At 63.2% G+C, this 56,842-nt stretch carries 52 protein-coding genes, 4 tRNA genes and 1 pseudogene (1 of these 57 cut by a window edge); 31 read left to right on the top strand and 26 right to left on the bottom strand.

Annotation, left to right across the window (positions count from 1 at the left end; all coding sequences use genetic code 11):
• The 7 genes from map to OP496_RS06520 form a co-directional block, all read left to right on the top strand.
• Positions 1 to 666, top strand: the 3' portion of a protein-coding gene (map, locus tag OP496_RS06550; protein ID WP_280562708.1) for a type I methionyl aminopeptidase. It extends 126 nt beyond the left edge of the window; only the last 666 of its 792 coding nucleotides appear in the window; its start codon lies beyond the left edge, outside the window; its stop codon occupies positions 664 to 666.
• A gap of 55 nt (positions 667 to 721) precedes the next feature.
• A complete protein-coding gene (locus OP496_RS06545; RefSeq protein ID WP_280562707.1) occupies positions 722 to 3,397 on the top strand; it encodes a [protein-PII] uridylyltransferase in 2,676 nt (891 codons plus the stop codon).
• A gap of 116 nt (positions 3,398 to 3,513) precedes the next feature.
• Positions 3,514 to 4,713 carry a succinyldiaminopimelate transaminase gene (gene dapC, locus OP496_RS06540; RefSeq protein ID WP_280562706.1) on the top strand — a complete coding sequence of 400 codons (1,200 nt, stop codon included), beginning with the start codon at positions 3,514 to 3,516 and terminating at the stop codon, positions 4,711 to 4,713.
• A complete protein-coding gene (locus OP496_RS06535; protein WP_348522002.1) occupies positions 4,677 to 5,102 on the top strand; it encodes an ArsC family reductase in 426 nt (141 codons plus the stop codon). The genes dapC and OP496_RS06535 overlap by 37 nt, the downstream gene beginning before the upstream one ends.
• A 60-nt stretch (positions 5,103 to 5,162) precedes the next feature.
• Positions 5,163 to 6,188: a 2,3,4,5-tetrahydropyridine-2,6-dicarboxylate N-succinyltransferase gene (dapD, locus tag OP496_RS06530; protein ID WP_280562704.1), complete on the top strand. Its 1,026-nt coding sequence runs from the start codon at positions 5,163 to 5,165 to the stop codon at positions 6,186 to 6,188.
• Positions 6,175 to 7,332 (top strand): succinyl-diaminopimelate desuccinylase, encoded by a 1,158-nt coding sequence (dapE, locus tag OP496_RS06525; protein ID WP_280562703.1) that lies wholly within the window; start codon positions 6,175 to 6,177, stop codon positions 7,330 to 7,332. The genes dapD and dapE overlap by 14 nt, the downstream gene beginning before the upstream one ends.
• Before the next feature lie 8 nt (positions 7,333 to 7,340).
• Positions 7,341 to 7,730 carry a hypothetical protein gene (locus tag OP496_RS06520; RefSeq protein WP_280562702.1) on the top strand — a complete coding sequence of 130 codons (390 nt, stop codon included), beginning with the start codon at positions 7,341 to 7,343 and terminating at the stop codon, positions 7,728 to 7,730.
• Positions 7,731 to 7,807: 77 nt separating this feature from the next.
• Here the strand turns inward: OP496_RS06520 and OP496_RS06515 are convergent, their stop codons facing one another.
• Complete coding sequence (locus OP496_RS06515) at positions 7,808 to 8,275, bottom strand: cold shock domain-containing protein (protein ID WP_280562701.1); 468 nt, start codon at positions 8,273 to 8,275, stop codon at positions 7,808 to 7,810.
• Positions 8,276 to 8,457: 182 nt separating this feature from the next.
• On the opposite strand from OP496_RS06515, the gene OP496_RS06510 reads away from it, so the two are divergent.
• A complete protein-coding gene (locus OP496_RS06510) occupies positions 8,458 to 8,694 on the top strand; it encodes a SlyX family protein (RefSeq protein WP_280562700.1) in 237 nt (78 codons plus the stop codon).
• Positions 8,695 to 8,727: 33 nt separating this feature from the next.
• Here the strand turns inward: OP496_RS06510 and OP496_RS06505 are convergent, their stop codons facing one another.
• The 3 genes from OP496_RS06505 to polA form a co-directional block, all read right to left on the bottom strand.
• Positions 8,728 to 10,278 (bottom strand): DHA2 family efflux MFS transporter permease subunit, encoded by a 1,551-nt coding sequence (locus tag OP496_RS06505; protein ID WP_280562699.1) that lies wholly within the window; start codon positions 10,276 to 10,278, stop codon positions 8,728 to 8,730.
• A complete protein-coding gene (locus OP496_RS06500) occupies positions 10,279 to 11,331 on the bottom strand; it encodes an HlyD family secretion protein (protein ID WP_280562698.1) in 1,053 nt (350 codons plus the stop codon).
• Positions 11,332 to 11,517: 186 nt separating this feature from the next.
• A complete protein-coding gene (polA, locus tag OP496_RS06495) occupies positions 11,518 to 14,289 on the bottom strand; it encodes a DNA polymerase I (protein WP_280562697.1) in 2,772 nt (923 codons plus the stop codon).
• 180 nt (positions 14,290 to 14,469) lie between these two features.
• On the opposite strand from polA, the gene OP496_RS06490 reads away from it, so the two are divergent.
• The 4 genes from OP496_RS06490 (at position 14,470) to speA (ending at position 18,204) form a co-directional block, all read left to right on the top strand.
• Positions 14,470 to 14,748: a DUF2782 domain-containing protein gene (locus tag OP496_RS06490; protein WP_280562695.1), complete on the top strand. Its 279-nt coding sequence runs from the start codon at positions 14,470 to 14,472 to the stop codon at positions 14,746 to 14,748.
• Positions 14,749 to 14,844: 96 nt separating this feature from the next.
• On the top strand, positions 14,845 to 15,822 hold the full coding sequence (locus OP496_RS06485) for a homoserine kinase (protein ID WP_280562694.1): 978 nt from the start codon (positions 14,845 to 14,847) through the stop codon (positions 15,820 to 15,822).
• A gap of 81 nt (positions 15,823 to 15,903) precedes the next feature.
• A complete protein-coding gene (locus OP496_RS06480) occupies positions 15,904 to 16,209 on the top strand; it encodes a hypothetical protein (protein ID WP_280562693.1) in 306 nt (101 codons plus the stop codon).
• A 93-nt stretch (positions 16,210 to 16,302) separates the two neighbouring features.
• Complete coding sequence (speA, locus tag OP496_RS06475) at positions 16,303 to 18,204, top strand: biosynthetic arginine decarboxylase (protein WP_280562692.1); 1,902 nt, start codon at positions 16,303 to 16,305, stop codon at positions 18,202 to 18,204.
• A gap of 32 nt (positions 18,205 to 18,236) precedes the next feature.
• On the opposite strand, the gene OP496_RS06470 is transcribed toward speA, so the two are convergent.
• Both OP496_RS06470 and OP496_RS06465 read right to left on the bottom strand, forming a co-directional pair.
• Complete coding sequence (locus OP496_RS06470; protein ID WP_280562691.1) at positions 18,237 to 18,908, bottom strand: fumarylacetoacetate hydrolase family protein; 672 nt, start codon at positions 18,906 to 18,908, stop codon at positions 18,237 to 18,239.
• A gap of 109 nt (positions 18,909 to 19,017) precedes the next feature.
• The gene (locus tag OP496_RS06465) at positions 19,018 to 20,031 is read right to left on the bottom strand and encodes a GlxA family transcriptional regulator (protein ID WP_280562690.1); all 1,014 of its coding nucleotides are present in this window, start codon (positions 20,029 to 20,031) and stop codon (positions 19,018 to 19,020) included.
• A gap of 128 nt (positions 20,032 to 20,159) precedes the next feature.
• On the opposite strand from OP496_RS06465, the gene OP496_RS06460 reads away from it, so the two are divergent.
• The 11 genes and pseudogenes from OP496_RS06460 to OP496_RS06410 all read left to right on the top strand — a co-directional run bounded on the left by OP496_RS06460 (position 20,160) and on the right by OP496_RS06410 (position 30,641).
• Positions 20,160 to 21,323: a TauD/TfdA family dioxygenase gene (locus OP496_RS06460; RefSeq protein WP_280562689.1), complete on the top strand. Its 1,164-nt coding sequence runs from the start codon at positions 20,160 to 20,162 to the stop codon at positions 21,321 to 21,323.
• The gene (locus OP496_RS06455) at positions 21,320 to 21,898 is read left to right on the top strand and encodes an HD domain-containing protein (RefSeq protein ID WP_280562688.1); all 579 of its coding nucleotides are present in this window, start codon (positions 21,320 to 21,322) and stop codon (positions 21,896 to 21,898) included. The genes OP496_RS06460 and OP496_RS06455 overlap by 4 nt, the downstream gene beginning before the upstream one ends.
• Positions 21,895 to 23,487 carry a 5-guanidino-2-oxopentanoate decarboxylase gene (locus OP496_RS06450; protein ID WP_280562687.1) on the top strand — a complete coding sequence of 531 codons (1,593 nt, stop codon included), beginning with the start codon at positions 21,895 to 21,897 and terminating at the stop codon, positions 23,485 to 23,487. Before OP496_RS06455 ends, OP496_RS06450 begins: the two co-directional genes overlap by 4 nt.
• A gap of 26 nt (positions 23,488 to 23,513) precedes the next feature.
• Positions 23,514 to 24,446 (top strand): annotated as a pseudogene (locus tag OP496_RS06445) (ABC transporter substrate-binding protein).
• 30 nt (positions 24,447 to 24,476) lie between these two features.
• Positions 24,477 to 25,667 carry a pyridoxal phosphate-dependent aminotransferase gene (locus OP496_RS06440; RefSeq protein WP_280562686.1) on the top strand — a complete coding sequence of 397 codons (1,191 nt, stop codon included), beginning with the start codon at positions 24,477 to 24,479 and terminating at the stop codon, positions 25,665 to 25,667.
• Between the two features lie 61 nt (positions 25,668 to 25,728).
• The gene (locus OP496_RS06435) at positions 25,729 to 26,520 is read left to right on the top strand and encodes an amino acid ABC transporter ATP-binding protein (RefSeq protein WP_280562685.1); all 792 of its coding nucleotides are present in this window, start codon (positions 25,729 to 25,731) and stop codon (positions 26,518 to 26,520) included.
• Between the two features lie 76 nt (positions 26,521 to 26,596).
• Entirely contained in the window at positions 26,597 to 27,385 is a 789-nt protein-coding gene (locus tag OP496_RS06430) for a transporter substrate-binding domain-containing protein (protein WP_280562684.1), read from the top strand.
• Positions 27,386 to 27,454: 69 nt separating this feature from the next.
• Positions 27,455 to 28,159, top strand: a complete 705-nt coding sequence (locus OP496_RS06425; RefSeq protein WP_280562683.1) for an ABC transporter permease subunit — start codon at positions 27,455 to 27,457, stop codon at positions 28,157 to 28,159.
• A gap of 38 nt (positions 28,160 to 28,197) precedes the next feature.
• Positions 28,198 to 28,929, top strand: coding sequence for an ABC transporter permease subunit (locus OP496_RS06420; RefSeq protein WP_280562682.1), 732 nt, complete (start codon positions 28,198 to 28,200; stop codon positions 28,927 to 28,929).
• Positions 28,930 to 29,059: 130 nt separating this feature from the next.
• Entirely contained in the window at positions 29,060 to 30,031 is a 972-nt protein-coding gene (locus OP496_RS06415) for an XdhC family protein (protein WP_280562681.1), read from the top strand.
• The gene (locus OP496_RS06410; protein WP_280562680.1) at positions 30,021 to 30,641 is read left to right on the top strand and encodes a nucleotidyltransferase family protein; all 621 of its coding nucleotides are present in this window, start codon (positions 30,021 to 30,023) and stop codon (positions 30,639 to 30,641) included. Before OP496_RS06415 ends, OP496_RS06410 begins: the two co-directional genes overlap by 11 nt.
• 12 nt (positions 30,642 to 30,653) lie before the next feature.
• Here OP496_RS06410 and OP496_RS06405 read toward each other — a convergent pair whose 3' ends face one another.
• The 5 genes from OP496_RS06405 to OP496_RS06385 all read right to left on the bottom strand — a co-directional run bounded on the left by OP496_RS06405 (position 30,654) and on the right by OP496_RS06385 (position 35,184).
• Positions 30,654 to 32,882 carry a xanthine dehydrogenase family protein molybdopterin-binding subunit gene (locus tag OP496_RS06405; RefSeq protein WP_280562679.1) on the bottom strand — a complete coding sequence of 743 codons (2,229 nt, stop codon included), beginning with the start codon at positions 32,880 to 32,882 and terminating at the stop codon, positions 30,654 to 30,656.
• Positions 32,883 to 32,905: 23 nt separating this feature from the next.
• Positions 32,906 to 33,892 (bottom strand): xanthine dehydrogenase family protein subunit M, encoded by a 987-nt coding sequence (locus tag OP496_RS06400; protein WP_280562678.1) that lies wholly within the window; start codon positions 33,890 to 33,892, stop codon positions 32,906 to 32,908.
• Positions 33,889 to 34,572, bottom strand: coding sequence for a 2Fe-2S iron-sulfur cluster-binding protein (locus OP496_RS06395; RefSeq protein WP_280562677.1), 684 nt, complete (start codon positions 34,570 to 34,572; stop codon positions 33,889 to 33,891). Before OP496_RS06395 ends, OP496_RS06400 begins: the two co-directional genes overlap by 4 nt.
• Before the next feature lie 277 nt (positions 34,573 to 34,849).
• Positions 34,850 to 34,925 (bottom strand) — tRNA-Thr (locus OP496_RS06390).
• 58 nt (positions 34,926 to 34,983) lie between these two features.
• Positions 34,984 to 35,184, bottom strand: a complete 201-nt coding sequence (locus OP496_RS06385; protein WP_280562676.1) for a hypothetical protein — start codon at positions 35,182 to 35,184, stop codon at positions 34,984 to 34,986.
• Between the two features lie 353 nt (positions 35,185 to 35,537).
• Here OP496_RS06385 and OP496_RS06380 point away from each other — a divergent pair, with 353 nt between their 5' ends.
• Both OP496_RS06380 and OP496_RS06375 read left to right on the top strand, forming a co-directional pair.
• Positions 35,538 to 37,772, top strand: a complete 2,235-nt coding sequence (locus OP496_RS06380; protein ID WP_280562675.1) for an NADP-dependent isocitrate dehydrogenase — start codon at positions 35,538 to 35,540, stop codon at positions 37,770 to 37,772.
• Between the two features lie 656 nt (positions 37,773 to 38,428).
• Positions 38,429 to 38,983 carry a flavin reductase family protein gene (locus tag OP496_RS06375; protein ID WP_280562674.1) on the top strand — a complete coding sequence of 185 codons (555 nt, stop codon included), beginning with the start codon at positions 38,429 to 38,431 and terminating at the stop codon, positions 38,981 to 38,983.
• Positions 38,984 to 39,089: 106 nt separating this feature from the next.
• On the opposite strand, the gene OP496_RS06370 is transcribed toward OP496_RS06375, so the two are convergent.
• The 7 genes from OP496_RS06370 to OP496_RS06340 all read right to left on the bottom strand — a co-directional run bounded on the left by OP496_RS06370 (position 39,090) and on the right by OP496_RS06340 (position 43,729).
• Positions 39,090 to 39,165: transfer RNA gene (locus OP496_RS06370), tRNA-Thr, on the bottom strand.
• Between the two features lie 21 nt (positions 39,166 to 39,186).
• Positions 39,187 to 39,261 (bottom strand) — tRNA-Gln (locus OP496_RS06365).
• A 6-nt stretch (positions 39,262 to 39,267) separates the two neighbouring features.
• Positions 39,268 to 39,343, bottom strand: a tRNA-Phe gene (locus tag OP496_RS06360).
• Positions 39,344 to 39,428: 85 nt separating this feature from the next.
• The gene (locus OP496_RS06355) at positions 39,429 to 39,701 is read right to left on the bottom strand and encodes an oxidative damage protection protein (protein ID WP_280562673.1); all 273 of its coding nucleotides are present in this window, start codon (positions 39,699 to 39,701) and stop codon (positions 39,429 to 39,431) included.
• 27 nt (positions 39,702 to 39,728) lie between these two features.
• Positions 39,729 to 40,790, bottom strand: coding sequence for an A/G-specific adenine glycosylase (gene mutY, locus OP496_RS06350; RefSeq protein ID WP_280562672.1), 1,062 nt, complete (start codon positions 40,788 to 40,790; stop codon positions 39,729 to 39,731).
• A 117-nt stretch (positions 40,791 to 40,907) separates the two neighbouring features.
• Positions 40,908 to 43,277, bottom strand: a complete 2,370-nt coding sequence (locus tag OP496_RS06345) for an AsmA family protein (protein WP_280562671.1) — start codon at positions 43,275 to 43,277, stop codon at positions 40,908 to 40,910.
• Positions 43,274 to 43,729, bottom strand: a complete 456-nt coding sequence (locus tag OP496_RS06340) for an acetyl-CoA sensor PanZ family protein (protein WP_280562670.1) — start codon at positions 43,727 to 43,729, stop codon at positions 43,274 to 43,276. Before OP496_RS06340 ends, OP496_RS06345 begins: the two co-directional genes overlap by 4 nt.
• 206 nt (positions 43,730 to 43,935) lie before the next feature.
• Between OP496_RS06340 and hisB the strand changes: the two genes are divergently transcribed.
• The 4 genes from hisB (at position 43,936) to hisF (ending at position 46,796) form a co-directional block, all read left to right on the top strand.
• Entirely contained in the window at positions 43,936 to 44,529 is a 594-nt protein-coding gene (hisB, locus tag OP496_RS06335) for an imidazoleglycerol-phosphate dehydratase HisB (RefSeq protein WP_280562669.1), read from the top strand.
• Between the two features lie 36 nt (positions 44,530 to 44,565).
• Positions 44,566 to 45,207 carry an imidazole glycerol phosphate synthase subunit HisH gene (gene hisH, locus OP496_RS06330; protein WP_280562668.1) on the top strand — a complete coding sequence of 214 codons (642 nt, stop codon included), beginning with the start codon at positions 44,566 to 44,568 and terminating at the stop codon, positions 45,205 to 45,207.
• Positions 45,208 to 45,270: 63 nt separating this feature from the next.
• Positions 45,271 to 46,020, top strand: a complete 750-nt coding sequence (hisA, locus tag OP496_RS06325) for a 1-(5-phosphoribosyl)-5-[(5-phosphoribosylamino)methylideneamino]imidazole-4-carboxamide isomerase (protein WP_280562666.1) — start codon at positions 45,271 to 45,273, stop codon at positions 46,018 to 46,020.
• Positions 46,021 to 46,022: 2 nt separating this feature from the next.
• Positions 46,023 to 46,796, top strand: coding sequence for an imidazole glycerol phosphate synthase subunit HisF (gene hisF, locus OP496_RS06320; protein ID WP_280562665.1), 774 nt, complete (start codon positions 46,023 to 46,025; stop codon positions 46,794 to 46,796).
• 7 nt (positions 46,797 to 46,803) lie between these two features.
• Here the strand turns inward: hisF and OP496_RS06315 are convergent, their stop codons facing one another.
• Together OP496_RS06315 and OP496_RS06310 are read right to left on the bottom strand one after the other, a co-directional pair.
• Positions 46,804 to 47,400 carry a YjaG family protein gene (locus OP496_RS06315; RefSeq protein ID WP_280562664.1) on the bottom strand — a complete coding sequence of 199 codons (597 nt, stop codon included), beginning with the start codon at positions 47,398 to 47,400 and terminating at the stop codon, positions 46,804 to 46,806.
• A gap of 23 nt (positions 47,401 to 47,423) precedes the next feature.
• Entirely contained in the window at positions 47,424 to 47,720 is a 297-nt protein-coding gene (locus tag OP496_RS06310; protein ID WP_040239486.1) for an MGMT family protein, read from the bottom strand.
• Between the two features lie 62 nt (positions 47,721 to 47,782).
• Here OP496_RS06310 and OP496_RS06305 point away from each other — a divergent pair, with 62 nt between their 5' ends.
• Positions 47,783 to 48,490, top strand: coding sequence for a type 1 glutamine amidotransferase (locus tag OP496_RS06305; protein ID WP_280562663.1), 708 nt, complete (start codon positions 47,783 to 47,785; stop codon positions 48,488 to 48,490).
• Between the two features lie 28 nt (positions 48,491 to 48,518).
• Here OP496_RS06305 and mnmH read toward each other — a convergent pair whose 3' ends face one another.
• From mnmH to OP496_RS06280, 5 genes are all read right to left on the bottom strand, one after another.
• Positions 48,519 to 49,604 carry a tRNA 2-selenouridine(34) synthase MnmH gene (mnmH, locus tag OP496_RS06300; protein ID WP_280562662.1) on the bottom strand — a complete coding sequence of 362 codons (1,086 nt, stop codon included), beginning with the start codon at positions 49,602 to 49,604 and terminating at the stop codon, positions 48,519 to 48,521.
• On the bottom strand, positions 49,601 to 50,638 hold the full coding sequence (gene selD / locus OP496_RS06295) for a selenide, water dikinase SelD (protein ID WP_280562661.1): 1,038 nt from the start codon (positions 50,636 to 50,638) through the stop codon (positions 49,601 to 49,603). The genes mnmH and selD overlap by 4 nt, the downstream gene beginning before the upstream one ends.
• A 54-nt stretch (positions 50,639 to 50,692) precedes the next feature.
• Positions 50,693 to 52,069 carry a DNA repair protein RadA gene (gene radA, locus OP496_RS06290; RefSeq protein WP_280562660.1) on the bottom strand — a complete coding sequence of 459 codons (1,377 nt, stop codon included), beginning with the start codon at positions 52,067 to 52,069 and terminating at the stop codon, positions 50,693 to 50,695.
• A 133-nt stretch (positions 52,070 to 52,202) separates the two neighbouring features.
• Complete coding sequence (locus OP496_RS06285; protein WP_280562659.1) at positions 52,203 to 52,661, bottom strand: copper resistance protein NlpE N-terminal domain-containing protein; 459 nt, start codon at positions 52,659 to 52,661, stop codon at positions 52,203 to 52,205.
• 102 nt (positions 52,662 to 52,763) lie between these two features.
• Positions 52,764 to 53,861: an alkene reductase gene (locus tag OP496_RS06280; protein ID WP_280562658.1), complete on the bottom strand. Its 1,098-nt coding sequence runs from the start codon at positions 53,859 to 53,861 to the stop codon at positions 52,764 to 52,766.
• 197 nt (positions 53,862 to 54,058) lie between these two features.
• Between OP496_RS06280 and hisC the strand changes: the two genes are divergently transcribed.
• Positions 54,059 to 55,114 carry a histidinol-phosphate transaminase gene (gene hisC / locus OP496_RS06275; protein ID WP_280562657.1) on the top strand — a complete coding sequence of 352 codons (1,056 nt, stop codon included), beginning with the start codon at positions 54,059 to 54,061 and terminating at the stop codon, positions 55,112 to 55,114.
• A gap of 75 nt (positions 55,115 to 55,189) precedes the next feature.
• Here hisC and fliD read toward each other — a convergent pair whose 3' ends face one another.
• The gene (gene fliD, locus OP496_RS06270) at positions 55,190 to 56,518 is read right to left on the bottom strand and encodes a flagellar filament capping protein FliD (RefSeq protein WP_280562655.1); all 1,329 of its coding nucleotides are present in this window, start codon (positions 56,516 to 56,518) and stop codon (positions 55,190 to 55,192) included.
• Between the last annotated feature and the right edge of the window lie 324 nt (positions 56,519 to 56,842).

Raw genomic sequence — 56,842 nt, 5'->3', positions numbered from 1 at the left:
CGTCTGTGCCACGCATACATCGTGGACGAGCTCGGCTCCACTCCCGCGCCACTCAACTACCATGGCTTCCCCAAGGCGACCTGCACCTCGATCAACCATGTCGTCTGCCACGGCATTCCCGATTTCGCCAAGAAGCTCAAGAATGGCGACATCATGAACCTCGACATCACCGTAAAGACCGCCGACGGCTATCACGGTGACTCCAGCATGATGTTCGTTGTCGGCGAAAGCATTCAGGGCGGACGCCTGGCACGCATCACCCAGGAATGCCTGTACAAGAGCATCGCCCAGGTACGCCCCGGCGTACACCTCTCCGAGCTGGCGCGCACGATCCAGCAGCACGCCGAAAGCAATGGCTATTCGGTGGTGCGCGACTTCTGCGGCCACGGCATCGGTGCCGGTTTCCACGAGGATCCGCAGTTCCTGCATTATGACGGCTACGAGCCCAGTGCCGACGCCGTACTGGCCGAAGGCATGTGCTTGACCATCGAGCCCATGATCAATGTCGGCGACTATCGCACCAAGGTGCTGCGCGACGGCTGGACGGCAGTGACCAAGGACAAGAGCCTGTCGGCCCAGTGGGAACACACGCTGCTGGTCACCGCGACCGGCGTCGAGGTACTCACCCTGCGCGGCGACGAAGACCTGAACTTACTCGAGGCGTAAGCAGTGCCGCCTGGCCGGTCACCCGACGTAACGCGCGAACAGGAGTGCCACGCGAATGTTGCTTCATCACTATCGCTTCGTGCCCGACGAGACGCTGTTCGATGCGTCCGCCTTCCGCGAAGCGCTAGCTGCCAGTCGCACACCGATCGCCGTATTCAAGGACGCGCTACGCGAGCTGCAAGCGAGCCTCGACGCACGCTTTCACGCCGGCAGCGACATTCGCGACCTGGTCCATGGCCGTGCCTGGTGCCTGGATCAGCTACTGAGCATCGCCTGGGAGCGTTATGACTGGCCAGACGATGGCATCGCCCTGCTCGCCGTCGGCGGTTATGGGCGCGGCGAGTTGCACCCGCATTCCGATATCGACTTGTTGCTGCTTCTCGAACGCGACGACGATACGCTCTACCGCGAAGGCCTGACCGGCTTCATCACCTTTCTCTGGGACATCGGCCTGGAAATCGGCCATAGCGTGCGCTCATTGGCCGATTGCGAGCGCGAGGCGCGCGCGGATCTCACGGTCATCACCAACCTGCTGGAATCACGCACCCTCGCCGGCCCCGAGCACCTGCGCGAAACGATGCGCGGGCGCCTCTCCAACGAGACGATGTGGCCGAGCGACGCCTTCTTCGAGGCCAAGTGGCAGGAGCAGATCGCCCGTCACTATCGCTATAACAACTCCGAGTATCACCTCGAGCCCAACATCAAGAGCTCGCCGGGCGGACTACGCGACATCCAGATGATCGGATGGGTGGCCAAGCGCCACTTCGGCGAGTTGCGCTACGAGGACGTCGTCGCCCAGGGCTTCATGAACGACGCCGAGTTGCGCATTCTCAGCCAGGGCCAGTCCTTCTTGTGGCAGGTGCGCTATGCGCTGCACATGCTCAACGGCCGTGCCGAGGACCGTCTATTGTTCGACCATCAGAATGCCATCGCCGAGCTATTCGGCTATCGCGACACGCCGGAGCGTCTCGCCGTCGAGCAGTTCATGAAGCGCTACTACCGTCACGTCACCGCGCTGGCGGGGCTCAACGACATGCTGCTTCAGCACTTCGACGAGGTCATCCTGCGCGCCCACGAGACCCCGGACATCACACCGCTCAACGCGCGCTTCGAGATTCTCGGCGGCTATATCCAGGTGCGCCATGCCAATGTGTTCCGCCACCGCCCCGGCGCCCTGCTCGAACTGTTCCTGTTGATGGCCCAGCACCCCGAGATCGAGGGTGTGCGTGCCGAGACCATCCGTCTGATCCGCGATCATCGCCACCTGATCGACGAGAGCTTTCGCGACGACCTGCGCCACCAGAGCCTGTTCATGGAACTGCTGCGCAGTGGAGGCAACATTCCGCGCCAACTGCGGCGCATGAACCGCTACGGCATCCTCGGCAAGTACCTGCCCGAGTTCGGTCAGGCCGTGGGACTGATGCAGCACGACCTTTTCCACCTATATACCGTCGACGCCCACACCTTGCGTCTGCTGAAGTTCGTGCAACGCTTCCGCGAATCCGAAGGCCACGAGGATTTCCCCGTCGCTGCGACCCTGATTCATCAGTTGCCCAAGCTCGAACTGCTGTGGATCGCCGGGCTCTATCACGACATCGGCAAGGGGCGCGGCGGCGATCATTCCGAACTCGGGGCCGTCGACGCCACCGCCTTCTGCGAGCGTCATGGCCTCTCGGCGCGCGATACGCGCCTCGTGGCCTGGCTGATCGAACATCACCTGCTGATGTCCAAGACCGCCCAGAAGCGCGATATTTCCGACCCCGACGTCATCCATGAATTCGCGCTGGCGATGCGTGACGAGGTCCATCTCGACTACCTCTACGTGCTCACCGTGGCCGATATCACCGCCACCAACCCTTCGCTGTGGAATGGCTGGCGCGCTGCCTTATTGCGTCAACTGCATACCGAAACCAAGCGCGCCTTGCGGCGTGGTCTCGACCACGTCATCGACCGCGACGAATGGGCCCGCGAGTCGCGTGAAGAAGCCCGTGGCTTGCTCGGCACGGTGGGCATCGATGCCACCAGCGCAGACGCCTTGTGGGCGTCGTTCGGCGACGATTATTTCCTGCAGTACGCGCCCAGCGAGATCATCTGGCAGACTCAAGGAATTCTCGAGCATCAGCCCTCGGAGCTGCCTCTGATCCTCGCCAACGCGCCCACCGAGGACATGGCCGAAGGCGGCACCAAGGTGTTCATCCATACCCGTTCGGTCAACGACCTGTTCGCCGCCACCGCCGCCGCCATGGAGCAACTGGGGCTGTCGATCCACGACGCGCGCATCGCCACCTCCAGCAACGACTGGACGCTCAACACTTTCATCGTGCTCGACGACGACGGCGAACCGATTCGCGATCCGCAGCGTCTCGAGGAAATCCGCCATCATCTGGTGGAAGAACTCGACGACCCGGCCGACTATCCACGCATCGTCACACGCCACACCTCGCGCCAGCTCAAGCATTTCAAGGTACCCACCCGGGTCATGATCGAGCAGGACGAAGCCAACGCCCGCACTATCGTCGAACTCATTGCCCCCGACCGCCCCGGCCTGATGGCGCGCGTCGGACGCATCTTCATGGAGCAGGACATCGCCCTCTCGGCGGCCAAGATCGCCACCCTGGGCGAACGTGTCGAGGACGTCTTCTTCATCACCGACAAGGCCGGCGAGCCACTCACCGACCCCGATCGCCAGGCGCAACTGCGCGAGCGTCTGTGCGAGATGCTCGACGTCTGAGCCACCCCCATTTGAGGCCCTTGGCCGGCTTGCCTATAATCGGGCCCTCCCGACGGCGCCGTGCGCCTTCATGACAACGCCATGTCCGGCATGCCGGACCCGCTGCTGGATTGCCGATGAACCCCGATCTCGACGCCCTCAAGCCCTACCCCTTCGAGAAGCTTGCCGCCCTCAAGGACGAGGTCACGCCCCCCGCGCTCTCGCCCCTCGCGCTGTCCATTGGCGAGCCGCGCCACGCGCCGCCGGCAGCCGTACTCGAGGCGCTGCACCGCTTCGAGGGCGAGGTCGCACGCTATCCAGCCACGGCGGGGCTCGCCGAATTGCGCGGCACCATCACCCAATGGGCGACACAGCGCTATGCGCTGACACCCGGCTCGCTCGACCCCGAGCGCCACGTGCTGCCGGTCAACGGCACCCGCGAGGCGATCTTCGCCTTCGTCCAGAGCGCGCTGGACCGTACGCGACCCGCCAAGGTGGCGATGCCCAATCCGTTTTATCAGATTTACGAAGGCGCGACCCTGCTGGCCGGCGGCGAGCCGTTGTATCTGGATTGCGCCCCCGAAAACGGCTGCCTGCCCGATCTGGATGCCGTACCCGCCGCCACCTGGCGCGACGTGCAATTGGTCTTCGTCTGTTCGCCGGGCAATCCCACCGGTGCCGTCACGCCGCTGGCCGAGTATCAAAAACTGATCGCTCTGGCCGACGAGTACGACTTCCTGATCGCCTCCGATGAATGCTATTCGGAGCTTTACCTCGACGAGGCCGCACCGCCGCCGGGGCTGCTCGAGGCCTGCCGCTCGCTGGGGCGCGACGATTACCGCCGCTGTCTGGTGTTTCATTCGCTGTCCAAGCGCTCCAACCTGCCCGGGCTGCGCTCGGGCTTCGTCGCCGGGGATGCCGGGTTGATCGCGCCCTTCAAGCGCTATCGCACCTATCACGGCTGCGCGATGCCGCTGACGACCCAGCACGCCTCGATCGTCGCCTGGGACGACGAGGCGCATGTGCGCGCCAACCGCGATGCCTATCGCGAAAAATTCAGCGCAGTGGGCGAGATTCTGGCGCCGGTCATGGATTTCCCCACGCCGCGCGCCAGCTTCTATCTGTGGCCGGAGGTGCCCGGCGGCGACGATGAAGCCTTCGCCCGCGATCTATTTGCCGAGGAACACGTTACCGTGCTGCCCGGGCGCTACATGTCGCGTGACGGCGCCCAGGGCAACCCCGGCGCGGGACGCGTGCGCCTGGCGTTGGTCGCCGAGCTCGACGCCACCGTGGAAGCCGCATGGCGCATCCGACGCTTCATCGAGCGCCGCGCCTGACCCACTGCGCGACACCGCAACCCATTCATGAGGAGGCCGTCATGGTCACGCTCTACGGCATCAAGACCTGCGACACCTGCCGCAAGGCACGTCGCACACTCGACGATCTGGGCATCGCGTATCGTTATCATGACCTGCGTGAGGACGGTCTCGACGCCGCACGGCTCGATGCCTTCCTGGCACGCAGCGACTGGAGCACGCTACTCAACACGCGCAGCACCACCTGGCGCGGACTGGACGACGCCGACAAGCGCGATCTCGACGCCGACCGGGCTCGCTCGCTGCTGCTAACGCACCCGACGCTGCTCAAGCGCCCCGTACTGGAAACGCCGGAGCATTTCCTGGTGGGCTTCAAGGCCGACGCCTACCGCGCCCTTCAGGCGGCCTAGGCGCCCACCGGCATTACACGTATCGCCGACTTTTTTCATCTAACCCTCGAGGACTTCCCCATGCTGAGTTTCGCTCTCGGAATCGGCCACCAGAACACCCAAGGTGAGTGGCTGGACGTCTACTACCCGACGCCGCTGCTCAACCCCGATGACACCCTGGTCGCAGCGGCGCGCGAGGCGCTGAACGCGCCGACGGGCAACGCCGTGGTCAGTTTCCTGCCCGAGCACTGCCAGGCGCTCGCCGAGGCACTGCGCCAGGCCGGCGATAACGCGCAAGCCGAATTGGCCGACGCCTTCGCCGCCGGCCAGCGGCCGCTCGTCGCCGTCTTCCTCGACGAGGACAACGCGCCGGCCAGCGCGCCCGAGGTTTACCTCAAGCTGCACCTGCTCTCACATCGCCTGGTCAAGCCCCACGGCATCAAGCTCGACGGCATGTTCGGCCTGCTCAAGAACATCGCCTGGACCAACGAAGGCCCCATCGATGTCGACGAACTCGGTGCACGGCGACTCAAGGCGCGCCTCGAAGGCCGCCCGTTCACGGTCGACTGCGTCGACAAGTTCCCCAAGATGGCCGATTACGTGGTACCCAAGGGCATACGCATCGGCGACACCGCCCGCGTACGCCTGGGCGCCTATCTCGGCGAGGGCACCACGGTCATGCATGAAGGCTTCTGCAACTTCAATGCCGGCACCGAAGGGCCGGGCATGGTCGAAGGGCGTATTTCCGCTGGCGTGGTGATCGGCAAGGGCTCGGATCTCGGTGGCGGCTGCTCGACCATGGGCACCCTCTCGGGCGGCGGCAACATCATCATCTCCATCGGCGAGGGTTGCCTGATTGGCGCCAACGCCGGCATCGGCATCCCGCTGGGCGACCGCTGCACGGTGGAAGCCGGTCTTTACATCACGGCCGGCGCCAAGATCGCCGTACTCGACGAGCAGGGCGAACTGGTGCAGACCGTCAGCGGCCGCGACCTGGCCAACCAGAGCGACCTGCTGCTGCGTCGCAACTCGCAGAATGGCCGCATCGAGTGCCTGACCAACAAGAGCGCCGTAGCGCTCAACGAGGCACTGCATGCCCACAACTGATCGCACCGTGCCAGCGTCGCCGACCCTGGCGCTGGCCTTCGAGTTGCTGCGTCGTCGTTCGGTGACCCCGGACGACGCTGGCTGCCAGGCGCTGATGATCGCGCGCCTGGAGCAGTTGGGATTTCATGTCGAACGCTTGCGCATCGGCGAGGTGGACAACTTCTGGGCCACCCGCGGCGATAGCGGCCCCATGTTGGTGTTCGCCGGACATACCGATGTCGTGCCCACCGGGCCCGAAAGCGACTGGGAATATCCACCCTTAGAGCCATGCATCGACGCTGCGGGCATGCTCTGCGGACGCGGTGCGGCGGACATGAAGGGCAGCCTGGCGGCGATGATCACCGCCGTGGAAGACTTTCTCGCCGCGCACCCGGCGCATCCCGGCCGACTCGGTTTTCTGATCACCGCCGACGAGGAAGGCCCCGCCGTTCACGGGACCCGGGCCGTGGTCGAGCACCTCCGCGAACACGGCGTCATCCCGGATTACTGCATTGTCGGCGAGCCTTCCTCCAGCGAACGCCTGGGCGATACCCTCAAGAACGGGCGCCGCGGATCGCTGGGTGGCGTCCTGCGCGTCAAGGGCGTCCAGGGCCATGTCGCCTACCCGCACCTGGCGCGCAACCCCGTGCACGAAGCGGCCCCGGCATTGGCCGCGCTGGCCGCCGAGCACTGGGATGCCGGCAACGAGTTCTTCCCCGCGACCAGCTTCCAGATTTCCAACCTCCAGGCCGGCACCGGGGCGACCAACGTGATTCCCGGGCAATTGGAAGTGGTCTTCAATTTCCGTTTCTCCACGGAGGTCACCGCCGAGGCACTGAAGGCGCGTACCGCCGAGATTCTAGAGAGTTTCGCGCTCGACTACACGCTCGACTGGACGCTCAACGGTGAGCCCTTTCTCACTGCCGGAGGCGCTCTGGTCGATGCTACCGTGGCCAGCGTGGAAGACATGCTGGGCTATCGTCCGCAGCTTTCGACCGGCGGCGGCACCTCGGATGGCCGATTCGTCGCCACGCTGGGCGCGCAAGTCATCGAACTGGGCCCGACCAACGCCACGATACACAAGGTCGACGAGCGCATACGCGCCGCCGACCTGGAGACGCTGAGCCGTCTCTATACGACCATCATGCAACGTTTGCTTACCTGAGGTCCGCCGTGGAGCGCTACCCCGACATCGAGATCTATCTGGCCGACGCCGACATCGAAGCCGTGCAAGGCTGGCTCGCCGAACATTTCGACGAACGACCCGCGCTGGTCAAGCGCGGCAAGAGCCAATGGCGAGCACAGGCACGCTATGCCGACAGCGAGGTGCCGATTTTGCTGGTGACCCATGCCGCCGACGGTTTCGCCAGCCTGTGGTTCGACAGTCCGCACACCCCCTGGCCGCGCGATGTGGACTGCGCGCGTGATGCCGCGCGCTCGCTTGGCTGTGAGGTGCGTTGCTCATTGGGCGGATGGCAACCCGGCGACGAGCCGGACCGCTTCTGGCGCGTCCGCGCGGACGGCGAGGAAAGCGCCATCGACTGGCCGGATTCAGGACAATAGCGCGGCTCATGACGTAAAACGCCCCATCCGATGCAACCGAATGGGGCGTTGTCATGCCTGCGTGGCAGGATCTGCAGTCAGGAAATAACGGTCACATCATCGGCCTGCAGGCCACGTTCGTTCTCGATGACGTGATAGCGGACCTTCTGACCTTCCGCGAGCGTGCGATGTCCCTTGCCACGGATGGCGCGAAAATGCACGAACACGTCCTCGCCGCTATCGCGGGTGATGAAGCCGTACCCTTTATTAACGTTGAACCACTTCACTTCGCCGATCTCGCGGTCGTCGTTTTCCAACTCGACGAGATGCGCCAGCTGCCGCGACTGCGGGCCCAGAACTTGCGTGCTCAGCGTTCCCAGCAACAACAGCACGAACACGGCCAGGGCCGTGGCGCTATACGCGATGGCAATGCCATCGGCTTCGAGCATCAGGGAAAACTCCAGCACGCTACCGCTCAACGTCACGAACAGCGCGATCAACAGTGGAGAAGGAATGGCCAACAGGACACTGATGAGACTACAACGTAGGAATATCTTACGATTCATGGACCTCGATATCTCTTGTTGTCCGATGGAAATGCTCCTTGGCGCCTGAGCGCGTACAGAGCCGACATGAGTTGCGCAGTCAATACGCAACGTGATGAACACAACTTTTGAACACAATGCTCTTGAACGCATTGCATAAGGTGCCAGAAATGAACGGTGACACACCGTCAAAAGATTCTAGCATGACCGAGGATGTCACGCGCGACCGCCTCGACGCACTGGAGTCCCGACTCGCCTATCAGGAAGACTGGTTGGACACGCTCGACCATGCCCTGGCCGCGCAGGACCGACGCATGGCCCAGCTCGAACGCACCAATGACATGCTGCGCAAACGCCTGCGCAACCTGCGTCAAAGCGTCGACCACATGAGCGATGACGACGCTCCAACGCCCAGCGACGAGATACCACCCCATTATTGAGCACAACCCACGCCTCGGCCGTTGGGCCATGAATCAAGCGTGCTGGGGCTTTTTCAGCAGCAGAATCAATGGCGCCACCAACAGGTACAGCACGCCCAGCCACAGAAAGATATCGTTGTAAGCCATGACCATGCTTTGCTCAAGCAGGGTGCGCGCCAGCATCTCGACCGAGGCGGCATGTGGGTCACCGGTCGACGCCAGCAGCTGCTGATACTGCGCCTGGGTCGCGTTGACGACCTCGCGGCCTTGATCGATGGCAGGAATCAGCTGATTCCAATGGTAGTCTTCACGCCAGTCGCGAATCGTGTCCAACAACGCCAGGCCCACCGCCCCGCCGAGATTGCGCATCACGTTGAACAGACCACTGGCATTGCCGACCTCGCTGGGCGGCAGGGTGCCAAAAGCAATGCGCGAGATGGGAATCAAACACACCACCAGTCCCACGCCACGCACTACTTGCGGCCAGAAAAACACGTCAAAGCCCGATTCGGCTGTCAGATCGGCATTCATCACCGTGCCGATACCGGTCAATAGCATCCCCAGCAGCAAGAGTGCGCGCAGATCGACCGTGTCGGAGGCACGCCCCACCAGAGGTGCGGTCAAGAACATCGCGCCACCGGTAACGATCATGACCTCACCAATCTGCAAGGCCGAATAGCCGCGCACGTTGCCCAAGAACAACGGCAATAGATACACCAGGCCATACAAGCCGATTCCCACCACGAACCCTAGCCCGGCCCCTACGGCGAAATTAAGGTTAGTAAAGGCGCGCAGGTCGACGATGGGGTGACGGTGGCGTAGAGCGCGCCAGAAGAACCCCACCGAGGCGAGTGCGCAGACGATTGCGGCAATGAGGATCGTGCGGCTGGCGAACCAGTCGTCGCCGGGGCCTTCCTCGAGCGAAAATTCCAGCGTGCCCAGGAACAGTGCCAGAAGCGCCAAGCCGATGAGGTCGAGGTGGCGCAACGCGCGATGGTCGGGGCGATCGATATCTAGAAGCCGCCACACCGCAGCCGACACCAGGACACCGGGCACGAGATTGGCGAGAAACAGCCAATGCCAGCTCGCGAACTCGGTGATGTAGCCACCCACGGTCGGCCCGATCGACGGCGCCAGCGTCGCCACCAGGCCCATCACACCCTGTACCGTGCCCATCATGCGCCGTGGAAAGACACTGAAACTGATGGCATAGGCGATGGGAATCATCGCCCCGCCCATGAAGCCCTGAATGGCCCGCAGTACGATCAGCGATTCGATGGAATTGGCCATGGCGCAGCCGAGGCTCGCCAGCGTGAAGCCCAGGCAAGAGGTCACGAGCGCGACTCGGGTGGAAAGAATCCGCGTCAGCATGCCCGACAGCGGGATCATGATGATCTCGGCGATCAGATAAGAGGTCTGAACCCAGGATATCTCGTCAGCGCTGGCCGAAACCCCGGCCTGAATCTCATTGAGGGAACTCGCGACGATCTGGATATCCAGAATCGCCATGAACATTCCGAACACCGCCGCCACGAAGGCCAGTTGAGTACGCCGTGAAGGCGCCTCCTGCGGACCCGCCGAGTCGCTTGCAATCGCCTCGGCCATTTAACCGTCGTACTCGGGGTCGAGGTCGCGCGTATCCACCGATGGCACCACCGAGAGGCCATCGCGCAAGCGCTCCAAGGCATCATCCGGGCCCGTCACGCGGATACGCACCGGCACCCGCTGGACGATCTTGTTGAAGTTACCGGTGGCGTTGTCCTGCGGCAGCAGGCTGAAGCGCGAGCCCGTGGCAGGCGCCAAGCTATCGATGACGCCTTCGAACTCGGTATCGGGATAGGCATCGACATGCAACGATACCGACTGCCCCGGCCGCATGCGCGTGGTCTGGGTTTCCTTGTAATTGGCAACGACATAGGCCGAGCGAATCGGCACCAGTTGCATCAAGGTCAACGACGGCTGGGCCAGCGTGCCAACTTCCACCGTCTTGTTGCCGATCACACCGGCCACCGGCGCCGTCAGGCGTGTCTTATCGAGCTGGTGGCGCGCGTTGTCGATGTCGGCACGGGCGGATTCGATATTGGCCTCGGCACTGTCGCTTTCGGCTTCGAGCACGTCGAGCTGCTTGCGTGACGAAGCCAGCGTGGCACGCCGAGCCGCAAGCGTCGCTTCCGCGACCTGCACGGCCGCCTGATCGTCCTGGTACTCTTGCTGAGAGGCGTAGCTTTTCTCGGCCAGGCGCTTCGAGCGCTCGAGATGCAAGCGTGCCTGTTCGAGATCCGCCTGCGCCGAGCTCACCTGGGCCTTGGCCTCGTCGATCGAGGCGTGTTGCTGTTCGACCTGGCGATCAGCACTGACGGCATTGGCCTGGGCCACGGCCAGCGACGCCTGGGCCTGGGCAAGTTGAGACTTGGCATCGCTGGGGTCGAGCCTCACCAGAATATCGCCGGCCGAGACGCGCTGGTTATCGGATACCGCTACCTCGTCGACACGCCCGCTGACCTCGGCCCGCACCGCAACACTGTCGGCATGTACGTAAGCGTTATCGGTCTCTTCGAAGTAACGACCGGTCTGCCACCAATGTATCCCCCAGACGAGGGCCACCAGCACCAACACGACCAATGCCAGCGCCGTATAAAGTCGCTTCTTGATTTTCATAACTCGAGTTCACCGGACGGTCTACAGAGGTCGTACAGGATACACTAATCTGCCCGGTGGACGCTTGGGGAGCTATCCAGGCACTACTGAGGCTCTCCCTTCCGTCCCCGCTGCGTCTCAACAACGCGCCACGGCCGGTCGATAGACGTCCGGGACGTGCATATCCTGCCATGTCTCATGGCCGCCTCAGTGCGCTTCGTCCCAGTTGGCGCCGTCGTTGGCTTCGACGGTCAACGGCACGTCGAGCTTGGCGGCGTCTTCCATGCGTTGGCGGACGGCGTCGGTGAAGGCGTCGACCTGGCTTTCCTTGACCTCGAAGACCAGTTCATCGTGGACCTGCATCACCATCCAGGCGTCGAAGTCGCCGTCGCGTAGCCAACGGTCGACGTCGATCATCGCCAGCTTGATGATATCGGCGGCGGTGCCCTGCATCGGGGCGTTGATGGCGGTGCGCTCGGCGGCCTGGCGGCGAGTACGGTTCTGAGCATTGATCTCGGGTAGATAGAGGCGACGACCGAACACCGTCTCGACATAGCCATCGTCGGCGGCCTGGGCACGAATACGCTCCATGAAGCGTGCCACGCCCGGATAACGGTCGAAGTAGCGGTCGATGTAGGTCTGCGCCTGATTGCGTTCGATATGCAGCTGTCGCCCCAGCCCCCAGGCGCTCATGCCGTAGATCAGACCGAAGTTGATGGCCTTGGCACTGCGCCGTTGCTCACCGCTGACGGCATCGAGCGCCACACCGAACACTTCCGCTGCGGTGGCGGTGTGGATATCGCGTTTCTCGGCGAACGCCTCGAGCAATCCCTTATCGCCGGAGAGGTGCGCCATGATGCGCAACTCGATCTGCGAATAGTCGGCGGCGACGATGCGATAGCCGGGGCGCGCCACAAAGGCCTGGCGAATCTTGCGCCCTTCTTCGGTACGGATGGGGATGTTCTGCAGGTTGGGATCGGATGACGACAGACGCCCGGTGGCCGTGACCGCCTGGTGATAGCTGGTATGCAGCCGCCGCGTGGTGGGATTGACCAATTGCGGTAGCTTGTCAGTGTAGGTCGACTTCAATTTGGCAAAGCCGCGGTGCTCGATGACCACCTTGGGCAACGGATAATCCAGCGCCAGTTCCTCGAGCACCGCCTCGGCGGTGCTCGGCGCGCCCTTGGGCGTCTTCTTGATCACCGGGATTTTCAATTCATCAAAGAGGATCTCGCCGAGTTGCTTGGGCGAGCCCAGGTTGAATTCTCGCCCGGCCAGCTCGTACGCACGCGCTTCCAGTTCCCGCAGACGCTTGTCCAGCGCGCGGCTCTGGGTGTGCAGGCGCTCGGCGTCCAACGCCACGCCGTTGCGTTCCATGTGCGAAAGTACCGGCACCAACGGCAGCTCAACCTCATCCAGCACCGCCGCCAGGCGGCCTTCGCCGTCCACGCGTGGGCGCAATTCACGGTGCAACCGCAAAGTGATGTCGACATCTTCGCAGGCGTAGGGCGCGGCTTCTTCGAGTGCGACCTGATCGAAGGTCAGCTGCTTGGCGCCCTTACCGGCAATCTCCTCGAAGGTGATGGTCTCCTCGCCGAGGTACTTGAGCGCCAGCGAGTTCATGTCGTGGCGCGTCGCCGTGGAATCGAGCACATAAGACGCCAGCATGGTGTCCTCGAGGCACCCCGTGACCTCGATGTCATAACGCGCCAGCACCGAGATGTCGTACTTGAGGTTCTGGCCGACCTTGGCCTTGGAAGCGTCTTCCCACAGCGGCTTGAGCGCGGCCAGCACCGTGTCGCGATCGAGTTGATCAGGCGCATCGAGATAGCGGTGCGCCACCGGGATATAGGCAGCCTCGCCGGCGTCCAGCGCCAGGCCGATGCCGACGATCTCGGCCTCCATGTAGTTGAGGCTGGTGGTTTCCAGATCGAAGCAGAAGATGTCCGCCTGCGCCAGACGATCGCGCCAGGCATCGAAGGCCTCTTGCGTGACGATGACATGATCCTCGCGCAGCGTTGAGCTCGTATCGGCCGCCGGTGCGTCATCCTCCTCCTTCGCTGGCGCCCCCTTGGCCACATCATCGACGCCCTCATCGCGTCCCTCGAGCAACTCACCCAGCCAGTTCTTGAATTCAAGCTCGGTATAAAGCGCCTTGAGCGCCTCACGGTCGGGATGCGCAATGTTCAGATCGTCGAGGCCCACCGGTAGCGCGCAATCGGTCTTGATCGTTGCCAGTCGGTAGGACAGGAAGGCCTGGTCGCGATTGGCGTCGAGCTTCTTGTCCAGCGTCTTGGCGCCGCGAAAGTCCAGCGTCTTGATACGCTCGAGATCGGCGTAGAGGGTCTCGAGTCCGCCCTGCATGCCTTGCAGCAAGCCGAGCGCGGTCTTCTCGCCGACGCCCGGCACGCCGGGAATGTTGTCGACCTTGTCGCCCATCAACGCCAGATAATCGATGACCAACGACGGCGGAATCCCGAACTTGGTCTCGACGCCGGCCACGTCGAGCGTCTCGCCCTTCATGGTGTTGACCAGGGTGATGTGCGCGTTGACGAGCTGCGCCATGTCCTTGTCACCGGTGGAAATCACCGCATCACGCCCCGCCTCGGTGGCATGCCGCGCCAGGGTGCCGATCACGTCATCGGCCTCTACGCCCTCGATGCACAAAAGCGGCAAGCCCAGTGCACGAATGCAATCGTGCAACGGTTCGACCTGAGGCCGCAGGTCGTCGGGCATCGGCGGGCGGTGCGCCTTGTACTCGGCGTAGATCTCGTCGCGGAAGGTCTTGCCCTTGGCGTCGAAGACCACCGCCATGGGGCTGTCAGGATACTGCTTGAGCAGGCTCTTGAGCATGTTGAGCACGCCCTTCACCGCGCCGGTGGGATTACCCTTGGACGTGGTCAGCGGCGGCAAGGCGTGAAAAGCCCGGTACAAGTACGACGAGCCGTCGACGAGAACGATGGGGGGCGTGTTGGCCATGGCATCAGCATCCATTGGAAATTCGCGATACCGCCATGATACGCAAGGCATTGCGCAGCGTCAGGCAAAACCCTCTGCACATGCGCCGAACGCGCATGATGTGGGATAATGACCTTTCATTACCTCATGGGCTCGGGGCGCAATACCACCGTGTTTGCCCCACCAGCCGAGGAGAGCGTCATGCAGCGTCTACCTATTGTTCTATGTCTGGGATTCGGCCTCATTATCGGCGCCGGCGCCTCGCTTGCCGTCGCGCAGCCGTCCCCGGACATCACCGTGCGCCAGGACGACAACCGCACACTCAAGGAATACCGCGTCAACGGCGAGCTCTATGCCATCGAGATCGTTCCTCGGCAAGGCGCCAGTTACTTCCTGATCGACGACGACGGCGACGGTAACTTCAAACGCCGCGATGCCGCACGCGTCGAGGTGCCCGACTGGGTCACCGGCGACGAATGATGTTGCCGGCCGCACATCAACGACCTCAACAACGGCGGTAGGACTACCCGCGCCAAGCCGCTACAATGCGCGCTTGGCACCCCGGGCGAGAGGCACATGGCCGTATTCACTCCTTTGACCGAGACCCAGGTCGCACGCTTTCTCGAGCGTTTCGCGATCGGCACGTTGACCACGCTGGAAGGCGTGCCCAGCGGCACGGAGAACTCCACCTTCTTTGTCACCACCGACCAAGGACGCTTCGTGCTCACCCTGTTCGAGCAGGGCGAAAGCGATGAGCTTCCCTTCTTCGTCGCCTTGCTCGACTATCTCGCCGAGCACCGGCTGCCCGTACCTGGGCCCGTTCACGATCACGACGGCGTGGCCCTGCAAGAACTCGCCGACCGCCCGGCGCTATTGTTCCCGCGCCTGCCGGGTCGGCATCCCGAATCACCGACGCTCGCCCAGTGCCGCGAACTAGGTGATGCCCTGGGGCGCATGCACAAGGTCTCGCAGCGCTTCGAAGGCCAGCGCCCCAACCCCCGCGACCTGCACTGGTTGTCCAGCGCGCAACATAAGGTCATGAGCTATCTGTCCGAGGCCGATCAGCGTTTGATGGGCGACGAGATAGACGCCTATCAGGGCATTTTCTGCGATGCCTCGAAGCTTCCCCAGGGCGCGATCCATGGCGATCTGTTTCGCGACAACGCCCTTTTCGACGGTGACCGACTGGGCGGCATCATCGACTTCTACAACGGCTGCACAGGCGATTTGCTCTTCGATCTGGCCATCGTCGTCAATGACTGGGCCAGCGCTGCCGACGGCCGTTTCGACGACGCCCGCTACACGGCGCTCCTCGGCGCCTACCAGGCGCGCCGCCCGCTTACCGCAACCGAGCAAGCCCTGTGGCCGGTGATGTTGCGCATGACGGCATTGCGCTACTGGCTATCGCGGCTGCTGGTCGTCTACGTCGACCCGCCCGCGCACGACCTCACGCCCAAGGATCCCAGTCAGTACCGTCACATGCTCGCGATGCGTCTCGAGCACGGCGCCCCGCTCTTGCCGCCCGCCAGCTTGGCCCCAGAACACACGCTGTAAGACTGCTTTAAGAAACGCGGCATAGGCTGGAATCGTCATCGACGGCGGAGCACGATGCTCCGCCCTGGACGGGAGCTCACCATGCCCACCTTCACGCACGTCGTCACGACCGTACGCCCCTTTCGTTTGGTCTCTGCCACCCTGCATCGCTACCTGCGCTACGGCTGCGCGTCGCTGGCCTTGGCACTCACGGCCCTGGCTTGGCAATCCCAGAGCACGGTGCCCGCCCTGGTGCTCACCTTCGGCCTGGGCTGCGCGCTACTGGGTGACGCCCTGCAACGCACAGGCGCGACTTTCGAGCGCCTGGATGCCGCATTCGGCGAGGCGCTGACGCACCTCGGCATGGCCAGTGGCACCACTCTCGGCGTGCTGTTCATTCTGCGCTGAGCACGCCGGCGCCTCTTTGCAGCCCTGTATGCGAGCGGCATAATGCCACCCCGTTCGTTCACCGGGCCACGCCGGCCCGTCCAGGAGTGCGCCATGACCTCGCCCGCCGATCAGGCACGCCGCACCTACAATATCGATCAGTGGGGCAGCGGCTACTTCAACGTCGACGACGCCGGTCATGCCGTCGTGTGTCCGCGAGGTGGCGACACCGCAGGCCCCGCCCTGCCGCTCAAGGCCCTGGTCGACGAGTTGCGCCGCGCGGGTTTGCGTCTGCCGGTGCTGGTACGTTTCACCGACATCCTCCACGACCGCGTCGAGCGACTATGCGCCGCCTTCGACACTGCCATGCAGGATGAAACCTACACCGGCGGCTACACCGCCGTGTATCCCATCAAGGTCAACCAGCAGCGCCGCGTGGTGGAAGAAATGCTCGCCACTCAGGCACGTGGCCATGGACGGGTCGGCCTGGAGGCCGGCAGCAAGCCGGAACTGCTGGCGGTACTGGCGCTTTCCGGTGACGGCCCCTCGCTGATCGTCTGCAATGGCTACAAGGACCGTGAGTACGTGCGCCTGGCATTGATGGGCGAGAAGCTCGGCCATCGCGTCTACCTGGTGGTCGAGAAGCATTCCGAACTCACGCTAATCCTCGAGGAAGCCGAGCGCCTGCAGGTCACGCCGCGCATCGGTCTACGCGCACGGCTGGCCTCGGTGGGCAAGGGCAAGTGGCAAAATAGCGGCGGCGAGAAATCCAAGTTCGGGCTCACCGCCAGCCAGATTCGCGACGTCGTCGAACGCCTGCGCGACGCCGACGCCCTGGCCAGCCTGCAATTGGTGCATTTCCACCTCGGCTCACAGATCGCCAACATCCGCGACATCCAGCGCGGCCTGCGCGAATGCGCGCGCTTCTACCAGAGCCTGAACGCCCTGGGCGCACCGGTGGATACCGTCGACGTCGGCGGCGGCCTGGGGATCGACTACGAAGGCACCCGCTCACGGAGCTTCTGCTCGATCAACTACTCGATGCATGAATATGCCAGCAACGTGGTATGGGCCTTCCGTCAGGTCTGCGACGCCGAAGACTTGCCGCACCCGCATCTGATTTCCGAATCGGGGCGCGCCCTGACCGCGCATCACGCGGTACTGATTACCAACGTCATCGGCGAGGAGCGCTTGAGCGAGGAAGCGCCCACGCAACGCCTCGGCGGCGATGCCGAGCTCGATGAATTGTGGCGCGTACACGCCAAACTGGACACCATCCAGGAACCGCGCGGCCTCGCCGAGGCCTACCACGACCTGGTGCAGGCCATCGGCGAACTGCAGGACCGCTTCGTGCTTGGCCTGGCCACCCTCGACGCACGCGCCGAGGGCGAGACGGTCTACTTCGCCGCCTGCCGACGCCTGAGCGCACAGCTCGACCCGCGCAATCGCGCGCATCGCGAGATCGCCGATGAACTCGCCGAAAAGCTCGCCGACAAGCTGTTCGTCAACTTCTCGCTGTTCCAGTCGGTGCCTGATGTGTGGGGCATCAACCAAGTCTTCCCGGTGCTGCCCCTGACCGGCCTCGACCGGCCACCCACACGGCGCGGCGTGATTCAGGACATCACCTGCGACAGCGACGGGCGCATCGATTGCTATGTCGACGGCCAGGGCCTGGAAGCGACGCTCCCGCTCCCCGAATGGCAGGACGGCGAGGACAAGCTGATGGGTCTGTTTCTGGTCGGCGCCTATCAGGAGATCCTCGGCGACCTGCACAACCTGTTCGGCGATACCGACGCCGTGGACGCCACGTTGGATGCTAACGACCAATGGCAGCTCAGCAATCACCAACAGGGCGATACCGTCGCCGACGTGCTGCGTTACGTGAACTTCGACGCCGACGAACTCAGCCAGCGTCTATCGCATCAGCTCAAGAACAGCGCGCTGAGCGATGCCCAGCGCGACGACTTCATGCGCGATCTCGCCGCCGGCCTGGAAGGCTACACCTATCTCGAGTGACGCCAAATCTCTGGAGTGACGCCAAATCCACGTCACCGCGTCTGCGTAGACGCCTCCAGCCCGAACGAGCCCCACAGCGACAGTTGGGCATTGCAGGGTAACGGCCCGACTCCCGCCGGTGTGCCGGTGAGCACCACATCGCCGGGCTGCAGCGTGAAACGCCGCGACATCTCGGCCAGAAGTTTAGGAATGGCGAACAGCATGTCGCGCGTCTCGCCGGTCTGACGGCGCTCGCCGTCGATCTCCAGCGTGAAGCGCAAATCCGCCCAGTCGGGCACCTCATCCAGCGCTACGAACGGCGACAGCGGGCAAGCACCATCGAAGGCCTTGGCGGCTTCCCACGGGTGGCCTTTTTCCTTCAATTGCGCCTGCACGTCGCGCAGCGTCAAGTCTAGCGCCAGGCCAAGCCCGGTGACGGCGCGCTCGGCCTGCTCGGCGCTGGCCCCGCTCAAGCGCTTGCCGATGAGCAGCGCCAGCTCGGTTTCGAAGTGCACCTCGCCACGCGTGAATTGCTCGGCGATATCGCGTGCCATGGGCACCGCGCTGGTGGCGGGCTTGATGAACAACAGCGGCGCGCCAGGTACCGGATTGTCGAGTTCACGGGCGTGCTCGGCGTAGTTGCGACCCACGCAGACGATCTTGCCCAGCATATGGGGAAAGACGCCGCCATCGGCCAGGCGGGTCACGAAGGGTTGGGCGGACATGCAGACTCCTTGCAAACGAAAAGCGCCGCAACGGCGAAGCCCCAAGTCTAACGCGACCGACGACGCGGTACACTGCAACCTCCGGCGAGGCTGCCTCTTTGTCGTCACTTCACACGGTACCTCGCTCGGCCGTCGCGCTGGGCCGCTCGCCGAAACGTGCCTGGTAGACGCGCGAGAAGTGTGCCAAGTGCGCGAAGCCGCTAGTCAAGGCGGCCTCGGTCACCCGGCAGCGGCTGTCAGCGAGCAAGCGTCGGGCATAGTCGAGGCGCATCCCCACATAGCACTGCTTGGGCGTCTCGCCGAAATGCGCCACGAAAAGACGCGTCAACTGCCGTTGGGACTGGCCGATCAGACGACATATCTCGGGAATCGACAAGACCTGGTCGAGATGGGTTTCCATCACCGCCAGCGCGCGCACCACACTGCGCGGTAAATCCTCCAGAGTACGCGCTGCGCCTGCCCTCCAGGCTTCTTCCTCGGAAACACGCTGGTGCACGAGCTGCCGCCCCACGGCATTGGCCAGCGCCGGCCCGTAGTCGTGCTCGATCCATTGCAGCATCATGTCGATGCCCGCCGCGCCGCCAGAGCCGGTCAAGCGCTGCCCGGCGAATTCGAAGCGCGCCTCGCTGACGCTGATATGCGGAAACTCCGCGCGGAAGGCCGGCACGCTCTCCCAGTGAAGCGCCACACGATGCTGGTCGAGCAAGCCCGCCCGGGCAAGGATGAAAGGCCCGGTATCGAGCCCGCCGACACGCCCGCCATGCGCCGCGACGTGCCGCAGCACCGCGCGCTCGGCACCAGTCACACTGACTTCCGCCTCGTACGAGGAAATCACCATCAGCAAATCGCCGGGGGTATGTTCCGCCAGGACGCCCTCGACCTCAATGCGCACGCCGTTGCTGGCCACCACCGCCTCGCCATCCGCCGAGAGCAGCCGCCAGGCGAACAGCTCGCGACCGAAGCGATTGGATACGCGTAACGGCTCGAGCAGGCAAAAGAGCGTCAGCATCGAGAAATTGGGAACCAACCACACATTCACGGTATGCGCCGCGTCGCCGGGATTGGGAACCGGGGGTTGCTCGGGACGGGGGTAGGGCCAATCGGTTCGAGTATTCTCGCTCATGGCTAAAATCATCTATTAAATGGCGAATTAGTGCAAACTCCATTCGGTCAATCCGCCTAGGGTAGGGAAACGCCTTGGCTCACCCGCCGGGGCAGTCGACCCCATGCCAGCAGTGGAGAGCATCGTTCATGTCCATTTCCGCCAACGTCGAACTCCAGGACGAAGGGCGACGTGTGATCCTGCGCGCCGCCGGCCAGCGGTGTGAATTCGCCGCCCTCTGGCTGCGTGAGCGAGCGCCGGATGCGGCCACGCTCGATACCCGCACCGGGCAGCGCTTGATTGAAGCCGCCCAACTGCCCCTGACCTTGCACGTCGAGTCGGCAAGCAGCGACGCGCAGACCCTGCACGTGCGCTTCAGCGATGGCCACGTCACCGCCTATGCGCTGGATGCCCTGCTCACCGACGCCGCGCCCGACAATGCCGACATGGCGCCCGAGCTCAGCTTATGGGACGCCGATCTCGAGACCCCGCCTCAAGCAAGCTTCGACGCAGCGCTCGAGGACGACGACGCCCTGCTGGCGATGCTCGAGGCCTTGCAACGTTACGGCTTCGTCAAGGTAAGCGGCGTACCGTGCGAGGAAGACGGCATGCAGCCGTTGATCGACCGTATCGGCCCGCTGCGACGCACCAACTGGGGCGGCATCGCCGACGTCAAATCGGTGGCCAACGCCTATGATCTGACCATGACGCAACGCGGGCTCGAACCGCACACCGACAACCCCTATCGCGATCCGATTCCCGGCTACATCTGGCTGCACTGCCTGAGCAATGCCGCCGCTGGGGGCGATAGCACACTCACCGACGGTTTCATGGCGGCGCAGCGCCTCAAGGCCGAAGCGCCCGAGGATTTCGACTGCCTGACGCGCCTCTCGACGCAGTTTCGCTATACCGACGCCACCACCGACCTGGCGAGCGAGGGTCCGCTGATCGAGCTCGACAGTCACGGGCGACTGGCGCGCGTACGCTACTCCAACCGCACCGAGCGCATCACCGCCCACGACACGGCCTTGCTGGAGCGCTACTACGCCGCGAGGCAGCACTTCTATCGCTTGATCACCGATGAGGCGTTGACCGTGCATCTCAAGCTCGGCCCCGGCGATATGCTGATCATGGACAACTACCGCCTACTACACGGGCGTACCGCTTACCAGCTCGAAGGCGGCGTGCGCCACCTGCGCCAGGGCTATGTCGATCGCGATAGCACCGCCAGCCGGCGTCGCGTACTCGCCGCTCAGCGCGCCGGCAGTGACAATGATGCCGCACCGCGATCCGTACAGGGAGCCAACGCATGAACCAGGCGACGTTTACCCGCTTCGACGAGAGCACTCGCGACGACTGGGCACTGATCGACGCGCATTTCCAGCACTACCAGAACGATGCCAGCCGCCGCGTGCTCGAGCACCTGTTGCGCCTCAAGGGTGATCCCCACGGCTATCCCGTCGACCGTTACGAGCATTGCCTGCAGACTGCGACCCGCGCGCTGGAGGCGGGCGCCGACGAAGAAACCGTGGTCTGCGCCCTGCTTCACGACATCGGCGACGACCTGGCTCCCGCCAATCACGCGGAAATCGCCGCGGCAATCCTCGAACCCTTCATCGACCCGCTCAATGTGTGGATGATCCGGTACCACGAGCTGTTTCAGGGCTATCACTACCACGCCTTCTATGGCATGGATCCCCACGCCCGCGAGGCCTATCGCGAGCATCCCGCCTACGCACGCACTGTGCGCTTCTGCGACGAGTGGGATCAGTGCTCCTTCGACCCCGACTACCCCACACGGCCTCTCGAGGACTTCATCCCCATGGTCGAGCGTGTCATGTCGCAACCGCCATTCGGCGAAACCATAAGCGTCGAGGGCACGCCATGAGCAATTGCGCACAACGCTTGCTCGACCTGCTCGTCGCCCACGGTATCGATACCGTCTTCGGTATCCCCGGCGTACATACCGTCGAGTTGTATCGCGGTTTGCCCGACAGCGGCCTGGAGCACGTCACACCGCGCCACGAACAGGGCGCCGGCTTCATGGCCGACGGTTACGCTCGGGCGACCGGTAAACCGGCCGCCTGCTTCATCATCAGCGGGCCGGGCATGACCAATATCGCCACCGCCATGGGCCAGGCGCTGGCCGATTCGGTGCCGATGCTGGTGATTTCCAGCGTCAATCGCCGCGATACCTTGGGGCGCGGTCAAGGATGCCTTCATGAGCTTCCCGATCAGCAGCGCACCCTGGACGGCGTCAGCGTTTTCAGTCATACCCTGCATACGCCCGAGGTACTGCCCGAGGTGCTGGGGCGCGCATTCGCCATCTTCAAGAGCGCTCGCCCCGGCCCGGTACACATCGAGATTCCGCTGGATGTGATGCCGCAGGCTTGCCCGGCGCTCGAGCCCAAGATCACCGAGTTTTTCCCACCGGCGGCGCCGGATGCCGCACTGGCCTGGGCCGCCGACTGGCTGGCCGACGCCGAACGCCCTCTGGTGCTACTCGGGGGCGGCTGCGCGGCGGCCAGCGACGCCGTGCGCGCCCTCGTCGAACGCCTTGATGCACCCACCATGACCACCATCAACGCCAAGGGCATGCTGGGATGCGACCACCCGTTGGATCTCGGTGCCTGCGCGAGCCTGCCCGCCGGACGCGAACTCGCGCGCCACGCCGACGTGGTGCTGGCGCTGGGCACGGAACTCGGTGAGACCGACTACGACCTGACCTTCGACGGCGGCTTCCAGCTCGACGGACGGCTGATCCGCGTAGACATCGACACCCAGCAACTGGCGCGTAACCAAGCCGCCGACCTTGCCCTGCTCGCCGATGTCGGTGAAGTCGCCCAGGGACTGCTCACACGCTTGCCGACGCAGTCCTCTCGCGGCGGCGCCGGGCGCGTCTCACACACCAGGACGGCACTCGCGCTGCGTGACGCCGAGGACGTCGCGCCCTACGCCGCTTTTCTCGACACGCTGCGCGAGGCGTTGCCCGACGCCACCATCGTTGGCGACTCCACGGGGCCGGTGTATGCCGGCAACTTCATCGCCGAGATGCCTGCGCCACGCCGTTGGTTCAACGCCGCCACCGGCTACGGCACGCTGGGTTACGGATTGCCCGCCGCCTTGGGTGCAGCACTGGGCGTGCCCGAGCGGCCGGTGATCGCACTGGTCGGCGACGGCGGGCTCATGTTCACCCTCGGTGAAATCGCCACCGCGCGCGAGACCGGCGTGCCCATGGCGATCGTGATCTGGAATAACGCGGGGTATGGCGAGATCCGCCACTACATGGACGCCCAGGACGTGCCACGTCTAGGTGTTGATCTTGCCGCACCGGATTTCGTGACACTGGCCCGCTCGATGGACTGCCACGGCGTGCGCGTGTCGACGCGTGCCGCGCTGCACCAGGCACTGCAGGCTTCGCGCCAGGCGCCGGGGCCGACCCTGATCGACGTCGAGGCCGACAGCTGGTCCGCTTGAATTCATCGTATTTAACAGGAGAGATCATGCGACGCACCACCACGCGGCTGCTGGCCGCCCTTGCCCTACTACCTCTGGCAGCCCACGCCACCGACGAGGCTACCCAGGTCTCCTTCGTCGCTCCGCCGTGGCCCGGCGTCACGGTCAAGACCGAAATCATGGCACAGATCCTCGCCCCGCTGGGCTATACCAACGAACGCCAGGAGCTCAGCAGCACGGTGGGCTACAAGACCTTGCAGACCGGCGACAGCGACGTTTTTCTCGCCGGCTGGCTTCCCGCCCAGCAGGACAGCTACGACGCCGCGATGGACGATGGCACCATCATCGATCTGGGCAATAACGTCACCGGCGCGCGCATGGGCTTCGCGGTGCCCGATTATGTGTATGAGGCCGGCGTGACCAGCGCCGAGTAGCTCGACGATCCCGAGAACCGCGAACGTTTCGAGGGCCGCTACTATTCCATCGAGTCCGGCTCGACGGTCAGCGACTTCATCCACGACGCCAAGCGTAACGACACCTACGGCCTGGGCGACTGGGAACTGCTGGAGTCCTCGACGCCGGGGATGCTCAGCGCGGTGCGCAGCGCCTACGACGAAAAGCGTTGGATCGCCTTCTACGGCTGGACGCCGCACTGGATGGTGCCGGAATTCGACATGCATATCCTCGACGATCCCGAAGGCATCTATGGCGACAACCAGGGCCGTAGCGACGTGCGCACCATCGTCGCCAAGCCCTTCAGCGAGGCCAACCCCAACCTCATGCGTTTGCTCGATCAATTCGTGCTCAGCGCCAAGCAACAAAGCGATTTCATCCGCGAATACGGCCTGAAAGAGCGCGAGCTCGAGGCGGTGGCCCACGAGTGGTTGCAAAACCATCCCGACGAGCTGGCCGAGTTCCTCGACGGCGTGACCACGCGTGACGGCGAGCCCGGCCTGGCGACGGTCAAGGCGAGTCTTTAATCGCATCGAGGACGCTAACGAGGAACCTGCATGCACTATTCTCGACTGACCCAGCGCATCGCCGGCGAGGGCGCCGCCGCCTGGGATATCCACTACCGCGCCCTGGCGCAGCAGGCCGAGGGCGAGGACGTGATCATCCTCTCGGTGGGCGATCCGGATTTCGCCACGCCGACCCCCATCGTCGACAGCGCAGTCGATAGCTTGCGTGCCGGCGCCACACACTATGCCGATGTACAGGGCAAGACGCGGCTACGCGAACTGATCGCCCACCATCATCGCCAGACCGGCGGTGCGCCGGCGACCCATGCCGACAACGTGGCGGTGCTGGCCGGCGCCCAGTGCGGCCTGTATGCCGTAGCGCAGTGCGTACTCGACCCCGGCGACGAAGTGATCGTGCCCGAGCCGATGTACGTCACCTACGAAGCGGCCCTGCAAGCCGCCGGCGCGACCCTGGTACGCGTACCGCTGCGCGCGGAAAACGCCTTCCAGCCCGATCCGGCCGACTTCGCCGCCGCCATGACGCCGCGCACCCGGGCACTGCTGCTCAACAGCCCGCACAATCCCACCGGCCAGGTATTCACGCGGTCGCACTGGGAGGCGCTGGCTACGCTGTGTCGCGAGCACGACCTGTGGCTACTTTCCGATGCGGTTTACGCCGAGCTGGTCCACGACGGCGAACCGTTCTCGCCGGACAGCCTGTCCGGCATGCGTGAGCGCACTGCCATCATCAATAGCCTCTCCAAGTCGCATGCCATGACCGGCTGGCGACTGGGCTGGGTGGTCGGTCCCGAGCCCCTGATCCAGCACCTGACCCACCTGGCGCTGTGCATGCTCTACGGCTGTCCCGATTTCATTCAGGACGCCGCCTGCGAGGCGCTGGCCAACCCGCCTGCAGCACTCGCCGAGATGCGCCATGCCTACCGGACACGCCGCGATACCGTGCTCGAGGCGCTCGCCGACAGCCCGAACGTCGAGGCGCTGTGCCCGGCAGCCGGCATGTTCATGATGATCGATATTCGGCGCACGGGGCTTTCCGCGCAGGCCTTCGCCGACCGTCTGCTCGACGAGCAGGGCGTCTCGGCACTCGCCGGCGACGCCTTCGGCCCCTCGGCGGCGGGCTTCGTGCGCTTGAGCCTGACGGTGGACGCCGAACGCCTGCGCGAGGCATGCCGACGCCTGGCGCGCTGCGCCGATGAATGTCGAGCGACGGCCCAAGCATGACCCACGCGCGACCCCGGAGAATTCGCCGGGTCGCGATCTTTTCACCCACTGCAGGAGGGGTATGGCTAATCACAACAACCTGGCCATCGAGGCCCGTCATCTGGTCAAGCGCTACGCCGAACTGGAGGTCCTCAAGGACGTCTCGCTCGGCGTGCATGAAGGCCACGTGGTCTCGATCATCGGCTCCAGCGGCTCCGGCAAGAGCACCTTGCTGCGCTGCATGAACCTCCTCGAGACGCCCGACAGCGGCGATCTGACCATCGCCGGCGAGTCGCTGAACTTTTCTCAGAACATTCGCTCCGGCGCCTCCCAAAACACTCGCGCCGGCATCAAGCGTCATCAACTGCAACGCCTGCGTACCCAGGTCAGCATGGTCTTTCAGCAATTCAACCTATGGCCGCATCTGAGCGTGCTCGGCAATGTCATCGAAGCCCCCGTGCGCGTGCGTGGCCTGTCCAAACGCGAGGCCGTGACGCTGGGTGAGCATTACCTGGAACGGGTCGGCATGGCCGATAAGCGCGATCAATATCCCGCCTATCTTTCCGGCGGTCAGCAACAGCGCGTCGCCATCGCCCGGGCCCTGGCCATGGAGCCACGGGTATTGCTGTTCGACGAACCCACCTCGGCCCTCGACCCGGAACTCGTCAATGAGGTACTCGGCGTCATCCACGGTCTCGCCGAGGAGGGCCGCACCATGCTGCTGGTCACCCACGAGATGGGCTTCGCCCGCGACGTCTCTCACCAGGTGGCCTTCCTGCACCAGGGCTGCGTCGAGGAAATCGGCACCCCGGCACATGTTTTCGAAACCGCGACCAGCGAGCGCTGCCGTCAGTTCGTCTCGAGCGTGGCCTGAGCCTTTCACGTGGCGCCGCCAGCGGTGCCATATCATCCCGGGCCCTCACGGCCCGACACAACAACGATGGGGAACCATGATGATCAAGCAACTGACAGCGACCCTGATGCAGACAGCGGGCCTCGTCCTGCTGGCGCTGAGCGCGACCTCGGCGATGGCGGACGAGCCGCTCAAGATCGGCATCTCCGCGGAGCCCTACCCACCGTTCACCTACAAGGACGCCAACGGCAGCTGGACCGGCTTCGAAGTCGAGCTGGGCCAGGCACTCTGTGAGGAGATGAACGCCGCGTGCGACATCACGCCGACCGGATGGGGTGGGATTTTCCCGGCGCTCAAAAGCGGCAAGATCGATATGATCATGAACTCGCTATCGATCACTGAGAAACGCAAGCGCGTCATTGCCTTCAGCGACCCGTACTATTTCACGCCTTCGGCGTACGTCACCGCCAAGACCAACGACATGCAAATTCCCGACGATCTCGACGGCAAGATTCTCGGCGTTCAAGGGTCGACCACGAATGCCACCTTCGCGCGCCGCTCGCTGGCCGATACCGGGGTCGAGCTCAAGGTCTACGACCAGCAGGAACAGGCCAACCGCGACCTGCTCGCCGGACGTGTCGATGCCATCCTTGCCGACAAGATCGCCATGACGGAATTCGTCGAGCGCGACGCTGCCCAGGACTTCGAGATCCGTGCCACCGCGCCGCGTGACGATGCCTTCGGCGACGGCGTGGGCATTGGTCTGCGCCAGGACGACGACGCCCTGCGCGACAAGCTCAACGCCGCGATCGCCAGCGTGCTCGACAACGGCCGCTGCGCCGAGCTCTCCCAGCAGTACTTCGGTACCGACATCTGCGGCGGTTGATCCGCCTCGCGATCCGCCGGTCGGGCCCTGCTCGGCCGGTCCCGTTTCCGACACTGCGAGACTTCGACCATGCCAAGCGATCATAGCAATAGCCTGCTGGAATGGCTCGGCCCGATCCTGCAAGGCGCCCTGGTGACACTGGAAATCGCCTTGCTGGCCTATGCCATCGGGCTCGTCCTGGGGCTACTCGGGGCCACGGCACGCCTCAGCCCCTGGCGCCCCCTGCGCGGCCTGGGTACGGCGTATTCCACGCTGGTCCGCGCCATTCCCGAATTACTGTTGATCATCCTGCTGTATTACGCCGGCAGCCAGGCGCTCAATGCCCTGCTCGCCAAACTCGGCGGCGACATGCACATCGAGATCAGCGGTTTCGTCACTGCCGTGGGCGTGCTCGCCTTCGTTCAGGGCGCCTACATGACCGAGGTCTTCCGTGGCGCCATCCAGGCGATCCCCAAGGGACAACTAGAAGCCGCCGACGCCTATGGCTTTTCGCGCCCGACACGCTTTTACCGCATCGTGCTGCCCGGCATGCTGCCCAACGCCCTGCCCGGGATGTCCAACCTGTGGCTGATCCTGGTCAAGGACACCGCATTGATCAGCGTGATCGGCTTCGAGGAGTTGTTCTTCACCGCCCAACAAGCGGCCGCCAGCACTCGCGACTATGCCCTGTTCTACGCCCTCGCTGGCGCGCTCTATCTGGTCATGACGCTGGGCTCCAACGCCTTGTTCGCCCGCGCGGAGCGTCACGTCCGCCGCGGCCAGCCCAGCGCCTAGTCGACATCGACTAGCTCGCATCGAGGAGTATCCCTGCCATGGACTTTTCCTGGCTGAGCGATCCGTTCTATCAAAAAGCCCTGTGGACTGGCTTCGTCAATACCCTGTGGCTGGTCGCCGTCTCGGCCGTCTGCGGTTTCGCGCTGGCAGTGACCTTCGCCATGATCCGCCTGCGCGGCCCACGCCCGTTGGCCATGCTGGTCACCGGACTGACCACGGTAGTACGCGGCACGCCGTTGCTCGTGCAGTTGTTCTTTTTCTACGACGGCGTGGGACGTTTGCTGCCGGAGATCCCCGGCCTGCAGGAGAGCCTGATCTGGCCGCTGCTGCGCGATCCGTTCTTCTACGGCGCGCTGACCTTCACGCTGAGCGTCGGCGCCTACACGGGCGAGGTCCTGCGCGGAGCGCTATTGAGCGTACCCGAGGGCGAGCTCGCCGCCGGCCGCGCCTTCGGCCTGAGCCCTTGGCAGATTCTCTATCGGCTGTGGCTGCCGCGCGCCATCCAGATGTGCCTGCCCACGCTGACCGGCGAGCTGATCCTGCTGCTCAAGTCGGTGCCCCTGGTCTCGACCATCGCGCTGATGGATCTGCTCAAAGCCGCCAACATGGTGCGCGACGAAACCTTCCTGGTATACGAGCCACTCCTGCTCATCGCTGGCATCTACCTGGCCCTGACCCTGGTGCTCACCAGCGTGATGCGCCTCATCGAGCAGCGTTTTCCAGGCGCTCGTCCCGCCACTCCCAAGCGCCGACGCCTGTTGCCCGGCTAGCCGGCGCGCGTACGCCGAGGTGTTACAATGAGCGCCACGCAGGCAAGCGCCTGCCAAGGGAACATCGTACGGCCAGTTCATCGGAGCCGCACGACGTTCGACGTGCATTGATCGATTGGATGCCTCGAGCATGCAGCACTTGGATTTGCAGGTCATCGAGCGAGCGCTCGACTGGGCCCGCGACGGTGAAACGGTATGGTTGTGCACGGTGCTGGCGACGTTCGGCTCGTCGCCCCGCGAGCCCGGTTCATTGTTCGTCGCACGCGGGGATGGCCGCCATGAGGGATCTTTGTCGGGCGGCTGTATCGAGGAGGATTTTCTCGAGCGTCTGACACAGGGCGCCTTCGAGTCGCCGGTCACCACGCTGCGCTACGGTGATGGTCACGCCGAGGGGCCGACAGTCACCCTGCCCTGCGACGGCATTCTTGACGTCATGATCGAGCGCCTGCCGCCAACCCCCGAGCAGCTCGCCCATCTCGACGCCTTGTACGACGTCCTGCGTGGGCAGCGCCCGGCCATTCGCCAGGTCGATACCGCTACCGGGCTAGCGACACTTGCCGATGACGACAGCGAAGGTCCCCGAGTGACGCGTGATGAGCACCAAGCCCGGGTGCGCCTGGGACCGGTGGCACGCTTGATCGTGGCCGGCCTCTCGCCGGTCTCGATCGCTTGCGCCGAGTTCGCGCGCTCGCTGGGCTTCGAGGTCATCGTCTGCGACCCGCGCGAGGAAGCCTGGCGGGATGTCGCGATACCGGGCGTCCAGACGCAGGTCACGCTGCCTTCCTCGTTCATTGCCTCGGGGAGGTGTCATGCGGCGACGGCCGTGGTCGCCCTGACCCACGACCCGCGACTCGACGATCTGACGATGATCGAGGCCGTGCGCACGCCGGCGTTTTATATCGGCGCCATGGGCTCACGGCGCACCTCCACGGCGCGCGCCGAACGCTTGCAGCGCGTCGGCGAGCTCAGCGAGGAAGATATCGCGCGCCTGCACATGCCCATCGGCCTGGCACTCGGAAGCAAGACACCCGCCGAAATCGCGCTGGCGGTGATGGCCGATATCGTGCGCGTGCGCCGCGGCAAGGCACGCGATGCACTCTGAAAGGGTGGTCGCCGTGATCATGGCCGCCGGAAGCTCGCGGCGTTTCGGGGAGGAGGACAAACGCCGCGCGAGCGGACCTTGGGAAGGTACGCTGCTCGGCGCCTCGTTGGCCAAGGCGCGCGAAGCATTTGCATGCCATCGCGTGGTGCTGCGTAGAAGGGATGATCCCGCTTGCCTGGGACTCGCCGACGACACGCCGCTGATTCGCGCGACACGCGCCGAGCACGGCCTAGGCGCCAGCCTGGCCGAAGCCTTCGCGGCGCTCTCGCAGGACCCGTCACTCGCTGACGTTCAGGCAGCGGCGATCCTGCTCGGCGACATGCCTACCATCCGGCGCGATACCCTGCTTCACCTGCAGCGTCTCGCCGATGCCGAACACATCCTACGCCCCTGCCACGCCGGTCGTCCCGGCCACCCGGTACTGTTTGGGCGCGCGTTCTGGGCGGCACTCACATGCCTGGACGGCGACGCTGGAGCACGGCGGCTGATCCGCCAGCACCCCGAGCGCTACCGGGAATTCGAGGTCGATGACCCCGGCATCCTCCTGGATATCGACACGCCAGCGGACCTGAAGCGCATCACGCCGCCGGACGGTGACGCGACACGCTGACGTCGGCGACCCTCACGCACTTTGCGCCTGGGGCACGTCGTCCATCAGCTTATCGAGGGTGATGGGCAGCTCGCGAATGCGCTTGCCGGTGGCATGGTGCACCGCATTGCCGATGGCGGCGGCCAACCCAGTGACGCCGATCTCGCCGATACCGCGCGCGCCGTATTCATTGAACGCCAGATCGGGATAATCGAGCAGAATGACGTCGATCTCCGGCTGGTCGGCATGCACCGGCACCACGTACTCGGCGTAGTCGTTGTTCACGGGGCGGCCGTTGCGCTCGTCGTACTCGGTGGCTTCGAAAAGCCCCATGCCGATACCCATCACGACCGCGCCCTCGACCTGGTTGCGTGCGGTGGTCGCGTTGATCACTTTGCCCACGTCGATGGCGCTGACCACTCGCGATACACGCAGATGGGAGATGCCCGGATCCCAGCGTACCTCGACGAAATGGGCACCGAAGGAGCGGTAGGAGTATTTCGAGTCGGCGGCCTCGGTATGCGCTTCGCCATCGGCACTACCGTAACGCGCAGCGTCGAGCACCTCGGCGAAACTCGCCTGCTTGCCGTCATAACGCAGGCCACCATCGGCCACGCTCAGATCGTCCGCACTGGCCTCGGCGAAGATACCATTGCCACCAGTGGCATAGCGCTTGAGCTCGTCAAGCGCATTGCGCGCCGCACCGGCGATGGCCGGAAGCGTCGTTGCCGTGGCCCAGGAGCCGCCGGAAATAGGGCCATCAGGATAGGAGGAGTCCCCCAGCTTGACGGTGATCCGATCCAACGGCACACCGGTCACGTCGCTCACCGCCTGGGCGACGATGGTGTAGGTGCCGGTGCCGATATCCTGGGTCGCACAGGAAGCGAAGACGGTGCCATCGGCACGCAGCGACACGCGTGCATCGCAGGGCCGCTTCAGCGCTTCCCAGTTGCAGGCTGCCATGCCGTAACCGACGACCTCGCGTCCCTCGCGCATGCTGCCGATCTCGGGGTTGCGGTCGTGCCACCCGAAACGCTCGGCGGCCTGCTGCGTTGCTTCGATGATGTGATTGCTGGAGAAGTCGAGATCCTGGCTCTCGTCGCGCTCAGCGTAGTTATCGAGGCGAAACTGCACCGGATCGACACCCGCCGCCAGTGCCATCTCGTCGATGGCGGATTCCAGCGCGAATAGCCCCGGCGCCGCACCCGGTGCACGCATCGAGGTCGGCGTGCCGCGATTCACCTGGGTCGTGGCATGGCTCACCGTCAGATCGGGGCAACTGTAGAGGCTCTTGGTCACGCTGCCGCAGGTTTCCACGTACTGATCGGTGAACGAGGTCGTGTTGATGGCCTCATGACGAAGCGACACCAGTTTGCCGTTGCCGTCGGTCGCCAAGCGCATGCGCTGGCGGGTTTCAGGACGGTGCCCGGTGGTGGTGAACATCTGCTGACGCGGCACGACGAGCTGCACCGGGCGGCCCAGCTCACGCGAAACCGCCGCCGTGGCCACCGCATGCGGCCAGGTCCACAACTTGCTGCCGAAGCCCGAGCCGATGTAGGGCGCGTGCACGGTGATGCGCTCGGGTGCAATGGCGAAAATCTTGGACAGCGCATTGCGCTCGACCACGACCCCTTGCGACGCGTCATGAATGGTCAGGTCACCCTGCGCATCCCAGTACGCCACGGAGGCATGCATTTCCATCGGGTTATGGGTTTCCACCGGCGTGTGGTAAGTGACGTCGATGGTCGTGTCGGCGGCATCGAAGGTTGCGGCGGCATCGCCACGCGAATGACCGCCACCCGCCTGCGTGCCGTTGTCCTCGAGACCCTGGGCGAGGTTGGCGACGGCCGATTCGCCAGCGTATTCCACCTTGACGTGTCGCGCGGCGGCACGCGCGTTCTCGAAACTGTCGGCAACCACCAGCGCCACGAACTGGCCCTCGTAGTAAACGCGCTCATCCTCGAACGGCAGCCGTGTTTCCTCCACCTTGTTGCCCTGCACGAAGCTCGACGGCGTGCGGTACAGCGAAGGGAAGTGGCCGTGGTGGAAAATATCGATGACACCCGGCATCCGCTTCGCCTCATCGACATCCAGCCGCGTCACCTTGCCCTTGGCGATGGTACTGAAGACGCCATAGCCGTATGCCATGTTGGCCGGCAAGTTGTCAGCGGCGTAGTTGGCGCGCCCCGCGAGTTTATCGGGACCGTCGATGCGCGGCACGCCCGCGCCGATAATGGGATCTTTCGTATCCGTGTCGCTCATGTTCCATTCTCCTCGCGGGCGATTCAGGCGGCAGTCAGATCGGTGAGATTACGTACGATGGCCTGCTGGCCGAGCGGAATCTTGTAGCCGTTCTGGGCGTAGGCGACGGCGTTCTCGAAGGCGCGCTTGGCCGCGTCCGCGAACAGCGTCTCACTGGCGGTCTTGCCCTTGAGCGCCGCTTCCACTTCCGGCGCACGCCACGGCTTGGTGCCGACACCGCCCATGGCTACTCGTGCCTCGCGAATGGTGTTGCCGTCCATGCGCACGATCACCGCACTGGAGGCCAGCGCGAACTGATACGACTGACGGTCGCGCAGCTTGAGATAGGCAGACCGGCTGCCCTCGAGCGGCGCGTCCAGCGTCACGTGGGTGATCAACTCGCCCGCTTCCAACGCATGCTCGCGTGCCGGCGTGTCACCGGGCAGTAGGTGAAAGTCGGCGAAGTCGATCTCGCGCCGGCCTTCCGGCCCCTGTACCTCGACGGTGGCCCCGATGGCGGCCATCGCCACGCACATATCCGAGGGATGCGTCGCAATGCAGTTGTCGCTGGTGCCGAGCACCGCGTGGACGCTGCGGTTGACGCCGCCGATGGCCGCGCAGCCGCTGCCCGGCTCGCGCTTGTTGCAGGCGGACACGCCATCGCGGAAATACGGGCAACGCACGCGCTGCATCACGTTGCCACCAGTGGTCGCCTTGTTGCGCAGCTGCGTCGAAGCGCCGGCCAGCAATGCCTGGGAAAGTACGGCATAGTCGTCGACCACGCGCTCATCACGGGCCAGCGCCGTGTTGGTCACCATCGCGCCGATACGCAGCCGACCGTCGTCGAGGCGTTCGATGGTATCGAGGTCGACACCGTTGATATCGACCACCTTCTGCGGCTGCATGACATCGAGCTTGACCAGATCGAGCAGCGTGGTACCCCCCGCCAGGAAGGCGGCGTCGCGTTCGCTGCCATGCGCCGCCACCGCTTGCTGCGCGCTTTCGGCGCGGGCGTAATCGAAATGTCTCATGCATTGCCCCCTTGCATTGCACCGCGAGCGGACTGAATGGCCGCAACGATGTTCTTGTAGGCGCCACAACGACAGATATTGCCGCTCATCGCCTCGCGCACGTCGGCGTCACGGGTGCCGATGTCGTCATCCTGCAGGATCGCCAGCGCGCTCATCATCTGACCCGCCGTGCAGTAACCGCACTGATAGGCATCATGCTCGAGAAACGCCTGCTGCAACGGATGCTGCTGGCCGTTCTTCTCTAGCCCTTCGACGGTGGTGATCTCGTCGCCGTCGTGAGTCACGGCAAGACTCAAACAGGAATTGATGGACGTGCCATTGACAAGGATCGTGCAGGCACCGCACTGGCCGTGGTCGCAGCCCTTCTTGGTGCCAGTCAACTGCAGGGCGTGGCGCAGTGCATCGAGCAGGATCACGTTGGGCGTGACATCGAGCTGTTCGCGCCGACCGTTGACGATCAGCGTGATGCGGCGCTGGCCTTCGGCGGGGGGCGCCTCGGCTTGCGTGTCCGGGTCATCCGGCGAACCGGCATAACTCACCGACGACAACGCCGGCGCAGCCGCTACCGCAAGCCCGGAGGCACCGGCCGATTTTAGAAAGCGTCGCCGCGACGGCGATGCGGGGTGTCGCTGGGGATCAAAATACGAAACCTCAGTCTTGAGACGCTCACGGTCATCCATGTCTTATCCTCGCCATTCACCAGTCAGGGCTGGCATCGTTCTTGAGCGACGCCCGAAACGCACAATTTAGCGTTGGCGGGCGCTCGCCATCAGAAAGCATCGTGCGAAGCCAAGCCGTGTCAGGCAGCTCGACCAACCTTAACGTTAGGAGAGGATAGGAGGTGCCGCAAAGCATGCGGCGAAAATTCAGAGGAATCCGGCAGAATGCCAGAGAATCAGGCATGCAACGCAAACCGCCGCCCGGAAGCTCCGTGGCGGCGGTTTACGGATATCTTTCTGGTGCCGGTGAGTGGACTCGAACCACCGACCTACGCATTACGAGTGCGTTGCTCTTCCAACTGAGCTACACCGGCGACGGCGCATGATAGTAATCAGGTTCGCGTGGTCAGACAAGCCTCTCGGCCTGTCACCTTATGCAGGCAATACCGGCATGGTCAGCAGTAGCCAGAGGTATATCGCAATCAATGCCGCGACGACCGCTGCGATGGCCCAGGCCATGCGTTCTCGCGTCGCTTGATCCCGGGCGACAAGGTGCTTGAGCGCTATTCGTGCGCCCCACCAGACGCCTACCAGCACCAGCAATGGAATGCCTACGCCGATCAGAAATGTCATATCGCCTCCCACTTTCCGACCATGCCCAACTATCATGACGCAACGCCCGCGAGTCTCGCAGCGGTCGCTAAGCTCGACAAGTGTATGTCTTCTGATGACAAGATTGTCGACAGTGTATATGCGCAACAAACACTGCACTGGTATAATCTGACACGATCGCTGGGTCGCCGGCACCATGACGGGCCAACCGAATTCACCATCTGCATGATGATCCAAGCGCTTTCGCGGGGACAGCATCATCGCCGCACGAGCGGGGCTGCCCAAGACCGCCGGCAAGCACTTGTATCGCCCCCAGCCAACCCGCATCGCTGAAGATTCGTGCAACCGCTGTGACAAGAGAGGTCAATATCCAAATGTCCAACACGCCGAAGATCATCTATACGCTCACTGATGAGGCCCCCGCGCTGGCGACCCATTCCCTGCTTCCGATCATCGCCGCTTACACGAGCACAGCCGGCATCAGCGTCGAGACCCGCGATATCTCGCTGGCTGGTCGCATCCTCGCTCAGTTCCCGGATCTCCTGAGCGACGAACAGCGCATGAGCGACGACCTGGCCGAGCTCGGCGAGCTGGCCAAGACGCCGGAAGCCAACATCATCAAGTTGCCCAACATCAGCGCTTCCGGCCCGCAGCTCAAGGCCGCGATCAAGGAACTGCAGAGCCAGGGCTATCCGCTGCCGGATTATCCGGACGAGCCGAAAAACGACGCAGAGAAGGCGATCAAGGCCGCTTTCGACAAGGCCAAGGGCAGCGCGGTCAACCCGGTTCTGCGCGAAGGTAACTCCGACCGTCGCGCGCCGCAGTCGGTCAAGAACTACGCGAAGAAGTATCCACACCGCATGGGTGAGTGGAGCGCCGACTCTCAGTCGCATGTCGCGCACATGAGCGAAGGCGACTTCTATGGCAGCGAGCAGTCCGCCACCATCGAAAAGGCCGGCAAGCTCAAGATCGAACTCAAGCAGAAAGACGGCACCACCAGCGTCCTCAAGGAAGGCCTGGCGGTTCAGGACGGTGAAGTCGTCGACGCCTCACGCATGAGCAGCCGCCATCTGCGCAACTTCATCGACAGCGAGATCAAGGATGCCAAGAAGCGCGGCGTGCTGTTCTCTCTGCACCTGAAAGCCACCATGATGAAGGTTTCCGACCCGATCATGTTCGGCATGGTGGTCGAAGAGTTCTACAAGGACGTGCTCGAGAAACACGCCGACGCCCTCGAACTGGCGGGCTTCAATCCCAACAGTGGCATCGGCGACCTCTACAGCGCGATCGAGTCCCTGCCCAGCGAACAACAGGACGCCATCACGAGCGACATCGACGCGCTCTACAAAGAGCGTCCGCCGATGGCGATGGTCAACTCGCACAAGGGTATCTCCAACCTGCATGTGCCCTCTGATGTGATCATCGACGCGTCCATGCCGGCGATGATTCGCGATTCCGGCAAGATGTGGGGCACCGACGATGCGCTGCACGATGCCAAGGCCGTGATCCCGGATCGCTGCTACGCCGGCATCTATCAGGTCACCATCGATGACTGCAAGAAGAATGGCGCCTTCGATCCGACCACCATGGGCAGCGTACCCAACGTCGGCCTGATGGCGCAGAAGGCCGAGGAATACGGCTCTCACGACAAGACCTTCCAGGCCGATGCGGACGGCACCATCGTGGTCACCGACGAAAACGGTCATCAACTGTTCAACCATGACGTGGAAGCCGGCGACATCTGGCGCATGTGCCAGACCAAGGACGCGCCGATTCAGGACTGGGTCAAGCTTGCCGTCACTCGCGCCCGCGACAGCGCCACCCCCGCCATCTTCTGGCTGGATGCCAACCGCGCGCATGATGCGAAGCTCATCGAGAAAGTCGAAGCCTACCTCAAGGATCACGATACCAGCGGCCTGGATATCCGCATCATGGCGCCGGAAGACGCCATGCGCTTCTCGCTGGAACGCACTCGCAAGGGCGAAGACACTATCTCCGTCACCGGCAACGTGCTGCGCGACTACCTGACCGACCTGTTCCCGATCATGGAACTCGGCACCAGTGCCAAGATGCTCTCCATCGTCCCGCTGATGCAGGGCGGCGGCCTGTTCGAGACCGGCGCCGGCGGCAGCGCGCCCAAGCACGTCGAGCAGCTCCTGGAGAAAAATCACCTACGCTGGGACTCGCTGGGTGAGTTCCTCGCCCTGGCCGCGTCACTCGAGCACCTCGCCAAGGCGTACGACAATCCCAAGGCCAAGGTGCTGGCCAAGACGCTGGATCAGGCCACCGGTGAATTCCTCAACAGCAACAAGTCGCCGTCACGCAAGATCGGCGAAATCGATAACCGCGGCAGCCACTTCTATCTCTCGCTCTACTGGGCCCAGGCACTCGCCTCTCAGGACGAAGACGCCGAGCTGAAGGGGCAGTTCAGCGAGTTGGCCAAATCGCTCAAAGCCGACGAAGACAAGGTCGTCAAAGAACTCACCGAAGTGCAAGGTAAGCCGGTAGAGATCAATGGCTACTACCATCCCGATTATGATCTGACCAGCCAAGTCATGCGTCCCAGCGCGACGCTGAACGCCGCTCTGGATGCCCTCATGAAGCGTTAAACGCTGTATGCCGGGGCACAACATTTCGCCCCGCGCAGTAACAGCGTCAGAACAGGCCCATGCCCCGTGCATGGGCCTGTTTCGTTCAGAGGCAGGAAATTCAGAGGCAGGAAAAGAGTAGGAAGACCCGCTTCACCACCTTTCAGGCAGAAAAAAGCCCTCCGCCATGGGAGGGCTAAAACGTCGTACGCAGTGTGAACCACTACGCGATGGAATTGCGACTTCCTTGAAGGTTCCTCGCCGTCCATGGCTCACGTATACAAAAAATAACACATTAGAGACGCTTCGTTTACCTATATTCGATGTCTTTCTAGTAAGCCAATGCCGACGCAACGGGTCAGCATCCGACGACACCCGAAGAATTTTATCAGACGACCACTAATTCCCGAGTAAAATTGTCGGGTATTTAACCCAGATCAATCCAACCGCCTGTTCACTATGACATTGTGAGCGCCGTCGAGCAGGGATACGACCTCGGTGCTCAGCATCGCGCACAAGGAAGTGTGGAAAGGTCGCAAGGAGCTCGACAGGACATGCAATGACGCAACGTCCACAGCCCGGCCTCGGTCGGGCTTACTTGTGTCTGGCCCCCGCCAACGCCTTTCTCTGCCGCAATGGGCTATTTTAATCGGAGTGCCATCGTGCAAGGAGAAGGTATGACACCACGCAAGGCCGACTTCCCCCTCGATCAATGCCGCTGTCACCTGGAAACCGGCCCCATCGTACTGGTGGGCTCGCAATGGCAGGCAGAACGTAACCTGATGGTGATGGGCTGGCACATGATGCTCGGCTTCACGCCGGCACACTTCGGTTGCCTAATCACCGCCGCCAATCACAGCCATCGCCTCGTACGCGAAAGCCGCGAATGCACGATCAACATACCGACACTGGAGCTAGTCGACGCCGTGGTCGGGGTGGGCAATAGCGATGGTGATACGCTCGATAAGTTCGACGCCTTCGGGCTGACACCGACACCGGGCAAGATCGTCTCTGCACCGCTCGTTGAGGAATGCTATGCCAGCTTCGAGTGCCGCCTGGTCGACGACAGCCAGATAGACCGCCACGAGCTGTTCATCTGGGAGATCGTCAAAGCCCATGTAGACACCTCGATCGGCCTTCCCCGCACCCTGCATTATCGCGGTCACGACCGCTTCATGGTCGCCGGCGACGAAATCGATTGCTCGGCGGACTTCAGGGTGCAGAATTTGTAATGCCTAATGAGCGCTGTGGATACTTGATGGACACCCACAAAAAAACCGCCTCGATGGGCGGTTTCTTTCAAGGCTAAAAAAGCCTTTAGAATCAGTCGCTAAGCTATGGTGCCGACACCAGGAGTCGAACCCGGGACCTACTGATTACAAGTCAGTTGCTCTACCAACTGAGCTATGTCGGCATAGCATAGAGCCGTTAGCGATGGCTGGGGTAGCAGGATTCGAACCTGCGCATGCTGATACCAAAAACCAGTGCCTTACCACTTGGCTATACCCCAGCAAATTGGTGGCCAGAGACGGAATCGAACCGCCGACACGAGGATTTTCAATCCACTGCTCTACCGACTGAGCTATCTGGCCGCTGCCAACGGAGACGCATTAAACCGAATTCTTCGGTTCGGGTCAAGCCTTTTAATTCAAAAAGATGCCGACCACCGGGCCTGCTTTACTGGCTCGGGGGTACGTAGCCTTCAGCCTGGTCGGTATCTTGATTGTCCAGGAAGCGCTCCATCTGTTCCATGAGATAGGTACGCGCTTCGGGGTCCAGCAGGCTGAGATGCTTTTCGTTGATCAGACGAGTTTGCAGCGCCTGCCATTCGTCCCAGGCTTGTTTGGAAACCGTCTGCTGGATCTCCTGCCCCTTGGCACCGGGTAGCGGCGGAAACGGCAGGGCCTCGAGCTCCTGTTGGTACTTGCGGCAAAAGACGGTCTGGCTCATGGCGCTTACTCCTAACGTATTGCGGGGTTACGAAACATCTCGGTCGAGCAGTGTCTTGACCGGCGCCGCCAATCCTACACTAGCGGGCGCCTTGGCGTCGTACCATAGCACCCCTTCCTCGCCGACCTCTGAAGGCAGCTCCTCCAGACGCGCCGGTGAGGGCGTGATCTTCAAGCGAAAATGGCTGAAGGTATGCGTGAACGCCTCGCCATCCGCCTCGCGCAGGGCGTGGGGGAAGCGCTGATCGAGCCAGGCGCGTAGCGCTTGCTCGTCATCGAACTGGGGCAGACTCCACAAACCGCCCCACAATCCGCTAGCTGGACGTTGCTGGAGGAAGACGCGCCCCTGTGGGTCACGCAATACCAGCATCTGTGTGACGCGCTCAGGCAGTGCCTTGCGCGGTTTGGATTCGGGGAAGCGCGTTTCTTCGCTACGCGCATGCGCCACGCAGATATCTTCGAAGGGGCATAGCAGACATGCCGGTTTGCTTCGCGTACACAGCGTCGCCCCCAGGTCCATCATCGCCTGGGTATAGTCGGCCAGACGCTCATCCGGCGTGTAACGCTCCGCCAGCGTCCATAGCTCACGCTCTACGGCAGGACGGCCGGGCCAGCCTTCCACGGCGTGCAGGCGAGTCAGTACACGCTTGACGTTGCCGTCGAGGATCGGCGCACGCCGGCCAGTGCTGATGCTGATGATCGCGCCGGCCGTGGAACGCCCGATGCCGGGCAGTGCGGAAAGCGCCTCGACGCTGTCCATCGGAAACTCGCCGCCATGTTCACCCATCACCACCTGGGCGGCCTTGTGCAGGTTACGCGCTCGTGCGTAATACCCCAGCCCCGTCCACAGATGCAGCACCTCGTCTTGCGGCGCTCGCGCCAGGGCGGCGACATCCGGAAAGCGCTCCATGAAGCGCTGATAGTAGGGAATCACCGTGGCGACCTGCGTCTGCTGCAGCATGATTTCCGACACCCAGATGCGGTAGGGCGTCTTGTCGAATTGCCAGGGCAGTGTCTTGCGGCCGTGAACGTCGAACCATTCGAAGACCCGCCGACGAAAGGTGTCAGCGGTGAGCGGAATTTCCTGCATGCGCGTTATCGTCCAGCCGGCGGCGACGCCGTCAGATCATGGGGATGAGAAGAAGTCAGGGACATACTAAAAAAAGCGCCGACAGGTGTCGGCGCAGGGACTGGCTTTGGGCTTTGCTCACTTGAGTAGACCACGCAACTTGTCTCCAAGTTCCTTGGCGGAGCCTTCTCCCAACGTTTCGTCGATCTTGCGCGCAGTATCGCTGTCGAGATTGTCTTCCAGCGCTTCGTCGAGCTTATCGCCGGCTTCGCGCTTGGCTTTCTCCTTGGCCAACTCTCCCAGCGTGTCCTGGAAGGCCTCACGATCGAAGCGGCACCATTCACCCGGCTCTCCGCCCAGTTGCCCTTCACAACGCACCGGCAGGCTTACCTGTTGCAGGCGCGAGGTTACCCGACAGGCATTCTGGTCGGCGGTATCGATGAAGCGCGCCTTGAGATCGTAATCGAAACGCTCGGTAGGAATGTTGAACGAGCCCGTGCCAGTCATTTCGATGCCCGGAATGCGCACCTCGAGATCGTCGTTGCGCGCCACGCCATCGGTGATATCGAGACTCGCCGACAGCGTGTCGAAAGGCGTGTCGTCGCTCCAATCGCGATCCGACTGGTTGCCGTCCAACATGGCAGCGGCGGTACATAGCTGACGCGAGACATTGACGTCGAGCATCGCGCCGTCGTCGATGCGTAGCGAAGCCGTACCGTTGAGATGGCGCTTGAGCGACTCGAGCTGATTGGTCTGCGAGGTGACGTCGCTTTCCAGATTGAGCCGGCCGCGCAAGGGCGATTCCGCGCCGTTGATATCTTTATACAACGGCGCGATCTGCACCCCGGAGAGCGACTGCGTCATGGCCAGGCGCAACGGCGATTGACGGAGATCCAAGCTACCCTGGGCGTCGAACGTGCCATCGTAGAGCTTGGCCGACAGGGACTCCAGACGCTGACGCCCGTCGTCACCCGCCACGCGCAGCGCTACATCCTGAAGTGTCATGCCCTTGAGGATCACGGTGTTCACGTCCAACTTGCCATCCAACGTCAAGTTGGACAGCCATTCAGCGGGAAGCAAGCCGGCGCTCTCGGCGGCGGCATAGGCCGACGAGACGCCCAGCGTTTCGACGACGCTCGCCGTGTCTTCGTCCTTACCCTTCTCTGCACTTTCGCCATCCTTCCCGGCGGGCGGCAGATAGGCGTCCAGATCGAGACGCTCGCCCTGAAGATCGAAACTCAGCCACTGGCCATCGAAACCGGCGCCCAACTCCCCGGTCAGCGTTTCGCCATCGAGCAACAGGCTAAGATTCGAGAAATTGATGCGCTGGAGATCGCCATGCACGGGGCTGGTCATGGCGAGCTCGCTCAGCGCCTTTTCATCCCCGGTCTCGGGCAGGGCATCGAAACGCTTGAGCCAATCCCGCAGGGGAAGCGGCGCCAGCTTGAGCTGTCCGGTGTACTGCGGCGTCCCGAGCAGTTGGGTAAAGCTCAGTGTCCCCGTCAGGTTCAGGTCGTCATCGCCGCTCAAGGTGATATCACGCAACTGGGCGGTTTGAGCATCGAGATCGGCTTCGCCGTCGAAGCCCAGGCTCAACCCAAGCGGTTTGCCTTTCACGGCGGGATGGTGCAGCCGCGTATCGAGCTTGGCGTCATCGAGACGGTAATGCTGCTCCTGCGTCTCGGCCAGCAGGTGGCCGAGTTGCAGATTGATGCCCTGCGCCTGATCGGAAAGCGCCGGCCACTGCGTGCTGGTTTCCAGAGTCACGTTGTTGAGTTCATAGCGGCCGTCGCGCAGGCCCAAGCGTACACGGCTCTTGAGCTTCACCTGGCTGGTCAACTCAGGCGCCTGGCTGTCGAGATCAAATGACATCTGCAATGGAAAGGCGGCATCGGGGTTGACGTTGCTACCCTCCATGCTGAGCTTGGAGAGCGTTAGATCCAAATTGCGCTGGGCGTCCTGATAATGCACTCGACTGTTGCGTACCTGGACACTCGCGATATCCAGCGCCACGGGCAGACTGTCGGGATTCTGATTCAGCCCCGGCCCTGCCGATGCCGGCGCCAAGGCCTCTTCAGCCTGGTCACCGCCGCGCCCCATGCGATCGAGCAAGACTTCCCAATTGCCGCGACCTTCGGCGTCGCGCTCGAGATTGAGCCGCATGCCATCTAGCGTCAGCCCTTCCACGGCTACCTCGCCGGAGAGCAGCGGCGCGAACGCCACGCTGACCTCGGCTCGGTCGAGCGCCGCGAATGCCGAGTCATCGTGCGACTGCTCGGGCAACCAGGCCTCGGCCTGCTCGACACTGAAGCCCAGGCGTGGATAGAAGGACCATGACAAGGGGCCGTCCAGGTTGAGCTCCAGCCCGCTTTGATCGCGCACCGCCTCGACGAGCCGGGGCTTGAGGTCGTTGGGATCGAAGAACGTGGTGATATAGACCACGGCGCCGACCACGATCAAGGCCAACACCCCGACCACCGCCAGCAATGCTCTCAGCAGCGCTCTCATTGGCGCCCTCCCTGTGACGCTAATGGATGAAATTCATAGTACGTTCCGTCGGCGGCGGGATGATAGCCAAGCCGGGTCAACAACAGTTGGTCCCCCATCATCAGTACTGCAGTGGGAACGCGCGGCGTACAGCCTTCGCCTTGCGCGCGCTCGGCAATCAGCATCAATAACCGTGAGCCGACTCCGCGGTGCCGGGTTTCAGCACGTACGCAGAAATGTGACAACCACCATACGCGAGTTTCGCGACGCACGGCGACCGCTCCCAGTCGACGCGCGTTGAATAACGCGCAGCAGAACACGCCGCCCTGGGTGAAGTGGCCGTCGATGAAGCCCTCGACAGGCGCGGGAAGACGCTCGGTGGGAGCATCGCGGTAGATGCGCGCGAGATCCTGCGCCACTTGGGCATCCTTTTCCCATTCGGCGTAATCGATTTCCTGCAAGGTCACCGGCATGCCTACTCTCCCTGGACGATCTCCCTGGCCCTGTCACAGACCCTCGAGCATTGGTGGAGGGACGTGGGCATCGCCCCTGAACTCCCGTCATTGTAGCGGATGGCCGGGGCGATTCTCTATAATGACCGTTCCATGGCGCCGCGAGCCTTGCGCATCCACGCCTGCATCGCGCGCCCCGTTCACGTCCGAAGTGCTGGAGACCCCCTATGGCCGAGCGCGTCGCCACCGTGTCCCGCGACACCCACGAGACCCAGATTCAGGTCCGTATCAACCTCGACGGCGAGGGCCATTTCCAATCCGAAACGGGCGTCGCATTTCTCGATCACATGCTCGATCAGGTAGCGCGCCACGGCCTGATCGACCTGGAGATCAATGCTCAGGGCGACCTGCACATCGACGATCATCATACCGTTGAGGATCTCGGCATCACCCTAGGGCAGGCCTTCGTCCAGGCCATCGGCGACAAGCACGGCATCCGGCGTTACGGTCATGCCTACGTGCCGCTGGACGAAGCACTCTCCCGCGTCGTGGTAGACTTCTCGGGGCGCCCAGGACTGAGCATGGATGTCGAGTTCACACGCGCGAACATCGGCCGATTCGACACGCAGCTGTTCTGGGAGTTTTTCCAAGGCTTCGTCAATCACGCCCAGGTCACGCTGCACATCGACAACCTCAAAGGCTTCAACGCCCACCATCAGGCGGAAACCATCTTCAAGGCCTTTGGCCGCGCACTGCGCATGGCGGTGGAACCCGACCCCCGTATGACCGGGCGGATGCCCTCCACCAAAGGCAGCCTGTGAGGCTCTCACGACGCGCTGACGCGCTAAGGAGCGAGCATGACGATTGCGGTCATCGATTACGGCATGGGTAACCTTCACTCCGTCGCCAAGGCGCTGGAACACGTCACGCATGAGAACGTCGTCATCACTGACGATTCGCGCAGCATCCGTGGCGCTAGCCGCTTAGTACTGCCCGGCCAAGGGGCGATTCGTGACTGCATGGGCGAATTGCAGCGCAACGATCTGCAGGGTGTGGTTCACGAAGTGCTACGCGCCCAGGCCAAGCCGTTACTAGGCATCTGTGTCGGCCAACAGATGCTGATGGAAGAAAGCGAGGAAAACGGCGGTGTGGTGTGCCTTAGCCATCTGCCAGGGCGCGTGCGTCATTTCGAGCGTGACCTTCGCGATACCCAGGGCCAGCGCCTGAAAGTGCCTCACATGGGCTGGAACCGCGTCACGCAACATCACCCGCATCCGCTCTGGGCGGGCATCGACGACGACGCACGCTTTTATTTCGTGCACAGCTATTACGTCGAGGCACAGGAAGACAGCGATATCTTCGGCACCACCGAATACGGCGGGCATACCGCGCATGTCGCCACCGGCCGTGGCCCGGTCTTCGCTGTGCAGTTCCATCCCGAGAAAAGCGCGCGTGACGGGTTACGCTTGCTCGAAAATTTCGTCACCTGGACGCCCTGAACGTCCAGGCCGGACACGCCGCCTTTCGATGGCGGCGCCACACGTATACCGAGAGGACACGTCATGCTGGTGATTCCCGCCATCGATCTCAAGGACGGCCAGTGCGTCCGCCTCAAGCAGGGACGAATGGACGACTCGACCACCTATGGTGACGATCCGGTGGCCATGGCCGCGCGCTGGGTCGAGACCGGAGCCCGCCGGCTGCATCTAGTGGATCTCAACGGCGCCTTCGAAGGCCAGCCAGTGAACGCCGAGGCGGTAACCGCCATCGCCCGCGCCTATCCCGAGCTGCCAATCCAGATCGGCGGTGGCATTCGCACCGCCGCGATCATCGAGGCCTATCTTGAGGCGGGCGTGTCTTACGTCATCATCGGCACCCAAGCCGTCAAAGACCCGGCTTTCGTCACCGAGATGTGCCGCGCCTTTCCGGGCCGCGTCATCGTGGGGCTCGACGCCCGCGACGGTTATGTCGCCACCGATGGCTGGGCCGAAGTGTCGACGCTCAAGGCCGTGGACCTGGCCAAGCGTTTCGCCGACGATGGCGTCACCTCGATCGTGTACACGGATATCGCCCGCGACGGCATGATGCAGGGCGTCAACATCGCGGCCACCGCCGATCTGGCGCGCGAGGGTGGCCTCCCGGTGATCGCCTCCGGCGGTGTCACGCATCTGGGCGACCTCGAGGAACTGCTCGAGGTGGAGCACGAAGGCATTCTCGGCGCCATCACCGGACGCGCCATCTACGAAGGCAAACTCGACGTCGCCGAGGCCCAGCGCCTGTGCGACGCCGCGCCAGTCACACGGAGAAGCTGATCATGGCACTCGCCAAGCGCATCATTCCCTGTCTCGACGTCGATGCCGGCCGCGTGGTCAAGGGCGTCAATTTCGTCGGCATCCGCGACGCCGGCGACCCAGTCGAGGTCGCCAAACGCTACAACCAGCAGGGCGCCGACGAAATCACCTTCCTCGACATCACCGCCAGCCACGAGGATCGCGGCACCACGGTGGAAATGGTCGAACGCATCGCCGGGGAGGTCTTCATTCCGTTGACGGTGGGCGGTGGCATTCGCACCTGCGACGACATCCGCACCATGCTCAACGCCGGCGCCGACAAGGTCTCGATCAACACCGCAGCGGTGACCAACCCCGATTTCGTCCACGAAGCGGCAGAACGCTTCGGGAGCCAGTGCATCGTCGTCGCCATCGACGCCAAGCGGGTCTCGGCTGAGGGCGAGCCGCCGCGCTGGGAAATATTCACCCATGGCGGACGCAAGCCCACCGGGCTCGATGCCGTGGAATGGGCGAGCAAGATGGTCGAACTCGGGGCGGGAGAATTGCTGCTAACCAGTATGGACCGCGACGGCACCAAAGCCGGTTTCGATCTAGGCGTGACCCACGCCATCGCCGATGCTGTCAGCGTCCCGATCATCGCCTCCGGCGGCGTCGGCCATCTCGATCACTTGGTCGCGGGCGTCAAGGAAGGCGGTGCGGATGCCGTGCTCGCCGCCAGTATCTTCCACTTCGGTGAGTACACCATCCCCGACGCCAAACGCTATATGGCCGAACAGGGGATCGAGATGCGACTGTAGGAGGTGGCTACTCCTCGGCGCTGAGTCCCAGGTTGCTGACGCCTTCGTTACGCCCCAGGCGTCGCAGCGACTTGAGGGCGTCACGCGTCAGCGGCGCCTCGACGTGCTCGAGTACCGCTTCCTGGAAGTCGTGTTCGTCATCCATCAACGGATGCTCACGCACACGTGCCGCCAGCCGCTCGGCATCATCCTCCGCGCCGTCGGTCATCTCGATGTAGGCATGCACGCCATCGCGTGACAGGCGACTCACGTCACGCGGCGACTCAGGCGCCTCACCACGCAAGGCATCGAGCAGTGCTGCCAAGGCCATCACCACTTCAACCGCCCGCCGCGCGCCGAAGCTGTCATCGGTTTCCGGCGGCTCCTGCTCGGCAAGTTTCTCGGCCTGCTTGTCGAAGTCGATCGCCGCATCCTTCACGACCAGCGCTTCCCACGCCAGGTCGAGCACGTTGCGCACCACCTTCGTGTCGCCGACGCCGCTCATCTCGGCATACAACGCATAGTTGGGCCACATGCGCTCGATCAAGGCCGCCATGAAGGCCAGCCGAGCCCGCGCGGGCAGTTGATCCAGACGGGCATGGAAGCCGTCGGCGGACGCTGTCATATCATTGCTCCTCATCAGCCTCGTCAGGGCCAGAGTATGTCTTGAAGAACGCGCCCACGGGCATCGAACACGACGCCTTCGGCGCGCAGCTTTTCATGCTGACGCACGGCACCAGTATGCTCGGTCACGCGTCGGCTGGCATTAATGACGCGATGCCAGGGCAACCCATGGCCGCTGGGCAGGTGGCGCATGGCGCTACCCACCATGCGTGCCGTGGCGCCATCGGTCATGTTCGCGATGCGCCCGTACGTTGTCACTCGCCCCTCGGGAATCTGGGCGACGATGGTATAAATCTGTTCAAGTACCTCGGCTCGCGGCACGCTAGCTCTCCTCGACGACCCCACTTGCTGCGGGGGGACGGCTTTACCATCATGGGCGCATCATGCATATCTACTTTCTTCAGCACGCGGATTATCTCGGCCCAGCGCGCTTCGCCGATTGGCTGACGGGCATGGGCCACAGCCATAATACCTGCCATTTATACGCGGACGAGGCGCCGCCGATCTTCGACAATTTCGATGCCTTGATCGTGCTCGACGCCCCGTTCGGGCTCCACGAGGACACGCCACCAGCATGGCTCAAGCGCGAGCGTAAGTTGATCGCGCGCATGCTCAAGAGTGGCAAGCCGCTGCTCGGCGTCGGTGTGGGTGCGCAGTTGATCGCCGAGGCGCTGGGCGCCATCGTCTCCCGGGGTACCTATGCCGAGCGCGGCTGGCAGCCTATCACCCTGGCCGACGAGAGTCCCTTCAATCTGCCCGAACGCTTCGAGGCATTCACTTGGCATCACGATGTCTTCGGCTTACCGGACGAGGCCTTGCCTCTGGGCGGCAGTACCGCCAGCCCGTTGCAAGGATTCGCCTGGGACAGCGGCCGCGTGGTGGCGCTGCAATGTCACCTGGAGGCCACCGTCGCCTCGGTCAGCGCCCTTTACGATCATCTTGCGGCATTCGACGAGCGGCTCGCGGCTGCCGACGGCGCTTACCTGCAAACCCGCGAGACGGTCATGGAGGAACCGCGGCGTTTCGACCGCCTGGCCGCCCTGCTCGACCGCGTCATGCTCGACTGGCTGCATCACGCCCGCCGGTCTTGAGCCCAGACAAGGCGCAAGACTGGTTCATCTAACGCACGAGCGATGCCGACCAGTCCTGGGCAAAGGCCAGGCAGCTCTCCCAGTCGCCGACATGCAGCGCCTCATGGGGAGACTGCTCAAGCTGATAGCGATACATGGGATCGTAGTATTCGAGCATCAGCGGCGCGAGCCAGGCTTCGTGCGCTTGGGTGTTGCCGCGCTCGTGTTCACGGAAGGCCAGCGCCTGCAAACGCTGCAGACGCTGGAAACGCGCACTGCCCAGGCGCTTACGCACACGCTTGAGCGCGCTGGAAAGCTGCTTGCGCATCAACGCCCAACCCAGCCACTCGCCATAGTGGCCACGATAGGTCTGCCACAGGGTCTCGATATAGTCTTTGCGTATCTGTTCGAGGCGCCAGTCCAACGGCATTTCCACGCGAATGCGCGGCGCCGCTTCCATGGTTCGCCAGAAAGACAAGGGAATATCCAGCCGCCCGATCATGCGTGACTCATCCTCCACCACGCAGCCATGCGGCATACGCGACAACGCCACGCCTAGCGCATGCTCAAAGTCGATCTGCGACGGCCCCTGCAAGGGATGCCACCCGAACGCAGAGCCTTTATGCCGCGCATGACCTTCGAGATCGACGCCCGTGTCGAGACGTTGAATCAACTCGGTCTTGGCGCTACCGGTGAGGCCGGCCACGACGAGCGCCGGCCGCGTCGCCGCCGAGGTAATCTCGGCGTTCAGGCACTGGCGCATAGCCTTCCAGCCGCCTTGAATACGCGGCAGGGTGATGCCCGCCTCCTGCAGCCACTGCTGCGCGATTTGCGAACGCAGCCCGCCCCGAAAGCAATAGATCAGCGCTTGAGGATGACGCTCGGCAAACGCCTGCCACGCCGACACACGACGCCGTTTGAGGGCGCCATCCACCAATTGCGTGCCCAGCTCGATGGCGGCGGCCTGACCGGCTTCCTTGTAGCGAATACCCACCGCCTGGCGCTCAGCATCGTCCATCAATGGCAGGTTGACGGCGCCCGGCAAGGCACCCTGAGCGAACTCCACCGGGGCCCGCACATCGATCAACGGGCGCTCAAGCAGCGCCAACTCAGGCTCGATCTGCGGTAGGCTCACCCACGCACCTCGATCACACTGGCACCACTCGCGGAGCGCATCTCGCCGAAGGCTTCCAGCGTGAGGCCGTGTTGACGACCGATGCGCTCGACGTCATCCGCCCAGGCGGGGTCGACGCTCAGCAGCAGGCCGCCCGAGGTCTGGGGATCACACAACCACTGCCAATGCGCCGCATCCATATCGGGCAAGGCCTCGCCCAGAGCCTGACGGTTACGCTGCGTGCCGCCGGGCACCGCCCCGCGCCGCCGGTACGCTTCCGCCTCGGCAAGCCGGGGCAGCTTGGTGAAGTCAATCCGCGCCTTGAGGCCGCTCGCCTGGCAGATCTCGCTGAGGTGTCCCGCCAAGCCAAAACCGGTGACATCGGTCATGGCATGCACGCCCTGGACCTTGGCCATCTCGATCCCGATCCGGTTGGCCTTCAGCATCGTGCGGCGCGCCAACCCTTGGTGACCAGATTCCAGCCAGCCATGCTTTTCAGCCGTGGTCAGAAGCCCTACCCCCAGCGGTTTGGTGAGATACAGCAAGTCGCCGGCCTTGGCGTTGCTGTTGAGCTTGAGGTGGTCGAGATCGACCAGGCCATTCACTGCCAGGCCAAAGATCGGTTCGGGGGCATCGATGGAGTGCCCGCCGGCCAAGGCAAGGCCCAGCTCGCGGCAGATCGATTGCGCGCCGCCTACCACGTCGCCGGCGATTTCGGCGGCCAGCTTGTCGAGCGGCCATCCGAGAATGCCCAGTGCCATGATTGGTGTGCCGCCCATGGCATAGACATCGCTGATGGCATTGATGGCGGCGATGCGCCCGAAATCGAAGGGATCGTCGACGATGGGCATGAAGAAGTCAGTCGTCGATATAAGACCGCGACCGTCGCCGAGGTCATAAATGGCAGCGTCTTCGCGGCCCTGGTTGCCCACGATCAAGCGCTTGTCGGTGGCACCAGGGCCCGCCTTGGACAGGATGCTGTCCAGCACGTCGGGGGCGATCTTGCAGCCACAGCCAGCGCCGTGGCTGTATTGCGTCAGGCGAATGGCACTCATTGGGCACTCCTTGGCAATCGTTCACTCCATTCTACATCACCGGCGCGCCAGCGTTTACAGGGCTTCCAAGGCATCGCCGAGTTTATCGACAGCGATCACTTCCATGCCCTCGGGCGCCTGCCGTGGGGCATTGGCACGCGGTACGATGGCACGCTTGAAGCCGTGTTTGGCGGCCTCGACGATACGCTCCTGACCGCTGGGTACGGGGCGAATCTCGCCGGAGAGCCCCACTTCGCCGAAGGCCACCAGCTCACGTGGCAAGTTACGGTTCTGCAGACTGGAGACGACGGCCAACAACACGGCCAGGTCGGCGCTGGTCTCGAGCACTTTGACGCCGCCGACCACATTGAGGAAGACATCCTGATCGCCAGTGAACAAGCCACCATGCTTGTGCAGCACGGCCAGCAGCATCGCCAGGCGATTCTGATCGAGCCCCACAGCAACGCGCCGTGGGTTGCCTAGCGCCGAATCGTCGAGCAATGCCTGGACCTCGACGAGAATCGGCCGCGTGCCTTCCCAGACCACCATCACCAGGCTGCCGGGCGCTTGTTCTTCGGCGCGCGACAGGAAGATGGCGCTGGGGTTCTTGACCTCCTTGAGGCCATGCTCGAGCATCGCAAACACACCCAACTCGTTGACCGCGCCGAAGCGGTTCTTCTGCCCGCGCAGGGTGCGAAATCGCGAGTCCGCCCCGCCCTCGAGCAGCAACGACGCATCGATCATGTGCTCCAGCACCTTGGGGCCAGCCAGCGTGCCGTCCTTGGTGACGTGCCCGACCAGCATCAGCACGGTGTTCGACTGCTTGGCGAAACGCGTCAACGCCGACGAGGATTCACGCACCTGCGCCACGCCACCCGGCGCCGAGCTAATATCCTCCAGATGCATGGTCTGGATCGAGTCGATGATCAGTACGGCGGGCTTTTCACGCTCGGCGACCGCAAGCACCGTTTCGATGCTGGTCTCGGCGAGCATATTGAGTCCCTTGATCGGCAGCTGCAGCCGATGCGCACGCATCGCTACCTGGGAGAGCGATTCCTCGCCGGTGACGTACACAACCTTGTGCGACTGGGCCAGCTTGCAAGCGGTCTGCAGCAGCAACGTCGACTTGCCGGCACCGGGGTTGCCGCCCAACAGCACCGCCGATCCAGGAACGAGACCACCGCCCAGCACGCGGTCGAACTCGCCGAAGGAAGACGAGAAACGCGGCACTTCGGTGAGGTCGACTTCGCCCAGGTCGACCACGTCGCGCGAGACCAATCCCGCATAGCCGCTACGCCCCGTCGTCGATGGTGATTGCGCATGCGGCCGAGCGCTCCCCAGGCGCACTTCGTTGAGCGTATTCCACTCGCGACAGCTCGAACACTGCCCTTGCCACTTGCTGTACTCGGCACCGCATTCGGTGCACACGAAAGCGCTTTTCGCCTTGGCCATGTCGTCACTCCTTGCTGATCACCGACATTCTATCATCGCGCCCGGCATCGCCTCGTCCGGGTATTCCCCACGAAAGGTCCAGACATGCAAAAGGCGGCCCGTGGGCCGCCTTTTCGGTGATACGAGAACGCGATTACTGTTGGCGTTGCAGGCGCAGCGTTTCACCGTTCTCGAAGCGACGCAGTTGCGGATCGATCAGTTCCAGTGTGTTGGCATCGAGCTTCTGGAAGTAATAGATCTGCCCTTCGCCTTCAGGCGTCAGCTCGTAGACAGTCGCCTCGGGGTCTTCTGCGGCACCATCGATGACTTCCCACTGGCCGCTGTATTCTTCGGCCGGCGGATTCTCCGGATGGTTACGATATTCGGCTTGCAACTCGAAGGTGCGTTCATCCGCAGTCGCGTCTTCATCACCCATCAGTTGCACTTCAAGATCGATACCGTCGCAGCTGCGGCATGGCAAGGTGCCGCTGTAGACGGTCGGCTGTTCGGCTTGCTCCGACGCGCCAGGCTGGCCTTGCTGTGAGGTGCCCGTGGCACAACCGGCAAGTATGGCGAGCATGGCGGAACCGGCGAGCAACGTCCTGATCTGCATGATAGTCCTCCTAACCAATGGGTCTTGGGCCGCTCCCGCGGCCCCGTGGGTGACAGCATAGCGTCATGTGGCGCCATCGGACACCCTTTGCAGGCTTAGACCTCATGATAATGTCGGATAGTCCGTGTAACCTTCGGCACCACCGCCGTAGAACGTTGTCGGATCGGGCGCATTGAGCGTGCTATCGCGACGAAAGCGTTCGACGAGATCAGGGTTAGCGATATACGGACGCCCGAAGGCCGCGCCATCGCCCAGGCCATCGCGAATCAACGCCTCGGTGCGCTCGGCGGTGTAGTGCCCGCAGTAGATCAACGTTCCCGGGAAGCGCTTGCGCAACTCGCGGCGGAAGGTGTCGGTCAGTTGCGGTCCTTCGCCGGTCCAGTCGGGCTCGTTGACATGCAGGTAGGCAATGCCGCGACGCGTCAATTGCTCGGCCAGATAGAAGGCCATGGCCTCCGACTCGTCATCGCTCAGACCGAAGATCTCGATGAACGGTGAGATACGGATCCCGACTCGATCGGCACCCATGACCTCACTGACGGCATCGACGACTTCCAGGACCAGGCGCGCCCGGTTGACCAGGTTACCACCATAGCGGTCAGTACGCTTATTCGAGCCCGTCGCCATGAACTGTTGCAGCAGGTACGCATTGGCGGCGTGTACCTCGACCATGTCGAATCCGGCACGCTTGGCGCGTTTGGCGGCTTGGCGATAATCATCGATCAGCGCGGGGATTTCGTCGGTTTCCAGGGCTCGTGGCGTACTGGTCGGGTGCTGGCCCGAGCTGCCGTCCTCGAACTCGAGGAAGCAGTTGGCGCCTTCTGCCCGTAGCGCGCTCGGCGCCACCGGCGGTTGACCACCCGGCTGAATCTTGTGATGCGAGATCCGCCCCACGTGCCATAGCTGCAAGGCGATCCGTCCGCCGGCACGGTGCACGCTATCCACGACACCCCGCCAACCGGCTTCCTGCTCGTCGGTATAAATGCCCGGCGTATAGACATAGCCCCGCGCGGTGGGAGAAATGTTCGTTGCCTCGCTGAATATCAAGCCGGCATCGGCGCGCTGCGCATAATAGGTTTGCTGCAGCGCCTTGGGCACCATATCCAGCGTGCGAGCGCGGGTCAGCGGTGCCATCAGCACTCGGTTGGGGAGCGTCAGCTTGCCCATGGTGAGCGGTGAAAGCAGCGATTCGTAGGCCATGTCGCCTCCTGTAGAACTCTTGGGGATCATCACGATGTGCAAGAGATGAGGTCGTTAGTAAACTAATCAAGGGTCGAGTCGCATCGGAACAACCTACATCGGCCAACAGCAGAGCTGTTAAACACGGCGCGCCTTGCGCGTCACGAGGCGTGGCGTCACCATGGACGCCTACCTCATCACTGCTTGGGCGAGCGTTCATGAGCAAGTTCTGGAGTCCCGCCGTGCGCGAACTCACTCCTTATGTACCGGGAGAGCAGCCGCGCGAGCGCCTTATCAAACTCAATACCAACGAGAATCCCTATCCGCCCGCGCCCGGCGTCGAGCAGACGCTACGCGATTTCCCGGCCGACCATCTGCGCCTCTACCCGGATCCTGGTGCCACTGCGCTTCGCGAGGCACTGGCCGAAGAATATGGCGTCACGACCGAGCAGGTATTCGTCGGCAACGGCTCCGACGAAGTACTGGCACTGGCCTTCCAAGCGTTCTTTCGGCAGCCTCGTCCGCTGCTGATGCCGGCGATTTCCTATAGCTTCTATCCTGTCTACTGCAAGCTCTACGACGTGTCCTACAGAAGCGTGGCACTGGACGACCAGTGGCGCGTGCCACTGACGGCTTTCGATACCGACAATGGCGGCATCATCTTCGCCAACCCCAACGCACCGACCGGGCACGGACATCCGCGCGAGGCGATCGCTGCCTTGCTGGAGCGTAATACCGAGAGCGTGGTACTGGTCGATGAAGCCTACGTAGACTTCGGAGGCGAAAGCGCGATCCCTCTGGTCGAGCGTTTCCCGAACCTGTTGGTGACGGGGACATTCTCCAAATCACGCAGTCTGGCAGGGCTACGGCTGGGCTTTGCAATCGGCCCGCGCGAACTGATCGAGGGGCTGGAGCGCGTCAAGGACTCCTTCAATTCATTCCCTATCGACAGCATCACCATCGAGGCAGGCATTGCCGCGCTGCGGGATCCAGCATACTTCGATGCCTGCCGCGAACGCGTCATCGCAACACGCGAGTGGACACAACGCTGCCTCGAAACGCTGGGATTCGAGGTGTTGCCCTCGCAGACCAACTTCCTGTTCGTACGCCACGATGCCTATCAGGGGCGTATGCTCTTCGACGCCTTGCGTGAGCGGGGAATTCTGGTGCGCCACTTCAACAAGGAAGCACTGAGCGACTTCCTGCGCATCAGTATCGGCACGGATGATGAGATGACGAGTCTCGTGGAAGCGCTCGAGGCTGTATGCAGCTAGCAAGGAGAGCCACAAAGCAAGACGCCTGCACGAGGGGCGGGCGTCGATCATGGCAAGCGTAACAGTGACGGATAATTACATCGCGGACAGCTGCTGTGTGAGATAATCACTAGTCTGATTCATCTCGGAGACCATGCTGTCGAGCTCCTGGAACTGGGAACGATAACGATCCACCGTGGTCGCTATGCTATCTTCCATCGATGAGTAACGCTCGTCGAGACGGTCCATCTGGTTTTCGGCACCGGTCACGGCGCCCTCCACCATACCGTCTTCACCTAGCATGGTATCCAGCTCTTCCTCGACTCTTCCCGCAATCCCCGTTGATTCGTCGGTCCCAGAAAACAAGGCCTGAACGTCGCCGGGCTGGCTAGCAAGCACCTCGTCGAGCCGATTCTCGTCAACTTCTAGCTCACCATCGACGTTCATCGAAATACCAGCATCTTCAAGGGTTTGCAGCGCCTCATCACCGACGCGTTCGGTCATCGTGCTTCGCAGTCGGGATTCCGCCATACGCGTCGTGCTGTCACCCAACAAGTCGCCGGCTTGCGTCTCGCCATCCTCGGAGCTGAAACTGGTGAGATCGGCAGTGGTCGATTTCATATCGTTGTAACTCTCGACGAACCCCGTGATGGCACCCCGGATCGACTCCTCGTCACGTGCTACCGTTACCGTGGACTCACCAGTATCCGTCAGGCTCAGTGTCGTGCCCTGAATGGCCTCTTCGACCTGATTGCTATCGCTCGTGATGGCAATGCCATTGACGTTCAGCTTGGCATCCTGAGCTTCGATTTCCGCATCAGCATCTAACGTCAATCCATCGAGACCATTGAAGGTGACGCCATCTATCGCCGCCTGCTCTCCCGTATCTTTGGACGCCAGAGCCAAGCGATGTTGATCACCGTCAAAAACGACGGAGGACGACACTCCAGTATCGCTGGCGTTGATCGCATCGCGCACATCGCTCAGCGTACTGTCTGCTTCAATTGTGACGTTCTTTGTCGTCCCGTCGCCTAATGCAACATCGAGGCTCGCCTCGGCCCCAGCATTGAGAACGGCTTCTTCATCGACGCCTTGTGTCGCCATACTGGAAGCTGTGGCTAATTGTTCGACGTCAACATCATAACGCCCAGGCGGAGCATCGGGCGTTGCGGCGGCACTCACGCTGTCGCCCTCGACATTGCTGGTCACGCTGTTGAAAAGCTCGGGATCATTCAAGTCGCTTGCGGATGACTGCACGTTCGACAAGGCACCCTGCAGCTTGCCATAAGCCGATATCTTCGTTTTCTGGTCGGCCTGCTGCTGCTGGATGGGCACGAGTTTCTGTTGCTCTGACTCTTGAAGTTGATCAAGCAGCCCGTTGAGATCAAGGCCGGAGCCAACGCCTAGTGACGAGATGGAAGCCATAACCGCCTCTTCCCCTTTTAGATGCGTTTCATCGCAAGCTTACGTCTGCTGATGTCTGTGCCCTACCCTAGCAAACCTCCAGCATATTAGGGAGGGAGAATAGCAACGAGAACTCTCGCGACTCCCGGCATTCAAAAGACTAAAGTTTTCACTCTGGCGGCCGATATTGCAGCGTTTTTCAGCCCCATAAACGACAAAACCCCCGCCTCTTTCGAAGCGGGGGTTTTCGAATAAATGCCTGCCGATGACGGGGCCGGCCATCCGGGACTCTCCATGGGGAAGGCCCTCAATGAATGAACCCCGACCAATGGCCGGGGTTCGAAA

The organism is Chromohalobacter sp. 48-RD10, from assembly GCF_029889785.1.
In the GTDB taxonomy this organism is placed as follows: domain Bacteria; phylum Pseudomonadota; class Gammaproteobacteria; order Pseudomonadales; family Halomonadaceae; genus Chromohalobacter.
This window is presented reverse-complemented; position numbering and strand designations above follow the sequence as displayed.

Bases quoted from the DNA above. Each gene is read 5' to 3' on its own strand.
- OP496_RS06545 (WP_280562707.1), top strand. From the start codon at position 722: ATGTTGCTTCATCACTATCGCTTCGTGCCCGACGAGACGCTGTTCGAT.
- dapC (WP_280562706.1), top strand. From the start codon at position 3,514: ATGAACCCCGATCTCGACGCCCTCAAGCCCTACCCCTTCGAGAAGCTT.
- OP496_RS06535 (WP_348522002.1), top strand. From the start codon at position 4,677: ATGGCGCATCCGACGCTTCATCGAGCGCCGCGCCTGACCCACTGCGCG.
- dapD (WP_280562704.1), top strand. From the start codon at position 5,163: ATGCTGAGTTTCGCTCTCGGAATCGGCCACCAGAACACCCAAGGTGAG.
- dapE (WP_280562703.1), top strand. From the start codon at position 6,175: ATGCCCACAACTGATCGCACCGTGCCAGCGTCGCCGACCCTGGCGCTG.
- OP496_RS06515 (WP_280562701.1), bottom strand. From the start codon at position 8,275: ATGAATCGTAAGATATTCCTACGTTGTAGTCTCATCAGTGTCCTGTTG.
- OP496_RS06510 (WP_280562700.1), top strand. From the start codon at position 8,458: ATGACCGAGGATGTCACGCGCGACCGCCTCGACGCACTGGAGTCCCGA.
- OP496_RS06505 (WP_280562699.1), bottom strand. From the start codon at position 10,278: ATGGCCGAGGCGATTGCAAGCGACTCGGCGGGTCCGCAGGAGGCGCCT.
- OP496_RS06500 (WP_280562698.1), bottom strand. From the start codon at position 11,331: ATGAAAATCAAGAAGCGACTTTATACGGCGCTGGCATTGGTCGTGTTG.
- polA (WP_280562697.1), bottom strand. From the start codon at position 14,289: ATGGCCAACACGCCCCCCATCGTTCTCGTCGACGGCTCGTCGTACTTG.
- OP496_RS06490 (WP_280562695.1), top strand. From the start codon at position 14,470: ATGCAGCGTCTACCTATTGTTCTATGTCTGGGATTCGGCCTCATTATC.
- OP496_RS06485 (WP_280562694.1), top strand. From the start codon at position 14,845: ATGGCCGTATTCACTCCTTTGACCGAGACCCAGGTCGCACGCTTTCTC.
- OP496_RS06480 (WP_280562693.1), top strand. From the start codon at position 15,904: ATGCCCACCTTCACGCACGTCGTCACGACCGTACGCCCCTTTCGTTTG.
- speA (WP_280562692.1), top strand. From the start codon at position 16,303: ATGACCTCGCCCGCCGATCAGGCACGCCGCACCTACAATATCGATCAG.
- OP496_RS06470 (WP_280562691.1), bottom strand. From the start codon at position 18,908: ATGTCCGCCCAACCCTTCGTGACCCGCCTGGCCGATGGCGGCGTCTTT.
- OP496_RS06465 (WP_280562690.1), bottom strand. From the start codon at position 20,031: ATGAGCGAGAATACTCGAACCGATTGGCCCTACCCCCGTCCCGAGCAA.
- OP496_RS06460 (WP_280562689.1), top strand. From the start codon at position 20,160: ATGTCCATTTCCGCCAACGTCGAACTCCAGGACGAAGGGCGACGTGTG.
- OP496_RS06455 (WP_280562688.1), top strand. From the start codon at position 21,320: ATGAACCAGGCGACGTTTACCCGCTTCGACGAGAGCACTCGCGACGAC.
- OP496_RS06450 (WP_280562687.1), top strand. From the start codon at position 21,895: ATGAGCAATTGCGCACAACGCTTGCTCGACCTGCTCGTCGCCCACGGT.
- OP496_RS06440 (WP_280562686.1), top strand. From the start codon at position 24,477: ATGCACTATTCTCGACTGACCCAGCGCATCGCCGGCGAGGGCGCCGCC.
- OP496_RS06435 (WP_280562685.1), top strand. From the start codon at position 25,729: ATGGCTAATCACAACAACCTGGCCATCGAGGCCCGTCATCTGGTCAAG.
- OP496_RS06430 (WP_280562684.1), top strand. From the start codon at position 26,597: ATGATGATCAAGCAACTGACAGCGACCCTGATGCAGACAGCGGGCCTC.
- OP496_RS06425 (WP_280562683.1), top strand. From the start codon at position 27,455: ATGCCAAGCGATCATAGCAATAGCCTGCTGGAATGGCTCGGCCCGATC.
- OP496_RS06420 (WP_280562682.1), top strand. From the start codon at position 28,198: ATGGACTTTTCCTGGCTGAGCGATCCGTTCTATCAAAAAGCCCTGTGG.
- OP496_RS06415 (WP_280562681.1), top strand. From the start codon at position 29,060: ATGCAGCACTTGGATTTGCAGGTCATCGAGCGAGCGCTCGACTGGGCC.
- OP496_RS06410 (WP_280562680.1), top strand. From the start codon at position 30,021: ATGCACTCTGAAAGGGTGGTCGCCGTGATCATGGCCGCCGGAAGCTCG.
- OP496_RS06405 (WP_280562679.1), bottom strand. From the start codon at position 32,882: ATGAGCGACACGGATACGAAAGATCCCATTATCGGCGCGGGCGTGCCG.
- OP496_RS06400 (WP_280562678.1), bottom strand. From the start codon at position 33,892: ATGAGACATTTCGATTACGCCCGCGCCGAAAGCGCGCAGCAAGCGGTG.
- OP496_RS06395 (WP_280562677.1), bottom strand. From the start codon at position 34,572: ATGGATGACCGTGAGCGTCTCAAGACTGAGGTTTCGTATTTTGATCCC.
- OP496_RS06385 (WP_280562676.1), bottom strand. From the start codon at position 35,184: ATGACATTTCTGATCGGCGTAGGCATTCCATTGCTGGTGCTGGTAGGC.
- OP496_RS06380 (WP_280562675.1), top strand. From the start codon at position 35,538: ATGTCCAACACGCCGAAGATCATCTATACGCTCACTGATGAGGCCCCC.
- OP496_RS06375 (WP_280562674.1), top strand. From the start codon at position 38,429: ATGACACCACGCAAGGCCGACTTCCCCCTCGATCAATGCCGCTGTCAC.
- OP496_RS06355 (WP_280562673.1), bottom strand. From the start codon at position 39,701: ATGAGCCAGACCGTCTTTTGCCGCAAGTACCAACAGGAGCTCGAGGCC.
- mutY (WP_280562672.1), bottom strand. From the start codon at position 40,790: ATGCAGGAAATTCCGCTCACCGCTGACACCTTTCGTCGGCGGGTCTTC.
- OP496_RS06345 (WP_280562671.1), bottom strand. From the start codon at position 43,277: ATGAGAGCGCTGCTGAGAGCATTGCTGGCGGTGGTCGGGGTGTTGGCC.
- OP496_RS06340 (WP_280562670.1), bottom strand. From the start codon at position 43,729: ATGCCGGTGACCTTGCAGGAAATCGATTACGCCGAATGGGAAAAGGAT.
- hisB (WP_280562669.1), top strand. From the start codon at position 43,936: ATGGCCGAGCGCGTCGCCACCGTGTCCCGCGACACCCACGAGACCCAG.
- hisH (WP_280562668.1), top strand. From the start codon at position 44,566: ATGACGATTGCGGTCATCGATTACGGCATGGGTAACCTTCACTCCGTC.
- hisA (WP_280562666.1), top strand. From the start codon at position 45,271: ATGCTGGTGATTCCCGCCATCGATCTCAAGGACGGCCAGTGCGTCCGC.
- hisF (WP_280562665.1), top strand. From the start codon at position 46,023: ATGGCACTCGCCAAGCGCATCATTCCCTGTCTCGACGTCGATGCCGGC.
- OP496_RS06315 (WP_280562664.1), bottom strand. From the start codon at position 47,400: ATGACAGCGTCCGCCGACGGCTTCCATGCCCGTCTGGATCAACTGCCC.
- OP496_RS06305 (WP_280562663.1), top strand. From the start codon at position 47,783: ATGCATATCTACTTTCTTCAGCACGCGGATTATCTCGGCCCAGCGCGC.
- selD (WP_280562661.1), bottom strand. From the start codon at position 50,638: ATGAGTGCCATTCGCCTGACGCAATACAGCCACGGCGCTGGCTGTGGC.
- radA (WP_280562660.1), bottom strand. From the start codon at position 52,069: ATGGCCAAGGCGAAAAGCGCTTTCGTGTGCACCGAATGCGGTGCCGAG.
- OP496_RS06285 (WP_280562659.1), bottom strand. From the start codon at position 52,661: ATGCAGATCAGGACGTTGCTCGCCGGTTCCGCCATGCTCGCCATACTT.
- OP496_RS06280 (WP_280562658.1), bottom strand. From the start codon at position 53,861: ATGGCCTACGAATCGCTGCTTTCACCGCTCACCATGGGCAAGCTGACG.
- hisC (WP_280562657.1), top strand. From the start codon at position 54,059: ATGAGCAAGTTCTGGAGTCCCGCCGTGCGCGAACTCACTCCTTATGTA.
- fliD (WP_280562655.1), bottom strand. From the start codon at position 56,518: ATGGCTTCCATCTCGTCACTAGGCGTTGGCTCCGGCCTTGATCTCAAC.